We start from the raw sequence: 57,671 nt of genomic DNA, 5'->3' as shown, positions 1-57,671 counted from the left end.
GTTCTGTTCATCGTGGGGGTCGGCATCACCTATTGGGCTGAAGCCAACGGCACCGAGACGATGCACGCCCTCGGCCTGACCGGTGGCAACATGGAGGGCAAGGAGGTCCGCTTCGGCATCGTCGCGTCCTCGCTGTTCGCCGTGATCACGACGGCTGCCTCCTGCGGCGCCGTCAATGCCATGCACGACAGCTTCACCGCGCTCGGCGGCATGATTCCGCTGATCAACATGCAGCTCGGCGAGGTCATCATCGGCGGCGTCGGCGCCGGTTTCTACGGCATGCTGCTGTTCGTCGTGCTCGCGATCTTCGTGGCGGGCCTGATGGTCGGCCGCACGCCGGAATATGTCGGTAAGAAGATCGAGGCGCGCGAGGTCAAGATGGCGATGCTTGCGATCCTGGTGCTGCCGTTGATGTATCTCGGCTGGACCGCGGTAGGCGTGGTCTATCCGGCGGCGGTTGCCTCGATGGCGAATGCCGGCCCGCACGGCTTCACCGAGGTTCTCTACGCCTTCACCTCGGCGACCGGCAACAACGGCTCGGCCTTCGCAGGCCTCACCGGCAACACCCTGTTCTACAATCTCACGCTCGCCAGCGCGATGTTCGTCGGCCGGTTCTTCATGATCGTTCCGGCGATGGCGATTGCGGGCTCGCTGGCCGCAAAAAAATCGATCCCGCCATCGGCGGGCACGTTCCCGACCACGGGCGGCCTGTTCGTCGGCCTCGTCATCGGCGTGATCCTGATCATCGGCGGCCTGACCTTCTTCCCGGCGCTCGCGCTCGGCCCGATCGTCGAGCATCTCGCGATGAACGCCGGCCAGGTGTTCTGATCAACAAGTGTTCTGATCGACTTCTGATTGGTTTGGAGTGACCTCCATGGAAACGATGAAACTGCAAAAACGTGCCCCGATGTCGGCGATGCTCGATCCCAAGATCGTGCTCCCCGCGATCCGGGCGTCCTTCACCAAGCTCGACCCGCGGCTGATGATCAAGAACCCCGTGATGTTCGTGGTCGAGATCGTGGCCGCGCTCACCACCGTGATCTTCCTGCGCGATGTCCTCACGGGAGGGGGCGGCCTCGGCTTTACTTTCCAGATCATCCTCTGGCTCTGGTTCACGGTGCTGTTCGCCAATTTCGCCGAAGCGGTGGCCGAAGGCCGCGGCAAGGCGCAGGCGGAATCGCTCCGCAAGACCCGCACCGAGAGCCAGGCCAAGCTCCTGACCGGCGCAGGCCCGGACTTCAAGCTGGTGCCGGGCACCAGCCTCAAGGTCGGCGACATCGTGCTGGTCGAGGCCGGGGATACCATCCCTTCCGACGGTGAGGTGATCGAGGGCGTCGCCTCCGTGAATGAGGCCGCCATCACCGGCGAATCCGCGCCCGTCATCCGCGAGTCCGGCGGTGACCGGTCCGCCGTAACCGGCGGCACGCAGGTGCTGTCCGACTGGATCCGCGTTCGCATCACCGCGGCGCAAGGCTCGACCTTCATCGACCGCATGATCAAGCTGGTCGAGGGCGCCGAGCGGGCGAAGACGCCGAACGAGATTGCGCTCAACATCCTGCTCGCCGGCCTCACCATCATCTTCGTGTTCGCCACCGTCACCATTCCGAGCTATGCGGCCTATGCCGGCGGCTCGATCTCGGTGATCGTGCTGGTCGCCTTGTTCGTGACGCTGATCCCGACCACGATCGGTGCGCTGCTGTCGGCGATCGGCATCGCCGGCATGGATCGCCTGGTGCGCTTCAACGTGCTGGCGATGTCCGGCCGCGCGGTCGAGGCTGCCGGTGACGTCGACACGCTGCTGCTCGACAAGACCGGCACCATCACGCTCGGTAACCGGCAGGCAACCGCCTTCCGCCCCGTGCGCGGCGTGACCGAACAGGAGCTTGCGGACGCGGCCCAGCTCGCTTCGCTTGCCGACGAGACCCCGGAGGGCCGTTCCATCGTCGTGCTGGCGAAGGAGAAGTACGGCATCCGTGGCCGCGACATGGCCGAGCTCGGCGCCACCTTCATTCCGTTCACGGCACAGACCCGCATGAGCGGCGTCGATGCCGGCGGCTCGTCGGTGCGCAAGGGCGCGGTGGACGCGATGCTCAACTATGTCGGCGGCGGTGCGCCGCTGGCAGTGGCCTCCGGCAACACGGCCCGTGCCATCATGCCCGCCGGGCTCTCGGAGACCGGCCGCGAGATTCAGGCCATCGCGGACGAGATCTCGAAAGCCGGCGGCACGCCGCTGGCGGTCGCCAAGGACGGCAAGCTGCTCGGCGTCATCCAGCTCAAGGACATCGTCAAGGGCGGTATCCGCGAGCGTTTTGCCGAGTTGCGCCGCATGGGCATCCGCACCGTCATGATCACCGGCGACAATCCGATGACGGCGGCCGCGATTGCGGCCGAGGCGGGCGTGGATGATTTCCTCGCCCAGGCAACGCCCGAGGACAAGCTCAAGCTGATCCGCGACGAGCAGGCCAAGGGCAAGCTGGTCGCCATGTGCGGCGACGGCACCAACGATGCGCCGGCGCTCGCGCAGGCCGACGTCGGTGTCGCCATGAATACCGGCACCCAGGCCGCCCGCGAGGCCGGCAACATGGTCGACCTCGACTCCAACCCGACCAAGCTGATCGAGGTGGTCGAGATCGGCAAGCAGCTGCTGATGACGCGCGGTGCGCTGACGACCTTCTCGATCGCCAACGACGTCGCCAAGTATTTTGCGATCATCCCGGCGATGTTCCTGGCGTTCTACCCGCAGCTCAACGTGCTCAACATCATGAACCTGTCGAGCCCGCAGAGCGCCATCCTCTCGGCGATCATCTTCAACGCGCTGATCATCATCGGCCTGATCCCGCTCGCGCTGAAGGGCGTCGCTTACCGCGCGATCGGTGCCGGTGCGCTGCTCCGCCGGAACCTCCTGATCTACGGTCTTGGCGGCATCGTCATTCCCTTCATCGGCATCAAGGCGATCGATCTCGTCGTGGTTGCCCTGCACCTGGCCTAACCCCGTCATTGCGAGCGACTTGTCCGCCGTAGCTCGAAGAGCGAAGGCGGAAGCGAAGCAATCCAGAAATGTCTCCACGGCTGACAGACTGGATTGCTTCGTCGCTTCGCTCCTCGCAATGACGAAAGACATCGGAGAAACACATGCTCAGAGAAATCCGCCCCGCCATCGTCCTGTTGCTGGTGCTGACCGCCATCACCGGCGTTGCCTATCCGCTCGCGATGACCGGCATTGCCGGCGCGATCTTCCCCGCCAAGGCGCAAGGCAGCCTGATCGAGCGCGACGGCAAGGTGGTGGGCTCCGCCCTGATCGGGCAGGAGTTCAGGGACGACAAGTATTTCCACGGCCGTCCCTCGGCGACGCTTGCGCCGGATCCGAATGATTCGACCAAGACCGTCTCGGCGCCCTACAACGCCGCCAACTCCGGCGGCTCCAATCTCGGCCCGACCAGCAAGGCTCTGGCCGACCGGCTGAAGGAGGATGTGGACAAGCTGAAGGCGGAAAATCCCCATGCGGCCGTGCCCGTCGACCTCGTCACCACCTCGGCCAGCGGCCTCGACCCGGACATCTCTCCCGAAGCCGCGCAATTCCAGATTCCGCGTGTCGCAAAGGCCCGGAATTTGCCGGAAGACACGGTGAAGCAGCTCGTGGTCTCCAATACCGAAGGCCGTCTGCTCGGCCTGCTCGGCGAACCCCGCGTTAACGTATTGGCATTGAACCTCGCGCTCGATCGCGCCGCCGCCAAGTAGCGGTCTAGGCTCGTGGCGCTCCGATGATTATATTGGCCATATGGTCCGAGAGCGCCGCGATCCCGAACAACGTCCGTCTCCCGAGGCACTGCTGGAAGCCGCGCGCCGGGAGGAGAGTGCGAGCGGCAAGCTGAAGATCTTCGTCGGCGCTGCCCCCGGCGTCGGCAAGACCTACGAGATGCTGCAAAGCGCCCACGCCAGGCGCAAGGCCGGCATCGACGTCGTGGTCGGCTTCGTCGAGACCCACGGCCGCGCCGAGACCGAGGCGCTCGTGCGCGGGCTGGAGGTGGTCCCGCGCAAGCGGCTCGATTATCGCGGGCAGACGGTCGAGGAAATGGACCTCGACGCCGTGATCGCGCGGCGGCCGACAATCGCGCTGGTCGACGAGCTCGCCCACACCAACGCCGCCGGCAGCCGCCATCCCAAGCGTTATCTCGACGTCGAGGAGCTGCTCTCCCACGGCATCGACGTGTATACCGCCGTCAACATCCAGCACATCGAGAGCCTGAACGACGTCGTCGCCCAGATCACCCATGTGCGGGTGCGCGAGACCGTGCCGGACTCGATCTTTGATCGTGCCGACGCGATCGAGTTGATCGACCTCACGCCCGACGATCTGATCCAGCGCTTGAAGGAGGGCAAGGTCTACGTCCCCAAACAGGCCGAGCGGGCGCTGGAGCACTATTTCTCGCCCGGCAATCTGACCGCGCTGCGCGAGCTGGCGCTGCGCCGCACAGCGGAACGGGTCGACGAACAGCTGCTCACCCACATGCAGGCCAACGCCATCGCCGGTCCCTGGGCCGCGGGCGAGCGCATCCTGGTCTGCGTCAGCGAGGATCCGCGCGCCGCAGGCCTCGTGCGGTACACCAAGCGGCTGGCCGACCGGCTGCATGCGCCCTTTACCGCGATCTCGATCGAGACGCGGCGATCCCTGCAATTGTCCGACGAGGAGCGTGACCGCCTCGCCGATACGCTGCGGCTTGCGGAGTCGCTCGGTGGCGAAGCGCTGACCATCCCTGCTGTCGGCCGGCGCATCGCGGATGACGTCATCAATTTTGCGCAAGGCAACAACGTCACCCAGATCGTGATCGGCAAGTCCACGCGCTCACGCTGGTTCGAGATGACGCGCGGCTCGGTCGTGCACGATCTGGTCCGCCGCGCCGGCAATATCAGCGTCCATGTCATCCCCGGCGACGAGCTGCCTGAGGAAGCCGCGCCCAAGACGGCGGTGCAGACGGCGGCGCGCTCCGAACCGTTCGACACCCGGCCGTATCTGAAGGCGCTCGGGATCACCGCGCTTGGCCTCGCAGCCGCCGTGGCCATCAAGCCGTATTTCGGCATCGAGAACGTCGACCTGATGTTCCTGACGGCCGTGGTGACGGTTGCCGTCCGCTACGGGCTGTGGCCGTCAATGCTTGCGAGTGTCGCGGCGTCACTGGCCTACAACTTCTTCTTCCTGCCGCCGGTCTACACGCTCACCATCACCGATCCGACCAACGTCGCAGCGTTCTTCTTCTTCATGCTGATCGCCTTCGTGGTGTCGAACGTCGCCGCGCGCGTGCGCATCCAGGCGGACACCGCGATCGGCCGCATCCGCACCACCGAGCAGCTCTATGCGTTCAGCCGCAAGCTCGCCGGCACTGCGACGCTCGACGATGTGCTGTGGGCAAGCGCCTATCAACTCGCGCTGATGCTGAAGGTGCGCGTCGTGCTGCTGCTGCCGGAAGACGGCCTGCTGACGGTGAAATCCGGCTATCCGCCCGAGGACCAGCTCGACCAGGCCGATCTTGCCGCCGCCAACTGGGCCTGGAGCAATGATCGGTCCGCCGGCCGCGGCTCGGATACGCTGCCGGGGGCGAAGCGGCTGTTCCTGCCGATGCGCACCGGGCGCGGCCCGATCGGCGTCATCGGCATCGACAATGATCGCACCGGTCCGCTGCTGACGCCGGACCAGCGGAGACTGCTCGATGCGCTGGTCGATCAGGGCGCGCTCGCGATCGAACGCGTGCTGCTGGTCGAGGACATGGACCGGGTCAAGCGCACTATCGAGTCCGAGCGGTTGCGCTCGGCGCTCCTGACCTCGATCTCGCATGATCTGAAGACGCCACTGGCCTCGGTGCTCGGTGCCGCCTCGACCATGCGCGATCTCGCAGGCGCGCTGTCGGACAGCGAGAAGCGCGATTTGCTCGCCACCGTGATCGACGAATCCGAGCGGCTCAACCGCTTCATCGCCAATCTGCTCGATATGACCAAGCTCGAATCCGGCGCCATCGTTCCGAATACGGCGCTGCACGACCTCGGCGAGATCGTCGGCAGCGCGCTGCGGCGCGCGAGCAAGATCCTCGCCGCGCACAAGGTGGAACTGGTGCTGGCGGCCGACCTGCCGATGCTCGAGCTCGATGCCGTGCTGTTCGAGCAGGTGTTGTTCAACCTGCTAGACAATGCCGCCAAATATTCGCCGCCCGACACCACGATCGCGATCAAGAGCCGGCGCGAGCGGGATCAGGTGGTGCTTGAGGTCGCCGACGAAGGCGCCGGCATTCCGCCCGGCGAGCTCGAGAGCGTATTCGACAAATTCTACCGCGTGCAGAAGGGCGATCACGTCCGTCCCGGCACCGGGCTCGGCCTTGCCATCTCCCGAGGCTTCGTCGAGGCCATGCGCGGCACGATCACGGCTGCAAACCGTAGCGACCGCAGCGGCGCCGTCCTCACCATCCGTTTGCCGGTTCCGGCACAGACCCACGCATTGGATACTGCCGCATGAGTGCTGCCCCGATCAAGGTTCTTGTCATCGACGACGAGCCGCCGATCCGCAAATTGCTGCGGATGGGGCTCACGACGCAGGGTTATGAAATCCTCGAAGCGTCGAACGGCAAGATCGCGCTGGAGAAGCTTGCTGAGGGACCCGCCTTGATCATCCTCGATCTCGGCCTGCCCGATATCCAGGGCCATGAGCTGCTGCGCACCATCCGCGCCCGCAATGAGGCCGTCCCGATCGTGGTGCTGTCGAGCCGCGGCGACGAGGCCGGCAAGGTGCAGGCGCTCGATCTCGGGGCCGACGATTATCTGACAAAGCCGTTCGGCATGGATGAGCTGCTGGCGCGCCTGCGCGCCGCGCTGCGGCACCAGCTCCAGGTGCAGGGCGAGCGCCCGGTGTTCCGCACCGGCGATCTCTCGGTCGATCTCGTCCGCCGCATCGTCAAAATCGGCGAGCGCGACGTCAAACTGTCGCCGAAGGAATACGACCTCCTGCGCGTGCTGGTGCAGCACGCCGGCAAGGTGCTCACCCACCGCTTCCTGCTCAAGGAGCTCTGGGATGAATTGACCGACGCGCAGTATCTGCGCGTCTACGTCCGCCAGCTCCGCCAGAAGATCGAGGCCGATCCGGAGCGTCCGCAATATGTGCTGACCGAGACGGGGATCGGGTACCGGCTAAAGGCGGGGGATTGATCCACCCCGTCATTCCGGAGCGCGCGCCAGCGCGAGTCCGGAATCCATTTATCGGCCCGGCACGCTTGGCATGATGGATTCCGGGCTCCATGCTTCGCATCGCCCCGGAATGACGGAGAAAATCAACCCGCCTTCCGATGCCGCGCCGTCGAACGGTGCGCCTTCTTCGCGGCTTGTCGTCTTCCCGTCGCTCGCCGCGCATGCGACTTCGCCGCTGTCTTCTTCCCGCCACGTCCCTTCAGGCTCTGCTTCAACGCGTCCATCAGGCTGACGACGTTGCTCGGCCGCTCCTCGGGCTCCGGCAGCTCGATCTTCTTGCCGCTCGCCTTGCGCTTCACCAGGGCCTTCAACGCGGTCTCGTACTCGTCCTTGAACTTCTTCGGATCGAAATGCGCGGCCTTGGTGTGCAGGATGTGGCCGGCAAGCTCGACCATGTCCCTGGTGATCTTCGGGCTTTTGATGTCGTCGAAGAACTGCTCCTCGTCGCGCAGTTCGTAAGGGTAGCGCAGCGTGGTGCCGAGCAAGCCCTTGCCGAGCGGCTCGATCGCGATGATGTGCTCGCGGTTGGTGAGCACGATCTTGGCGAGCGCGACGCGGTCCTGGTCCTTCATGGCGTCGCGGATCACGGCGAAGGCATCCACCGCGGCCTTGCCTTCCGGCGCGATGTAATAGGGGTGGTTGAGATAGCGCTGGTCGATCTCGTCGCTCGGCACGAAGCTCTCGATGTCGATGGTGTGGTTGCTCTCGATCTGGACCGCCTCGAGTTCCTCGGGCTCGATCTCGACATATTTGCCCTTGCGCAGCTCGTAGCCGCGGCCCTTCTGGTCGCTCTCGACGACATCTCCGGTCTCGGAATCCACCATCTGCTGCTTGAGCCGGTTGCCGGTCTCGCGGTTGATCATGTGAAACCGCGTCTTCTCGGCCGCCGTTGTCGCGGGGTAGAGCGCGATCGGGCAGCTGACCAGCGACAGTTTCAACGTTCCCTTCCAATAGGCGCGCGGGGCCATTCCATTCTCCAGTGATTTCAAGGCGTTTTGGAACCCCAACCGCGCCGTCGGGTTTTGGTTCCGGGCGGGACTTTTGCCGTGATAGGCTTCATCGCGATTAGAGAATGCGGGACCGGTCGTGCTGCGAAAACTCTCCACCTATCGACAGAAACGCGATTTCGAGAAGACGCCGGAGCCTTCGGGCGAGACCGCGGTTGCGCCGTCCAGGCAGCGCCGTTTCGTGATCCAGAAGCACGATGCGACCCGGCTGCATTACGACTTCCGGCTCGAATTCGATGGTGTCTTCAAATCCTGGGCGGTAACGAAGGGGCCCTCGCTCGACCCGCACGACAAGCGCCTGGCGGTCGAGGTCGAGGACCATCCGCTCGACTATGGCGATTTCGAAGGGACCATTCCCGAAGGCCAGTATGGCGGCGGCACGGTGATGCTGTGGGACCGCGGCACCTGGGAGTCCGATGATCCTGAGGCCGGCTTCAAAAATGGCGACCTCAAGTTCACGCTCCGCGGCGAGAAACTGCGTGGAAGCTGGGTGCTGGTGCGGATGCGGAATGACCGCGATGGCGGCAAGCGCACCAACTGGCTGCTGATCAAGCACCGTGACGAATATGCCAGCGAGGACGAGGACATTTTGGCGGAGGACAAGTCGGTTGCCTCCGGCCGCGCCATGGAGCAGATCGCCGGCGGCAAGGGGCGCGCGCCAAAGCCGTTCATGCTGGCGAAGGGCAAGGGCAAGGCCGATGCGGTCTGGCAGTCCAACCGCGCCGAGGGGACGAAAGGACGCACGGTCAAGCCGGCGCCGCGCGCGGCGTTGAAGAGCGGCGCGACGGCAAAGAGCAAGACCTCGAAAAAGAAGGCCACGACAGCGACGAACGCGAGCAAGGTCTCGGAGATGCCGGACTTCGTCGCGCCGCAGCTCTGCACGCCGGTCGAGCGGCCGCCGGCGGCCGACGGCTGGTGCCACGAGATCAAGTTCGACGGCTACCGCGTCCAGCTGCGCGTCGAGGACGGCGAGGCGACCTTGAAGACGCGCAAGGGCCTCGACTGGACCGACAAGTTCGCGTCCATCGCGAAGGAGGCGAATGGGCTGCCTGATGTCATGATCGACGGCGAGATCGTCGCGCTCGACCACAACGGCGCGCCGAACTTTTCCTCGCTCCAGGCCGCGCTGTCCGACGGCAAGACCGAGGACCTGATCTTCTTTGCCTTCGACCTGCTGTTCGCCCAAGGCCTCGACTATCGCCGTCTGCCGCTCGGTGAGCGCAAGGAGCGCCTCAAGGCGCTGCTGGATGCGCGCAAGAGGAAATCGAGCCAGATCCGCTATGTCGAGCATTTCGAGAGCGGCGGCGATGCCGTGCTGCAATCGGCCTGCAAGCTCGAGCTCGAAGGCGTTGTCTCGAAGAAGCTCGATGCGCCGTACCGCTCGGGCCGGACCGAGAGCTGGACCAAGGCAAAATGCCGCGCCGGGCATGAAGTCGTGATCGGCGGCTGGAAGACGACGGCCGGGAAATTCCGTTCGCTGATGGCCGGCGTGCATCGCGGCGATCATCTCGCCTTTGTCGGTATGGTCGGGACCGGATTTGGTGCCGACAAGGTCAAGCGCATCATGCCGTCGTTGAAAGCCATGGAGGCCAAGGAAAGCCCCTTCGGCGGCAAAAATGCGCCGAAGAAGACCCGGGACGTGCATTGGTTGAAGCCCGAGTTGGTGGCTGAAATCGAGTTCGCCGGCTTCACCGCCGATGGCAATATCCGTCAGGCGGCGTTCAAGGGATTGCGGCAGGACAAGCCGGCCGAGGAGGTCGAGGCGGAGACGCCGGCAGATACCGAACTGGCAGAACCGACGCTCAGGAAGCGCGCCGTCTCGAAGACGAGCAAGCCATCGAAGGGGGGCGGCGCCGCCGAGGTGATGGGCGTCGTCATCTCCAAGCCTGACAAGGAGCTATGGCCTGATGGCGGCGACGGCGAGGGCGTCACAAAGCTCGACCTGGCGCGCTATTTCGAGGCGGTTGGCGCCTGGATAATCGAGCACATCAAGGGCCGCCCCTGCTCGATCCTGCGCGCGCCCGACGGAATCGGCGGCGAGAAATTCTTCCAGCGTCATGCCATGCAGGGCACCTCGAACCTGCTCGAACTCGCCAAGGTCTCCGGCGATCGCAAGCCGTATTTGCAGATCGACCGCATCGAGGGTCTTGCCGCGGTCGCGCAGATCGGCGGCGTCGAGTTGCATCCCTGGAATTGCGCGCCGGACGCCTACGACACGCCGGGCCGGCTGGTGTTCGACCTCGATCCGGCACCGGATGTGAAGTTCGCCGACGTTGTGGAGGCCGCAAAGGAGATGCGGCAGCGGCTCACCGATGTCGGCATGGAGAGCTTTTGCAAGACCACCGGCGGCAAGGGCCTGCACGTCGTGGTGCCGCTGCTCCATGGCGCCCGCGACAAGGTCAGTTGGAAGGAAGCCAAGGCGTTCGCGCAAGGAATCTGCCAGTGGATGGCCGATGACGATCCCGAGCGCTATCTGCTCAACATGTCGAAGAAGCTGCGCAACGGAAAGATCTTTCTCGACTATCTGCGCAACGATCGCCTGTCGACCGCGGTGGCGCCTTTGTCGCCCCGCGCGCGCGACGGTGCGACAGTGTCGATGCCGGTCACCTGGGCGCAGGTGAAGGGCGATCTCGATCCGAAGCGATATACGGTGCGGACGGTTCCGGGCCTGCTGGCGCGATCGAAGGCCTGGGATGGCTACGACGATGCGGCGGCATCGATCAAGGCGGCGGCGAAGAAGCTTGCAGGGAAAATGAAGTAGGCTCGTGCTCCGGGTGCGACCCCCGTAGGGTGGGCAAAGCGAAGCGTGCCCACCATCTTTTTGTTGCGGCGAAGAAGTGGGCACGGCGCAAGAGCGCCTTTGCCCACCCTACGGCATCGCGGATGCCGCTAGATCCGTCCCAGCAATAGCAGTATCAGCAGAATGACGATGACGAGCCCGAGGCCGCCGCCGCCGTAATAGCCGGTGCCGTAGAACGGCCCGCCGCCGATGCCGCTGAAGCCGCCGAGCAGCGCGATGACCAAAATGATCAGAATGATCGTACCGATAGACATGCCAGTCTCCTCCAGCCCTTCGTTGAAAGGGTCGCTTGCACCTGTCCCGTGGTGCGAGGGCAACTTGCCGCATGTTTTAAAGTTCCGGTTTTGAAACGGGGCCACAGGTCCAAGTTGCATGGAACCTTTGCGGCTTCAGCCGGCATGATTATGTGAGGATCAGTCACCACAGGGCCGGGCCATGTCAGCACCGCTTGTCGTTTCCATTCCGCATCGTCTCGGCCGCGAGGAGGCGATACGCCGACTCAAGACCGGGCTCGGCCGCGCTGCAGCGAGCATTCCCGTGATGCAGGTCGAGGAGGAGCGCTGGAGCGGCGATAGCATGAATTTCCGCATCCGCGCGCTCGGGCAGATCGCGAGCGGCCAGGTCGACGTCGCCGACGACCATGTCAAGGTCGAGGTGATGCTGCCGTGGCTGTTGCAGCGCTTCGCCGAGATGGCGCAGGCGGCCATCCAGAAGCGCGGGCAATTGCTGCTGACCAAGGACGGCGGAAAGTAGCCGTCAGGCGCGGACGCGCTGTCGCGGAGCCCTGATGGCGCTTGCGGTGCGGGCCTCGATGACGGCTGCAGGAAAACCACGGAAGGCTTGCGCGACCGGAAGCTCGCTGCTCGCAAGGCCCGGCGCGCTGTAGCCGGTAATGTCGACGGTTGCGTCGAATCCTTCGAGGACAGGCCATTCTCGGCCCGCCTGCGTGAAGGGTGAAAATTGCCGTCCGACCACGACGATGGTTGCGACACGACCATGGCGGCGCGCGAACGCAAGGACATGATCGGCGTGCGCGCCGCGGACCTCCAGCGGCTGATAGTCGCCTTGCGCAAAGACGTCGGCGAGCACGTTGCGCAGCTTGAGCAGGTGCCGGGTCCAGGCCAGCTTGAGCTGACCGTCGGGCCAGTTCTTGATCAGTCCGCTCCAGTCCGGCGTGTCCAGCGACGCCAGCGCCGCATCGCGCGCGGCAAAATCCACGGGGCGGCGGTTGTCGGGATCGACCAGCGAGAGGTCCCAGGCTTCGGTGCCCTGGTAGAAATCGGGCACGCCCGGCAGCGTTGCCTTGAGCGTGAGCTGGCTCAGCGAGTTCAGGGCGCCGAGCAGCGCGAGGCGGCGGGCCAGGGTTTGTAGCGCCTCGATGAACTCTCTCGACAGCACGGGATCGAGGATCTTTTCGATAAAGCTCCTGATGCCGTTCTCATACGCCTCGTGCGGATTGAGCCAGCTCGTCTCTTCCTTGCCCTCGCGCGCGGCCTTCAGCGCATAGGCCTGGATGCGCTCGACGAAACCGGCATCAGGCCCCTCGAGAGGCAACGCGCCAAGCAAGGTCTGGTACAGCATGTACTCGAACGTCGCCGACGGCGCGCGCAGATTGCCGTTGAGGACGATGTGCGGCGCATTCAGCACCTTCCAGCGCGCCACTGCGCTGGTCCATTCACCGGGGATCTCGCTGAGCGCCGCGATCCGCGCGCGGGCGTCCTCGCCGCGCTTGGTGTCGTGGGTCGCAGTCGCCGTCATCCCCAGTGGCCATTCCTTGGCGCGCGCGCGCATCGCCTCGTGGAAGGCGGGAATGGTGAGGCCATGGCTTGCGGGATCGCCGCCGACCTCGTTCAGGGCGAGCAGCCGGTGGAATTGATAGAACGCGGTGTCCTCCAGCGACTTCGCCATCATCGGCCCCGTGAACTGCTGCACCTTCAGCGCGAAGCGGCGCACGCGCGGGGCGCTGTGCGGCGGACGGCCGGGCTTGAGCAGGTCCATGGTCAGCGCATCGCGCAGGAAGTCGAAAATACCCTCATCCGCGGCGAACCACTCGGCGCGGGCGCGCGCGATGGTGTCGTCGATCAGCTTGCGGTCGAGGGCGGTCGGGCCGCCATGCGTCAAATAGGTGCGATAGACCGGGAAATGCAGCACGTAGAGTTCGAGCGCCTGCCGCAAACTGTCGGCGGAGAAGTCGCGGGTCGAGTAATGCCCGTTGGCGATGCGGGCGAGCAGGCGCGTCAGCACGGTGAATTCGCTGGTCAGCAGCGTCTCCAGCACACGCCGTTTGGCGTCCTTGACGTAAGGCGCGAGCCGCGGCGGCCGGTTGCTGATCTGCCGCCAGGTCTCGTCCAGCGCCTCCAGCCCCTTGGAATCGACCAGCACCTGCGTGATGACGTTCATCCATTCATAGCCGGTGGTACCCTGGACGCCGGCGAAGTGCGGCAGCTTCTCGTGCTCGCACAGGATCTTTTCGATCACCGTGTAGAACGGCTTTGTCTTGCCCTGCGCATCGCGCACGAGGCGACGCAGCCGCTGGCAATATTGCGCGGGATCGCGCAGGCCGTCGATGTGATCGAGGCGGATGCCCTGCAGCTTGCCGTCGGCAACGAGCTGCTTCACCAGCCGGTGCGTGGCGGCGAAGGTCCCGGGGTCCTCGACGCGCAGGCCCGCGAGCCCGTTGACGTCAAAGAAGCGGCGGTAGTTGATGTCGCTGGAAGCAAGCCGCCAGTGCCCGAGCTTGTAGTTCTGGCGCTCCAGCAGGTGATGCAGCGCCAGCGTCGGCGCGGGCCGATCCTTGGCCGCGCGATACGCCGCGAGGCCGCGCGCGATGATGTCGGTGGCGCCCGCGATCTCCTTCAGCTCGGCTTTGAAGCCGGGCGCTTCCTTGCGGTTCGGCCGGCGCAGGCCAGTGTAGCGCGTGGCGAGCGACAGCAGGCGCTTGCCGGCTTCCGTCTCGGCGGCGTCGGCTTCCTTCACGATCATCCGCAGCATTTCGCCATAGCGCTCCGGCGCGATCGGCAGGCGATGTTCAAAGTACCACGCGGAGAAGCTGCCTTCGTCCGCGTCATAGCGCAGCTCGATCTCGCCGCGCTCCAGCGCCTCGCCGTAGGGCGCGCCGAGGATCGGCAACAGCACGCCGCCGCGGGCGCGATAAGCCAATTGATCCCAGTCGATGTCGAAGGAGACCGCGTGCGGCGAGGCCTGGCCCCATTCCAGCACGTCGAGCCACCAGGGATTATCGGCAAAATGCACGCCGACATGGTTGGGCACGAAATCGATGATGAGGCCGAGATCGTGCTGCATCAGCGCCTCGCTCAGCCGCGCGAAGCCGGCTTCGCCGCCGAGCTCGGGATTGAACTGGCTGTGATCGACGGTGTCGTAGCCATGGGTCGAGCCCTTGCGCGCCTTCATCACCGGCGAGGCGTAGAGATGCGTGATCCCAAGCGCCTTGAGATAAGGCACCACCGCAGCGGCCTTGTCGAAGTCGAAATCCGCGGTGAGCTGAAGCCTGTAAGTCGCGAGAGGAATCGCGGAAGGCATATCAACCTCCGAGATGCCAGACCACCGACCAGGGCGGAAGCCGGTCGCCACTCACGTCGCCCCAAAGCGGCGTGCCTGCATTGTTGCTGGAATGGGCGATCTCCTCGTCGGAGAGATTGGCTTTCAGACGCAGCGTGGCGCCGTCGCCCATCCGCCAATGCGCGGTCAGCAAGCCGTTGTCTGCCGTCTCGGCATCGCCGAAGCGCGCCCCCTTCAGCCGCGGCATGATCTCCTTGCGGCGGAGCGCGAGCAGGTCGCGCACCAATTCAAGCCGCTCGTCTTGCTCCGGCGTGCGACCGGTCCAGTCCAGCACGGCCGATTGCAGCGTGGCGGGATCGAGCGGGTCGGGGACCTCGTCGCCGTATTTCTCGTAGGCCCAGGCATATTCCTGCTTGCGTCCCTTGCGCACGGCATCGGCAAGGCCGCCCTGGAAATCGCAGAAGAATGGGAAAGGCACGGTCGAGCCCCATTCCTCGCCCTGAAACAGCATCGGCACCATCGGCGCCAGCAGCGTCACCGCGAGCGCGGCTTCGATCTGTTGCGGCGATGCCAGGCTCTCGAGCCGTTCCCCGAGCGGGCGGTTGCCGATCTGGTCATGGTTCTGCAGGAAGTTGACGAAGGTTGCCGGCGGCAGCCCGCCGCTTTTCTCGCCGCGCGGCTTCTTGCCCCAGAATTCCGAGATCTCGCCCTGATAGACGAAGCCTGAGGCGAGCGCGCGCGCGAGGTCCATGCGCGGCGTCTGGTAGTCGGCGTAGTAGCCGGCGAGCTCGCCGGTCAGCATCACATGCCAGACATGGTGATAATCGTCGTTCCACTGCGCGCGATACTTGCCGTTCGGCGGATCCTGCGCGGCATCGAGCAGGCTCGCGCGGTTGTCGCCGTTCTCCAGCACGAGATGGATGTGACGTCCGGTGGCCTTGGCAAGTTCGCCCGCGGCGACGCTGAGGTCCTGCAGCATCGACTGCTCGCCGGGGATCGCCATGATGTGGTTGGCGGCATCCAGCCTCAATCCATCGAAGCGATAGTCGGTGAGCCACGACAGGGCATTCTCCACCGCGAAGGCGCGTACCTGCGACACGCGGTAGTCGATCGCGCTGCCCCACGGCGTGTGCGCGTCGGTGAAGAACGTCGGCGCATAGCGGCCGAGGTAATTCCCTTCCGGGCCAAAGTGATTGTAGACGACGTCGAGAAACACCATCAGCCCGCGCAGATGCGCTTCGTCGATCAGTGTCTTCAGCTCCTCGGGCCGGCCATAGGCGCTGTCGGGCGCGTACCACAGCACGCCGTCATAGCCCCAGCCGCGGCGCCCGGCGAAGTCGGCGAGCGGCATCAATTCCAGCGCGGTGATGCCGGTCGCCACGAGATGATCGAGCTTGTCGATCATCGCGCGGTAGGTGCCCTCGGCCGTGAAGGTGCCGACATGGGTCTCGACCAGCACGGTCTCTTCCCAGGGACGGCCGCGCCAATCCTTCGCGCGCCAGTCGAAGGAATCGTGATCGATCACCTCGCTCGGGCCGGACACGTCCTCGGGCTGGAAGGCGGAGGCGGGATCGGGCACGTCGATCTCGTCGTCGATCCTGAACTTGTAAGGGCTGCCGGGGGGGAGGCCGGCAATCTCGGCGACATACCAGCCATCCTGCCGGCGCTGCATCGCGTGCCGCTTTTCGAGCAGGAGATCGACACGGCGCGCACCAGGGGCCCACAGCCGGAACGACACGCCGTCTTTCGTTGGCTTCGCCCCGAAGGATGGCCTCATAGCGCCCCCGCGAAGGCGAGCACGGAGCGCGGCGGCGCCTTGCTGTCGCTTCCGGGCCGGAAATCAATGCTGTTCAGCTTGGCATCCGTCGTATTGAGGATCTGCTGCCAGCTCTTGTATTCGTCTATCTCGGGCAATTTGAATGCGATCTCTTCGGGGGCGGCGTTCAGTACGATAAAGATCGCAGCCCCGCCCGGTTCCATCGGCCCCATCACATAGGAGAGAAACCGCCCATCCGGGAATGTCCAGTCGCTCTCGGTCATCTCGTTGCCTTCGGGCGTCAGCCACAGCGCGCCGTACGATGCGCCATCGGCGAGGCGGCCGTCGAGCCAGCGATGGCTGCGGAGCTGCGAGAACCGGCGGCGGATATCGGCGAGCCCGGCGACGAAATCGACCATGTCGTCATCGTCCTTGCCGAGATTGTCCCAGCCGACCCAGCCGACCTCGTTGTCCTGGCAATAGGCGTTGTTGTTGCCGGACTGCGAATTGCCGACCTCGTCGCCGGCAAGCAGCAGCGGAATGCCTTGCGCGAGCATCAGGCAGGCCAGCACGTTCTTCCGCAGCTGCCGCCGCAGCGCGAGGATCGCGGGATCGTCGGTCGGCCCTTCGACACCGCAATTGTTGCTGTGGTTGTCGTTGGAGCCGTCGCGATTGTCCTCGCCGTTGGCCTCGTTGTGCTTCTCGTTGTAGCTGAAGAGGTCGGCCAGCGTGAAACCGTCATGCACGGTGATGTGGTTGATGCTGGCGCGCGGCCGCCGTCCGTCATGGTTGAACAGGTCGGAGGACGCCGTCATGCGGCTCGAGATGTCGCCGATCAGGCTGCCTTCGCCACTCCAGTAGCGGCGCATGGCGCTGCGATAGCGGTCGTTCCATTCCGACCATTGCGAGGGGAAGGCGCCGACCTGATAACCGCCGAGGCCGAGGTCCCATGGCTCGGCGACGAGCTTGACGGCCGCCAGCACCGGGTCCTGCCGGATCGCGGTGAGGAACGAGCTGCCGCGATCATAGCCGTTGGGGCCACGCGCCAGCGTTGTCGCGAGGTCGAAGCGGAAACCGTCGACATGGCAGACCTCGACCCAGTAGCGCAGTGAATCCATCACCATCTGCAGCACGCGCGGATGGGTGAGGTTCACCGACGAGCCGCAGCCGGTGAAATCGTCGTAATAGCGCGGGTTCTCGCGATTCAGCCAGTAATAGGAGGCGTTGTCGATGCCGCGATAGCACAGCGTCGGGCCGAGATGATTGCCTTCGGCGGTGTGGTTGTAGACGACGTCGAGCATCACCTCGATGCCGGCATCGTGCAATCGTGCCACCGTGGTGCGGAAGGAATCCAGCGCGTTGTCCTGGGCGTAGCGCTGCTCGGGCGCGAAGAAGGACAGCGTGTTGTAGCCCCAGTAATTGGCGAGCTTCTTCTCCACCAGGATGCGGTCGTCGACGAAAGCATGGATCGGGAGGAGCTCCACCGTCGTGACGCCGAGCTTCCTCAGATGCTCGATCATCGCCGGCGAGGACAGGCCTCCATAGGTGCCGCGCAGATTCAGCGGGACGTCGTCGCGCTTCTGCGTCAGGCCCTTGACGTGGGCCTCGTAGATGATGGTGTCTTCCCAGGGGATGTTGGGTCGGATCTCGCGCCGGCCCCAGTTGAAGGTCTCGTCGACCACCACGCCCTTGGGCATGCCGCGCGCATTGTCGCGCCGGTCGAACGACAGATCCTCGCGCGGCGAGCCGGTGCGATAGGCGAAATGCGCATCGCTCCAGACCAGCCGCCCCGAGAGCCGCTTGGCATAGGGGTCGAGCAGCAGCTTGTTGGCATTGAAGCGGTGGCCGTGCTCGGGCTCATAGGGCCCATGCACGCGATAGCCGTAGAGCTGGCCGGGCGAGACGTCGTTGAGGTAGCCGTGCCAGACGTCCTCGGTTCTTTCCGGCAGTTCGATGCGTTCGAGCTCGCGCCTGCCTTGCGCGTCGAACAGGCACAGCTCGACCTTCTGCGCGTTGGCGGAGAACAGCGCGAAATTGGTGCCGCGCCCGTCCCAGCTTGCACCGAGGCGTGCGGGCGATCCAGCAGTCAGGCGCATCGGTCAGCTTTCCGGAACGAGGAAGATCGCGGCGAGAGGCGGAATGGTAAGGCGGAGCTCGGACGTCTTGCCGTCAACCGTCTGGACCTCGCCGATGTTCCCGACGTTGCTGCCGCCATAGTGGGCGGAGTCCGAATTGAACACCTCTTTCCACTTGCCGGCAAAGGGCACGGGGACGCGGTAGTTGCGATAGACGTTGGGCGAGAAATTGACGATGACCAGACACCGCGCGTGCTCGTCAAAGCCCTTGCGCAACCAGGCGAACACGTTGCGGTTGGCATCGTCAGTGATCAGCCATTCGAAGCCGGCCTGGTCGCAATCCATCTGGTGCAGCGCCGGCACCGCGCGATAGAGCCGGTTGAGGTCGCGGATCAGCGCCTGGATGCCCGAGTGATATTTGTATTCGAGCAGGTGCCAGTCGAGCGACTGGTCGTGATTCCATTCCCGGCTCTGCGCGATCTCCGCGCCCATGAACAGCAGCTTCTTGCCGGGATGGCCGAACATGAAGCTGTAATAGGCGCGCAAGTTCGCAAAACGCTGCCATTCGTCGCCGGGCATGCGGCCGAGGATCGAGCGCTTCCCATGCACGACCTCGTCATGCGACAGCGGCAGGATGAAATTTTCCGAGAAGGCGTAGTGCAGGCCGAACAGGATCTCGCCGTGGTGATGCTTGCGGTGGACGGGGTCCTTGCTGATGTAGTTCAGCGTGTCGTGCATCCAGCCCATGTTCCACTTGTAGCCGAAGCCGAGCCCGCCGAACTCGACCGGGCGCGAGACCTGCGGCCATGCGGTCGACTCCTCGGCGGCGGTGGTCGCCTGCGGAAAGCGCGCGAACAGCTCGGTGTTGAAGCGACGCAGGAAGTTGATCGCCTCGATGTTCTCCCGGCCGCCATACTGGTTCGGAATCCAGGCGCCGGGCGGGCGGCTGTAGTCGAGATAAAGCATGGACGCGACCGCATCGACCCGCAGGCCGTCGATCGCGTAGCGCTCCAGCCAGAACAGCGCGTTCGACACCAGGAAGTTGGTCACTTCGGTGCGGCCGTAATTGTAGATCAGCGTGCCCCAGTCGAGATGGCGGCCCTGCAGCGGATTGGCGTGCTCGTACAGCGCCGTGCCGTCGAAGCTGCCGAGCCCGTGGGGATCGTCCGGGAAGTGGCCCGGCACCCAGTCGAGCAGCACGCCGATGCCCTCGCGATGGCAGGCGTCGATCAGCGTGGCAAAATCCTCCGGCGAGCCGAAACGGCTGGTCGGCGCATAGAGGCCGGTGGGCTGATAGCCCCAGGAGCCATCGAACGGGTGCTCGCTGACGGGCAGGAATTCGAGATGGGTGAACCCCATGTCGCGGACATAGGCCGGCAGCTGCTCGGCAAGCTCGCGATAGGTGAGCCATTCGTCGCCGTTCTTGCGCCGCCATGAGCCGAGATGGACCTCGTAGATCGACATCGGCGCCGACAGTGCATTGATGCCGTCAGGCGCCGGGCGTGGACGCGGCAGGTGCGCCTCGTCGAACACGATGGAGGCGGTCTTCGGACGGACCTCGCTTGCAAAAGCCAGCGGATCGGATTTCAGCGGGAGCAGATGGCCGTGCGGGCCGATCATCTCGAACTTGTAGTGATCGCCGTTCTTCGCATGCGGGATGAACAATTCCCAATAGCCGGCGCCGCGCACCCGCATGGGGTGGCGCCGCCCGTCCCAGAAATTGAAATCGCCGACCACGGACACGCGCCGCGCATTCGGCGCCAGCACGACGAAGCCGATGCCGTCGATGCCCTCCAGCCGCATCGGATGCGCACCGAGTTTGTCATAGAGGCGCTGATGGGTGCCTTCGCCGAGTAGATAGAGATCGAAGTCGGTCAGGATCGGCGGGAAGCGATAAGCATCCTCGAACTCGACGACGTTCTCGCCGAACTTCGCGCGGAGCTGGTAGTGCTTCGAGCCGTTCGGCAGGGCGCCGATGAATAGCCCGGAATCGTGGACGCGATCGAGCCGGGCGACTTCGCCATGCTCGCCGACGGCCTCGACATTGGTCGCCTCGGGCAGAAACGCACGCACCACGCTTTTGCCGCCCTCGGGATGCAGTCCGAGATAGTGGAAGGGGTCGGAGTGGCGCCCCTCGATGATCGCGTAGGCTTCTGCTGGAAGTTTAGGCATGGGCTTCGCTCTCACTGGACAGAATGCGAAGCAGTCCGGTCAGCGGCGCATGGAGCCCCTCGGGCCGGTGGGACAGCTCGTACTCTACTTCGTCGAACGCATGATCAAGCAGGAAAAACCTTAACAGGCCGTCCGCAGCCTGGCGATTGGCCGGCCACAACCGCCGATCGGACATGGCCTCGCGGTAGGCGGCCAGGAAGGTTGCGGTGGCGCGCTCGCGCCATTCGCCGAGCGCGGCCGTAAGCCGCTCCTGCTCGTCGGAGGCGCCGGTGAGCGCGCGGTTCAGCGCGGCGTTAACCGAAAGATCAATCGAGCGGATCAGACCGGCGACGTCGCGCGCGGCAGGCAGCTTGCGCCGCTTGTCGGCCAGGCCGAGATGCGGATCGCCATCGAAGTCGATGATGAAGATATCGTCTTTCACGATCAGAGTTTGCCCGAGGCGGAAGTCGCCGTGATGACGGATGTTCAACCCGGCAATGGTAGATGGCAAGAGCGCATTCAGATGGTCGGGCAGGGTGGCACGGATCGCGACGAGCTGGTCGATCAGCGGCCGGTCGGCCTCACGCAGGCCGTCGCGGCTGTCGGCGAGCCGTTCGAAAACCCGCTCGGCCCGTGCCTGGAGGTCGGAGGCCCAGCGCTTGACATGCGCGGCGCCGATCGGCTCCGGCGCGAGGTCGCGGGGCTGCGCGGCGGCGAGGGCCACATGCAGCTCGGCGAGCCGCCGGCCGATCTGCGCGATGAAATGCAGATAGGGCGCCTGCTCCTGGGTCTCGCGGGGCGCTTCGCCTATCGGTGCCAACCGCTGCTCGTCGATATAGCGGTCGAGATAGCCATTGGTGACGGCCCAGCCGTCGCCCTGGTTCTCGACATAAGCGTGCAGCACGGCGAGCGCACTGCGTTTGTCGCCGCCCTCGACCAGTTCGGCGCTGCCGAGCAGGGCCGGCGTATTGGCAAAACGGGCGGTCTCGGTGAGATAGGTGCCGATCTCGATCTCGGGACTGACCCCGCTTTCGAGCCGACGGTAGATCTTCGCGACATACTGGTTGTCGACCAGCGCAGTGCTGTTGGTCTGCTCGACCGCGCGGATGCGTTCGGGCTCCTTGATGGTGTAGTCGGCGAACCGGCTGGTTGCCTTGAACTCCAGCCGCAGATTGTTCTCGTCGACCACCAGATTTTGCGACAGACCCCGCAGGAACAGGCCGATGAAGATCTGCTCGGTCGCGACGTCCAGCAGCGTGCCCTCGCGCGCGCCCTGGCGGACGGCGGCGAGCGCCTTCGGGTTGAAGCGTTCGCGGTCGAAGCGCACCCACTCGATCTGCATCGGCAGCACGTAGCGCGTCGTGATGTCGTCCCGTGTAATCTCGAAGAACGCGATCCAGGGTCTGTTGTCGCCGATCTCGCTGAAAGGGACCGCCGAGGTCAGCGTGGCCTTGATGAGCTTAGGATCGTGCTCGGGATACCAGCGTGTTCGCGACAGGAAGCCGGGCAGCACGTCGCGCTCGAACACGCCGCGCTCGCGCGCCAGCGACACCCAGTTCGAATTGACCGGCACCACCAGCGTCTCGAATTCCGGCACGGCGCGCGGCGTCACCGGCTCGGATTTGTCGCGCTCGGTGAGCTGGAACCAGTAGAAGCCGTAGGGCCCCAGCGTGATCATGTAGGGCAGCTCGCCGATCGGCGGGAAGCGCGTGCGTCCGAGCATCTCCTGCGGGATGCGGTCCTTCCACGGCGACAAGTCGAGCTCGGTCGCCTGCGCCGCGCGCGAGAGGTTGGCTACACAGAGGATCACCTCGTCGCGGTACTGCCGGACATAGGCCAGCACGGCGCGATTGGCCGGACGGATGAAGGTCATGGTGCCGCGGCCGAAGGCGAGCGTCGACTTGCGCACCGAGATCAGCCGCTTGGTGGCGTTGAGCAGCGACGACAGGCTGCGCGACTGCGCTTCCACGTTCACCGATTCATAGCCGTAGACGGGATCCATGATCAGCGGCGCGTAGAGCCGGGCTGGATCGCAGCGCGAGAAGCCGCCGTTGCGGTCCGGGCTCCACTGCATCGGCGTGCGCACGCCGTTGCGGTCGCCGAGATAGATGTTGTCGCCCATGCCGATCTCGTCGCCGTAATAGATGATCGGCGTGCCCGGGAAGGACAGCAGCAGCGAGTTCATCAGCTCGATCTTGCGGCGGTCATTGTCCATCAACGGCGCGAGGCGCCGGCGGATGCCGACATTGATGCGCGCGCGGGGATCGTTGGCGTAGGTGGTCCAGAGATAGTCGCGCTCGACGTCGGTGACCATCTCCAGCGTCAATTCGTCATGGTTGCGCAGGAACAGCGCCCATTGGCAGCTCGCCGGGATATCGGGCGTCTGGCGCAGAATGTCGGTGATCGGGAAGCGGTCCTCCTGCGCGATCGCCATGTAGATGCGCGGCATCAGCGGGAAGTGATAGGCCATGTGGCACTCGTCGCCGCGGCCGAAATATTCCTGCACATCCTCCGGCCATTGATTGGCCTCGGCCAGCAGCAGCTTTCCCTTGGAGTAGGCATCGAGCTCCTGGCGCAGGCGCTTGATGATCTCATGCGTCTCGGGGAGGTTCTCGTTCGAGGTGCCCTCGCGCTCGCAGAGATAGGGAATGGCGTCCAGACGGAAGCCGTCGACGCCGGCATCGAGCCAGCGCTTCATCACCTGGATGATGGCGCTGACGACGCGCGGATTGTCGAAATTGAGGTCCGGCTGGTGCGAGAAGAAGCGGTGCCAGTAGAACGCACCGGCCTCGGGATCCCAGGTCCAGTTCGACTTCTCCGTGTCGGTGAAGATGATGCGCGTGCCCTGGTATTTCTGGTCGGTTTCGCTCCAGACATACCAGTTGCGGGCGCTCGAGCCCGGATGGCTGCGACGTGCGCGCTTGAACCATTTGTGCTGGTCGGAGGTGTGGTTGACGACCAGCTCGGTGATGACGCGCAGGCCGCGCTTCTGCGCTTCCTGGATGAAGCGCTTGAAGTCCTTCATGGTCCCGAAATCGGGATTGACCGCGCCGTAATCGCCGATGTCGTAGCCGTCGTCGCGGCCGGGCGAGGGATAGAACGGCAGCAGCCACAGGGCGGTGACGCCGAGCTCCTGGAGGTAGGGCAGCTTCTCGGTTAGCCCCGCAAAATCGCCGATGCCGTCATGGTTGCTGTCGGCAAACGCCTTGACGTGAAGCTGATAGATGATGGCGTCCTTGTACCAGAGCTCGTCCACGATCTCGGCAGCCTCGGCTTTCTTGGTGTCGACGGAAGACAGAACATTCATGGCGCGATCCTTACGCCAGGCAGCGGAACAGGAGCGCCGGATCGCGGTCGGGATCGATACGCAACCTGATCCCGCCCCATTCGATGCGGGACTGCTCGCCGGTGAGAAGATTTTCAAGGGCGGTGACGTAGCGGCGTTCGCCGCCTACGTCGATGGTGAGATCGCCGAGCGGCAACCAGAATTCGCGCACATGGCGCGAGAGCGCGATCACCGCGATCACGGTGTTGGCCGGATCGGCGGCTTCCTTGGCGAAGGCGATCGTCTCGCCGTCCTCGACGCCGAGGAAGCGCAAATTCGCCGTCTGCTGAAGCGCGGCATTGTCGTTGCGAACGCGGTTGAGCGCGGCGATGTAGGGCTTGATGTTGCCGGGCTTGTCCCAGTCGCGCGGCCTGATCTGGTACTTCTCGGAATCCTGATATTCCTCGTGGCCGGGGACCGCGTCGTGCTCCAGCAGCTCGAATCCGCCAAAGATGCCGAAGCTGCCCGACAGCGTCGCCGCCAGCGCAACGCGCGACTTGAACGCCCAGGTCTCGCCGCTCTGGAGATGATAGGGCAGCAGGTCAGGCGTGTTGACGAACAGGTTCGGGCGATAGAAGTCCCGCTCGGGATAGCGTGTCAGCTCGCCGAAATATTGCTCCAGCTCCCACTTCGCCGTGCGCCAGGGGAAATAGCTGAAGGACTGCGCAAAGCCGAGCTTGGCGAGGCCCTTCATCAGCTTCGGTCGCGTAAATGTCTTCGAGAACAGGATCACCTCGGGATGCCGGCGGCGGATGTCGCCGATCAGCCACTCCCAGAACGGCAGCGGCGCGGTGTCGTGGTTGTCGATGGCAAAGATCGTCACGCCATGGTCGATCCAGAACAGCATGGCATCGCGAAACGCATTCCACAGCCCGGCGCGATCGACCGAGGCGAAATCGGGGATGACGATATCCGAATAGGGGCTGTCTGCCGCCCGCACCGAGCGGTCCGGGCGCCATTTGAACCATTCCGGATGCCGGGTCAGCCAGGGATGGTCCGGCGAGCACTGCATGGCGAAGTCGAGCGCGAGTTCGAGACCGTATTCGAGACAGGTCGCGACCAGCGCGCGAAAATCCTCGATGGTGCCGAGCTCGGGATGCAGCGCGTCGTGTCCGCCATCAGTGCTGCCGATTGCATAGGGCGAGCCCGGATCGTCTTCACCAGCCACCGGCGCGTTGTTGCGGCCCTTGCGGCTTGTGTGACCGATCGGGTGGATCGGCGTGAAATAGAGCACGTCAAAGCCCATCGCGGCGATGTCAGGCACGCGCGCGATGCAGTCGCGGAGCGTGCCGTGCCGGCCGGCGACTGCGCTCTGGCTGCGCGGCATCATTTGATACCAGGCGCTGAAGCGCGCTTTGTCGCGATCGATGATCAGCGGGAAGTTTTGCGAGCGGGTCAAGTCTGGCCGCGACTGGCTCTCGGCCATGGCCTTGCCGAGATCGGCCGCCAGCAGCGAGGCGACATCGCCGCGCTGAAGATAGTCCTCGCACTGCCTGACGATGAGAGCCGCGGCGTCCTGTCGCGCGACATGCGCCTTGGTCAAAAGGCCGGCGCCCTCGATCGCATCGAGACTGACATCGGCGCCGGTGCGCTGCTTGCGCGCGATGGCGTGCGACCAGGTCGCGAATTCGTCGGTCCAGGCTTCGATGGCATAGACATATTGGCCGGGCTCAAGGGGTGTGAAGGCGCCGGACCAGCGGTCATTGCCGTGAAGGGTCATCGGCTCGCTCCGCCATTCGCGGTCCTGCTCGCCGCGCCAGATCAGCGCGGCACTGATCACGCCGTTGCCGTCGCGGTAGATGTCGGCCCAGACCTCGACCCGTTCGCCCGCGATCCGCTTCACGGCGAAGCGGCCGCCGTCGATCAAGGGATAGATATCTTCGATAAGGAAAGCGCCGCCGGCAGCGGCACTCTCGACAGTTTGAATTGTCTTGTTCACGGTGATGCCATTGACAAGAAAGCAGGAGCCCGTTTCCCTTGTCGGGAACCTACGCTTGATACCTATATAGAAAGCCGCTTGTGTGTCATTGGTTCCCCTGGGAACGGCAGGCGCGGTTTGCGAGTTACCCTTGACTAACCTCTTCCGCGACCTCGTTAAAATCGATGCCACCGGCCTGACAATGGCCTGCAAGCTGCGTGCCGAATGGATCTTTTAGCTCAAGCCCGGATCAAGGGCGTTCAGTCCGAATTCATCGACGCCCTGGGCAAGCTGCGGGTCACCGCGCCCGAGGCGCTCAAATCCATCCTCGAGGCCCTGCCGGAGAAGCGGGTTTACCGTTTCGTCAGCGGGCCGGTCGTGGTGCGTGCGCTGGGACATCCGCGCACGGAATTGGCGAGCATCGGCGCGCCGCCGCTCAAATGGAAAGTCACCGGCAGCGGCAATGCGATCGCGCAAGGCGAGACGCGCGAGCCTGTCATCGCCTGGCCCGAGGGACTGCCGCTCGGCTATCACCGGCTCACACTGACCGATGCCGGAGGTGTGACCGAAGAGGTGCCCATGATCGTGGCGCCCGAGCGCGCCTTCGGCGGCGATTTCGACCGCGGCTGGCTGCTCGCCGTGCAGCTTTACAGCGTTCGCTCGGATCGCAATTGGGGCATCGGCGATTTCACCGACCTTGCCGGCCTCGTCCGGCTGGCAAAACAGCTTGGCGCCGACGGCGTCGGACTCAATCCGCTGCATGTTCTGTTCGACAATCATCCGGCCGATTGCAGTCCCTATTCGCCGAACAGTCGGCTGTTTCTCAATCCGCTCTATATCGACGTCGAGGCGATCCCCGAATTTTCCGCCGACCTCGTGCCTGACGCGGCTGCGACTGCCGCGCGACTGCGCAAAGGCGATCGCGTCCCGTATGCCGACATGGCGGCGCTGAAATGGCGGGCCTTGCGCGCCGCCTTTGACAGTTTCGTGAAAAGCGCGAGCGGTGTCCGCCGCAATCAGTTCGATGCGTTCCGCGCCGCCCGCGCACCGCTGCTGTCCCGCTTTGCCTGCTTCGAGGTACTGCGCCATCGTTTCGTCTCGCCATGGTGGGAATGGCCGATGGAATGGCAGCAGCCGAATGAGGCGAAATTGGCCGAATTGCGCAACGGTCCTGACAAGCGCGCGGTCGAGTTCGTCGAATTCGTGCAATGGACGGCCGACAGCCAACTTGGGGCCGCCAAGGAGCTGGCGGGACAGCTCGGTATGCGCGTCGGGCTCTATCTCGACGTCGCCGTCGGTGTGCAGTCCAATGGTTTTGATGCCTGGAACGAGCAGACGGCGATCTCGCGCCACCTCGCCGTCGGGGCGCCGCCCGACGTGCTCAACACCATCGGCCAGGACTGGGGCCTTGCCGGCTTCAATGCCGGTGGCCTCGAGGCGCAGTCCTTCGTGCCGTTCGCCGACATGCTGGCGGCTTCGATGCGCCATGCCGGTGCCATCAGGCTCGATCACGTGCTCGGTCTGAAGCGGCTTTATCTCGTGCCCCGCGGCTTCAAGCCAGACAACGGCGCCTATGTGCAGATGCCGTTCGAGGCGCTGCTGGCGGCGGTGGCCAGCGAGAGCGCCGCCCACAAATGCATCGTGATCGGCGAGGACCTCGGCACAGTGCCCGAAGGCTTTCGCGAGACCATGCAGGATTTCGGCATCTGGTCCTACCTCGTCATGATGTTCGAGCGCGACGATGCCGGCCATTTCCGCAACGCCGACTTCTACCGGCCCAACGCGCTGGTCACGCTCAACACGCACGACCTGTCGACCTATGCCGGCTGGCGCTCGTTCAGCGACCTCAAGATGAAGCGCTCGCTCGGGCTCGATCCCGGCGAGGACGACCAGGCGCGCTGGGATGCGCTCGGCAGGCTCGACGAGATCCTGCGCCAGAACGGCATCAACTCCAACGACCTCTATTCGGTGCTCGCCTTCCTGTCGCGCACGCCGTCGCGGCTGCTGGCGGTGTCGATGGAGGACCTGCTGGGCGTGATCGACCAACCCAACATTCCCGGCACGATCGACGAGCATCCGAACTGGCGCCAGCGCCTGCCCATCGCGCTCGACAAGATCGCCGCGAAGGTCGACCTCACGGCCTTGAGAGCGGCGACGCGGGAACGTTCATTGCCCGGTGGGAGTTAATCGGCCGGGGATTTCTCAGGCTCGAAAACATTGTCTCAGAGGATCGAGGACTATGCGCTGATCGGCGACTGCGAGACCGCGGCGCTGGTCGGGCGCAACGGCTCGATCGACTGGCTATGCTGGCCGGCCTTCGATTCCGATGCGTGCTTCGCCGCCATTCTCGGCACCGACAGGAACGGCCGCTGGCTGATCACGCCGAGCGAGGAGGCGACCTCCATCTCGCGCCGCTATCTCGGCAACACCCTCATCCTCGAAACGCGCTTTGAGACTGAGAGCGGCACCGTCGCGCTGATCGACTTCATGCCGCCGCGCGGCAAGGCCTCCGATATCGTCCGGCTGGTGCGCGGCCTCACGGGCACCGTGAAGATGCGGATGCAACTCGTGATCCGCTTCGGCTTCGGCGTCGACATTCCCTGGGTGCGGCGGATCGACCATTCGCTGATGGCCATTGCCGGCCAGGACATGACCGTGCTGCGCACGCCGGTCGAAACGCGCGGCGAGGACCTGACCACGGTGTCCGACTTCGAGGTGAAGGCGGGCGAGACCGTACCGTTCGTGCTGACCTACGGCCCCTCGCATCTCGATCCGCCCGAGCCGATCGATCCGGAAATCGCCTTCCAGGAGACCGAAAAATTCTGGAATGAGTGGTGCCGCCAGTGCAAGCGCGACGGCGACTATCACGATCTGATCACGCGCTCGCTGATCACGCTGAAGGCGCTGACCTTCGATCCCACCGGCGGCATCGTCGCCGCGCCGACGACGTCGCTGCCGGAGAAGCTCGGCGGCGCCAGGAATTGGGACTACCGCTTCTGCTGGCTGCGCGATGCCACCTTCACGCTGCTGGCGCTGATGAATTCGGGTTACACCGAGGAAGCCTTGGCCTGGCACAATTGGCTGCTGCGCGCCGCGGCCGGCTCGCCGTCGAACATGCAGATCATGTACGGCATCTGGGGCCAGCGGCGATTGCTGGAATGGGAAGCTAGCTGGCTCGACGGCTACGAGGGCGCCCAGCCGGTGCGTATCGGCAATGCCGCGCATGCGCAGCTCCAGCTCGACGTCTATGGCGAATTGATCGATGCCTTCCACCAGTCGCGCATGGCCAAGCTCAAGCTCGACGACGAAACCACCTGGTCGCTGGAATGCGCGGTGCTGCAGCATCTCGCCGAGGTCTGGGATCATCCCGATCACGGCATCTGGGAGCGGCGCGGCCAGCCCAGGCACTACGTCTTCTCCAAGGTCATGACCTGGGTTGCGTTCGACCGCGGCATCAAGAGCGCCGAAACCTTTGGCTTCAAGGCGCCGCTCTTGCACTGGCGGGCCCTGCGCGAGGCCATCCACCGCGATGTCTGCAACAAGGGCTTTGATGCCGAGGAGAATGCCTTCGTCGAATCCTACGGCTCGAAACTGCTCGATGCGTCCGTGCTGCTGCTGCCCGCCGTCGGCTTCCTGCCGGCAAACGACCCACGCATCCACGGCACCATCGCGGCGATCGAAAAGCGCATGACGCGCGACGGCTTTGTGCTGCGGCACGATCCGCGCGAGGTGTCCGATGAGATCCAGCCGATCGAGGGCGCGTTCCTGGCCTGCACGTTGTGGCTCGCCGATGCCCATGTGCTGGCCGGCGATCTCGACAAGGCGCAAGTGCTGCTCGACCGCGTCGTCGGCATCGCCAACGACGTCGGCCTCCTGGCCGAGGAGTACGATTCAGGTGCCCGGCGGCAGACCGGAAACTTCCCGCAAGCCCTGACCCACATCGCGCTGATCAACACCGCCCACAATCTGTCGGCGGCACGGCAGGAGAGCGAGAAGCCGGCCGTGCAGCGATCGAAGCAGTGAGCTAGACCCCGAGCCATTCCAGGCCGCCGGGAAGCTCGCCGGCGGCAAAATCCACCTGCAACACGCGGCGATGCATCGGGACCGTGGCCGCGTCCGACGCATGGAGAATGGGCGTCGCATAGAGCCAGATGTCGCCGGGCTCAGCCAGACAGGCGGCCGTGCCGCAACGCCGGACGACATCCTTTACGTCCTCCTCGGTAATACGTCCAAGCTTGTGCGATCCGGGCGCGATCAGCAGCGGCGCGTTGGTGGCGGGGACTGGATCGATATGAACCCGCAAGGTCACCATGCCTGACAGCAGCGCAAACGGAGGCTCGACGTGCTGCATCCCGCTCTTGACGCTCCAGGTTTCGAAACCATCGACGGAGATACGCTCCTTCACAGCGATGGTGCGATCCTGGTGCCAGCCCAGCGCCCAATTCGTCGCTGCTGATTTGTCAAACAGGATGGCCCTGACCGGACGACAAGCCTCACCAAGCACCGACGCGGCGCAACGTCCGACATGTCCGCTCGCGGCCAGGAAGGGTGCGAGACCCTCAACGCCTCTCAGCCGGAGCCCAGCATGATCGGGCGGCAGATGGGAGAGGATGGACTTGAGCCCGTGCAATCGGTCGGAGGTCAGCGCCTGCCGGAACAGCTGGGCGCCATCATCCGGAAATGTCAGCCGTTCAATTTCCAAGGTCGCGCACCGACAGGCCCATTGCTCAACCCACCCCGTTCCGCTTCAAAATCATCTCCATCGCCTCGGCAAAACCGTCCTGCTCGTTGGTGGCGGTGACGTGGGTGGCCTGGTCCTTGACGTCGTCGGTGGCGTTGCCCATGGCGATCGAGGTGCCGCTGACGCGGAACATGGCGAGATCGTTCTGCATGTCGCCGATGGTGGCAACCGCATCGGTGGAAATGCCGAGGCGGTTGGCCATGGCCTGCACGAAGGTGCCCTTGTCGAAGCCGGGCGGTGTAATGTCGAGGTAATAGGTCTGCGAGCGGACGGCCGTCGCCTCGCTGCCGAGTGCGTCCTGCATCGCCTTTTCGCAGCGCTCCAGGCCCGCGGCATCGGCGCTGGCGCCGACGATCTTGCAGGCGCTGGCGAGGTAGGGAGAGAAATCCGTCACGATAGTCGGGTCGGAACGGATCGTGTGCTGCTCATGTGCGACGTATGTACCGCTGGGATTGTCGATCAGCCATTTGTCGTAGGTGAACAGCCAGATGTTGGCTCTGAACTCGCGCAGGATTTTCAGGGATCGCTCGGCGGCGCTCGCTGGAATCAAATGCTGCTCGACCGGCTTCATCTCGGGATCGATGATCGAGGAGCCGTTGAACGGGCCGACCGGCAGCCACAGCGCCAGCGGCTCGATCAGGAAGCGCATGCCGATGGCGGGGCGGCTGGAGGTGATGGTAAAGCCGACGCCGGCCTGGTGCAGCCGCTGCACTGCGCCCCGCGCGCGGTCCGTCAGCGTCTTGTCCTTGGTCAGCAGCGTGCCGTCGACGTCGGAGACCACCAGTGAGATTTTCGTCATGGCAGAACCTTATGGCAGAACATTGGGTTCGGTTTCTCAGCGTTTCGTCCCGCTCAATCGCAATTGCCGCACCACGCCGTCCACGATCGCCTCGACGGATTCGTCGATCGAGACCGTGATGACGTGCTCGCCCGCTTCCGGCGGCTCCAGCGTGTCGAACTGGCTTGTCAGCAGCCCGGCCGGCATGAAGTGGCCCTTGCGCTGTGCGAGCCGTTCGGCGATCAGCTCCTTGGTGCCCCTCAGGAAGACGAAGCGGACGTCGTCGCGGCCGCGCAGCAGCACGTCACGATAGGTGTGCTTCAGCGCCGAGCACGCGATGATGACGTGCTCGCCTCTGTCGCAGACCCGCGCGATCTCGTCGGCGATGGCGTTGAGCCAGGGCCAGCGGTCCTCGTCGGTGAGGGGATGGCCGGCGCGCATCTTCTCGACATTGCTGGCGGGGTGAAAGCTGTCGCCGTCCTCGAATCGCCAGCCGAGCCGCTGACCCAGCGCCTCCGCCACTGTGCTCTTGCCCGAACCCGACACACCCATCACAATCAACGCACAAGGTGCTTCAACGCCCGCCACGAATTCCCTCCGGAAGCGCGGCTTGGTCGACCAGCCAGACGGTCTCACCATTCGAGCGCGCGCGTACGGCCGGCAGATTCTCGCCATTGAGGAGGCGCGTCAAGATCGGCTGCTTGTCGTGCCCGGCAATCTCGAACAGCATTTCGTAGCACGAGGCCAGCACAGGCAGGGTGAGTGACACCCGCGGCACGAACGGGGCGACATTGGCCTTGGGCACGCCGACGACCCAGCGCGTGGTCTCCTCGATCGCGGGATAGCCCGGGAAGAGCGAGGCGGTGTGGCCGTCCGGGCCGGCGCCCATCAGGACCAAATCGAACAGCGGCCGCGCCGGATCTAGCTTTTCAGCGCCGTAGATGGCCTGCAGCTCACGCGCATAGGCTTCGGCGCTGAGATCCGGATTTTCGGCTGTGGTCGGGATCGGATGGATATGGCCGGACGGCGCGTTGCGATCGAGAAAGGTCGCGCGGGCCACCGCCATGTTGTTGAGCGGATCGCTTTCCGGGACAAAGCGCTCGTCGCCGATGAACCAGTGCACGCGATCCCACGGGACCTTGCCGCGATACGCGTCGCTACCCAGCAGCTGATAGAGCCTCTTCGGGCTGGAGCCGCCGGTGAGGCAGATCGCGATCCGGCCGGGATTGGCCGCGATCCGCGCCATCACCCGTTCGGCGGCGGCCTCTGCCAGCGCCTCGGCGTCGGTGGCGGCGATGAGCTTCGGCTGGTCGGCCGTGGCCATCACGAATATTTCCGCCAGCTGCGCCCGTCACGCCGCAGCAGCTCGTCGGCGCATCGCGGACCGTCGCTGCCGGCTTCATAGGTCTCGATGCCGTTGGTGCCTTCGCTCTTCCAGGCGTCCAGGAACGGCTGCACCGCCTGCCATCCGGCCTCGATGCCGTCGGCACGCTGGAACAGGATGTTGTCGCCGATCATGCAGTCATAGATCAGCGTCTCGTAGCCGGTCGAGGGATCGGCGCGGAAATAGTCGCCGTACTTGAATTTCATCTCGACGCCGTCGATGGTGATGCTCGGCCCCGGGATCTTGGCGTTGAACTGCAGCTCGATGGTCTCGGTCGGCGCGATGCCGATGGTGAGGAAGTTCTGTGACAGGCGGTCGACGTCGGTGCCTGAGAACATCGACAGCGGCGCCTGCTTGAACTTGATCGCCACTTCCGTGCGCTTGTGGCCGAGCGCCTTGCCGGTGCGCAGATAGAACGGCACGCCCGCCCAGCGCCAATTGTCGATCATCAGTTTCAGCGCGACGAAGGTCTCGGTGGTGCTGCCGGGCTTGACGTCCTCGGTCTTGCGATAGTCCGTGAGCTCGTCGTCGCCGATGCGGCCGGCGAGATATTGCGCGCGGACGGAGTTTCTCAGCGCTGCTTCCCGGCTCGGCTGCTGGATCGACGTCAGCACATCGGCCTTCTCGGAGCGGACGGAATGCGCGTCGAAACGCGCCGGCGGCTCCATTGCGACCAGCGACATCAGCTGGAACAGATGGTTCGGCACCATGTCGCGCAGCGCGCCGGTGGCGTCGTAGAAGCCGCCGCGATGGCCGACACCGAGCCTCTCCTCCACGGTGATCTGGATGTGGTCGATATGGTTGCGATTCCAGATCGGCTCGAACATGCCGTTGGCAAAGCGCAGCACCAGGATGTTCTGCACCGTTTCCTTGCCGAGATAATGATCGATCCGGTAGATCTGGTGCTCGTCCATGATCTTCAGCAGCTCGCCATTCAACGCCTTGGCCGAGGCGAGGTCGGTGCCGAACGGTTTTTCGATCACGAGCCTGCGCCAGGCGCCGTTCTCCTTCATCATGCCGGTGCGGCCGAGCTCGCGCGCGGTCGGTGCGAACGCGGCCGGTGGGGTCGCGAGATAGAACAGCCTGTTGCCGCCGGTTTCCTGGGCGCATTCCAGCGAATCCAGATGCTCGCGCAAACGATCAAAGGAGGGTGGGTCCTTCGGATCGGCCTCGACGAAGGTCACGCATTCCAGCAGCTTCCGGGCGATGTCGTCGTCCACGGGCCGCGTCGCGAACTGGCGCAGGCCCTTCATCAGGCTGTCGCGCAGCTCGTCATCGGACTGGCCCTTGCGGGCCACGCCGACGACGCAGAACTTTTCCGGCAGCAGGTGCTCGGCGGCGAGATTATAGAGCGACGGCATCACCAGGCGGTGAGTGAGGTCGCCGGTCACGCCAAAGATGACGAAGGCGCAATTTTCCGGCTTGCGCTTGGCTTGCGGGTCTTTTGTCACGAACGATTGGCCTTCGCTTTGTTGCGTCTTACTTCGGTTTCGAAGCGCCCGGCTGCTTCGGCTCCTTATGGCCGCCGAACCCCGCGCGCATCGCAGAGAGAATTTTTTCTGCGAAGGTGTGTTCCTTGCGGGAACGGAAACGTGTGTAGAGCGCCGCGGTCAGCACTTCGGCCGGCACGGCCTCGTCGATCGCCGCATTCACGGTCCAGCGGCCTTCGCCGGAATCTTCGACGAAGCCGGAATATTCCGACAACGCCGGGCTGTCAGCGAGTGCCGTCGAGGTGAGGTCGAGCAGCCAGGACGGGATCACGGAGCCGCGACGCCAGACCTCGGCGATGTCGGCGAGATCGATGTCGTAGCGATGATCGGCAGGCAGCGCGTCGATGTTGGCATTCTTGAGGATGTCGAAGCCTTCGGCATAGGCCTGCATCAGGCCGTATTCGATGCCGTTGTGGATCATCTTGACGAAGTGGCCGGCGCCGACGGGACCGGCATGGATGTAGCCCTGTTCGATGCGCGGATCGCGTCCGTCACGTCCTTCGGTGCGCGGAATGTCGCCGGCGCCGGGCGCGAGCGCGGCGAAGATCGGATCGAGCCGGTCGACCACCTGCTTCTCGCCGCCGATCATCATGCAATAGCCGCGGTCGAGACCCCAGACGCCGCCGGAGGTGCCGACGTCGACATAATGGATGCCGCGCGCCTTCAGCGCCTTGCCGCGGCGGACGTCGTCCTGCCAGAAGGTGTTGCCGCCGTCGATGATGACGTCGTCTTCCTGCATCACGCCCGCGATAGTGTCGATCGTGGTCTCGGTGATGTGCCCCGCAGGCAGCATCACCCAGGCCGTGCGCGGCCGCTCGAGCTTCGAGATGAACTCTTCCAGCGTCGCCGAGCCCACCGCGCCGTCGGCGGCGAGGCCCGCGACGGCCTTGGCGTCCTTGTCATAGACCACGGTCGAGTGGCCGTGACGCATCAGGCGGCGAACGATGTTGCCGCCCATCCGGCCGAGGCCGATCATGCCGAGTTGCATGTGAAAGCTTCCTTCAATTCAGTGCGTCGTTGAGCGCGGCATTGAGCGCCGCGAGACCTTTCTTGAGCCCGCCCTTGAGGTGGACGCGCAATGCGCGCCGCCCGCGCTCGGTGAGCACGTCGAAATCGCCGCGCGCCTGCGCCGCCTTGATCACGCCGAAGCTCGCCTTCTGGCCCGGCACGGCAAGATCCTTGGCATCGTCGGCGGTGATCTGGAGGAACACGCCGCTGTCGGGCCCGCCCTTGTAGGCCTGCCCGGTCGAGTGCAGGAAGCGCGGCCCGAACTCGGCGCAGGTTGCGACATGACGCTTCTCGCGTACCTCCAGCCGCATGGCCTGGAGTGCGTCGATCGTTGCCTTGTCGCGCGCGATGTAGCCGAGCAGGGCGACATAATCGCCATGGTTCGAGCGCGACAGATGCGCCTTCAGCCAGGAGGTGAGGTCGCCATTGGCGCCGGCGGCGCGCAGCGACGTAGCGTTGGCTTCGTCGGTGTAGAGATCGGCCTCCGCCGTGCTGACCACGGGCTGCTCGGCCGGCAGCGCGCCGGTCTTCTCGAACGACGCCGTCAGTTCGCGGGTCTTGATCTTGGCCGCTTCCACGTCCGGCTGGTCGAACGGGTTGATGCCGAGGATCGAGCCTGCCACCGCGGTTGCCATCTCGAAGCGGAAGAACTCCTGGCCGAGATGGTCGATCGACTTCATGACGATGCGGACGACGGGATGGCCGGCCGCTTCGACCGCGGCAAGCTTGGAGTCGTGCGCGGCATCCGCTTCGCCCTCGGTGCGGATGTCGATGAAGAAGCGGTCGTTGCCGTAGAGCGCGGGCGCGCCCAGCGGCTCGCCGTCGATCGGGATCAGGCCCTTGCCTTCCTTGCCGGTCGATTCCGCGATGAGCTGCTCGGCCCAGGCGCCGAAATCGGCGATCTTCTTCGACGACAGGATCGTCACCTTGTCGCGGCCTTCGAGCGCGGCGAGGCCCATGGCGAGGCCGAGCTGCACGCCGGGGTTCTCGCTCGGCGGCACGTCCGGTCCGCAGGAGCGCGCCATCGAGAGCGCATGCTTGATGAAGGTCTTGACGTCGATGCCGGCCGTGGCCGCCGGCACCAGGCCGAACGGCGACAGCACCGAATAGCGGCCGCCGATCGTGGGCTCGCCATGGAAGATGCGGGCGTAGTTCAGCGTCTTGGCCGCCTTCTCCAGCGACGAGCCGGGATCGGTCACCGCGATGAAGCGGAAGCCGGTCTTGGCCTTCGGGCCGAGGGCCTGCGCCACGCGCTCGTGGAAATAGTCCTTCATCGCATTCGGCTCGGTGGTGCCGCCGGATTTGCTCGACACGATGAACACCGTGTTGGCGATGTCGATCTTGTCTTCCATCGCGCGGACCTGCGCCGGATCGGTGGAATCCAGCACGTGCAGCTTCGGGAAGCCGGGTTTCTTCCCAAACGTCTCGGCCAGCACCTCGGGACCCAGGCTCGATCCGCCCATGCCGAGCACGACGGCGTCGGAGAATTTCTGGCCCTTCACGCGGTTGGCGTAGTCCTCGTAATCGGCGACGTCGGCCTTGGCGGCACTGTCGAGCCAGCCGAGCCATTTGTTCTCGTCCGTGCCGGTCCAGACCGATTTGTCGCGCTGCCAGAGCCTGCGGATCTTGGCCGCGGCGCGCCAGTCCTCGGTGCTCTTGGCCACGGCCTTGCCGAGCCCGTCACCCAGCGAGAGCTGCTGGCGGTCGATCGCGGGCCCTAGCACGGTGGCGCGCTTGTGGGCGACGGCGCCGTAGAGCTTGTCGGCGGCGTCCGCAAACAGCTTGACGCCGTCCTTGACCAGCTCCTCGGTGATGGCGTCGAGCGAGACGCCGGAGCGCTCCAGCTCTTCCAGCACCCGGTGAGCGTCGTCGACGTTTTCCTCAAGGCTGTCGCGCACCTTGCCGTGGTCGCGGAAGGCGTCCAGCGTTGCCGGCGGCACGGTGTTGATGGTGTCTGGGCCGATCAGCTCCTCGACATAGAGGACGTCGCTGTAGTCCTTGTTCTTGGTGCCGGTCGAGGCCCACAGCATGCGCTGCGGCTTGGCGCCCTTGGCGGCGAGCTTCTCCCAGCGCGGACCCGAGAACAGGCGCTTGTAATCCTGATAGGCGACCTTGGCGTTGGCGATTGCGACCTTGCCCTTCAGCGCGGCAAGGCGCTCCTTCTCGGAGGGATCGTTGGCGCGGGCGATCTTCTCGTCGAGCTGCTTGTCCACCACGCTGTCGATGCGGCTGACGAAGAAGCTCGCCACGCTCGCGACATGCGAGGGATCGCCGCCACCGGCGACGTATTTTTCGAGACCGGCGAGGTAGGCCTCGGCGACCTGGAGATAGACGGCCTTCGAGAACAGCAGCGTGATGTTGATGCTAATGCCGTCGCCGATCAGCGTCTCGATCGCAGGCAGGCCCTCCGGCGTCGCCGGCACCTTCACCATCAGGTTCTTGCGGCCAACGTCCTTCCAGAGCCGGCGCGCCTCGGCGACCGTACCTGATGTGTCCATCGCCAGATAGGGCGAGACTTCGAGGCTGACATAGCCGTCGCCGCCCTTGAGGCGGTCATAGACCGGGCGGAGCACGTCGGCGGCGGCCTGGATGTCCTCGACCGCCACGGTTTCGAACAGGTCGGCCACGGTCCGGTCGCCGCGCTTCAGCGCCTTGCCGATCGGGGCGTCATATTCGTCGGAGCTGCCGATCGCCTTCTCGAAGATCGACGGATTGGAGGTGACGCCTTTGAGGCCGTCGGTGTCAATCAGCCGCTTCAGGTCGCCCTTGGCGATGAAGCCGCGGGCGAGGAAGTCCAGCCAGACGGCCTGTCCGTGCTTTTCCAGTTCTTTGACGGGATTCATGATGCTTTTTATCTCCAAGCCTGCGGGCGGAGGGGGTTTCCGCGCCGGTCCTGACGCGCTATCCTTTAGCCCACATGCTCCCGGGAGGGAACCAATCAAGGGCGTAGGCGTCATCCCCTCAAGGTAACTCCGTCGCGATCATGGCGATCCGGCGGGAGTCGTGCTTTTGCGTAATAAAAGTTTGACCGGGATGCTTCGGCCGAGGTCTTGTTGCGTGAGGATGATCTGTCGCGTCGCTGAGTGTCATCAGTGGAGTTCGATCCGTCTGATCGTGATTGGTTCGGTCGCGAATGGCCATGCTGGGGGAAAGCATGCGCGCGCATCCTGATGGCGTTATCGTTGCCGCCGATCGATCGGACCGGCTGTGCGCATCGGTGCACCCATGATCTCGAAATTGGTCAATGCGTCATGCGGCTGGTCGTCGCGGCGGTTTCGGCGTGACGCTGCCGAGCGCAGGCTTTGCTTTCAGGTCAAGCGTGGCAGCGCTCCTGCGTCCGCGCTGCTGCGCGCGACGCGCTGAACAGTTGGATTGTTATCCTTTCGGAGGGGCTGGCGACCGATTTTGACACGGCGCTGTGCGCTTGCCGCGACACTCATGCTGCCTGCAATCCGGAGATCGCATTGCAGCAGGAAGATGAACGCGCCACGCAAGCTCCCCGCAAACGTCACAAGTTTGCCGCTGGCGGATCGTCATGTTGCAGTGCCGGAGGCAGCCGTCCCCGGTATTGCCCGGATGTGGCGAGCGAGTGACAATTTCTGGAAATGAGCGAAGATAGAGATAGATTCGCACAAATTACAGGCAAGTGCCTGTTCGTAATTCACAGAGTGCCTACCTTGTGCGTTGCGTGGTGTCGGCACCCGGGTGTCCAATGATCGTCATGTGCTCACGCTGATTCGAGAAGCGGCCTGAGGAACGGTCCAGTAACGCTTTCGTTTCAGCTTGTAGCGGAACTCACGCGGAGAGGGATCATGTACAACGATTCTCTATTCAACGCTTTCGCTCGGTCGTTCGAGGCGAGAAGCCAGCACGACATGTCGATGGCGGAATATCTGGAATCGTGTCGAAGCGATCCCATGAAATACGCGAATGCGGCCGAACGTCTGCTAGCTGCGATCGGAGAACCCCAGACGATTGACACGGCCAAGGACCCACGCCTTGGCCGTATTTTTTTGAACCGCACCATCCGGACCTATCCGGCCTTCGCCGGCTTCTACGGCATGGAAGAAACCATCGAGCGCATCGTCGGCTTCTTCCGCCACGCCGCGCAAGGTCTCGAAGAGCGCAAGCAGATCCTCTATCTGCTCGGCCCGGTCGGCGGCGGCAAATCCTCGCTCGCCGAACGGCTCAAGTCGCTGATGGAAGTGCAGCCGATCTACGTGCTCAAGGCCGGCGACGAACTCTCGCCCGTGTTCGAGAGCCCGCTCAGCCTGTTCGATCCCGATAATCTCGGGCCGATGCTGGAAGAGAAATACGGCATTCCGCGCCGGCGCCTCACCGGCTTGATGAGCCCGTGGTGCTACAAGCGGCTCGAGGCCTTCGGCGGCGATATCTCGCAATTCCGCGTCGCCAAGATCCAGCCGTCGCGGCTGCGCCAGATCGCGGTTTCCAAGACCGAGCCCGGTGACGAGAACAACCAGGACATCTCCTCGCTGGTCGGCAAGGTCGACATCCGCAAGCTCGAGACTTATGCGCAGAACGACCCCGACGCCTACAGCTATTCGGGCGGCCTCAACCGCGCCAACCAGGGCATCCTCGAATTCGTCGAGATGTTCAAGGCGCCGATCAAGATGCTGCATCCGTTGCTCACCGCAACGCAGGAAGGCAACTACATCGGCACCGAGAATATCGGCGCGATCCCGTTCACCGGCGTCATCCTGGCGCACTCCAACGAAGCGGAGTGGGCGAGCTTCAAGGCCAACAAGAACAACGAAGCCTTCATCGACCGTATCTGCGTCATCAAGGTGCCGTACTGCCTGCGCGTCACCGAAGAGCAGAAGATCTACGAGAAGCTGATCCAAGGCTCCGAGCTCGCGGCCGCGCCTTGCGCGCCCTCGACGCTGGAGACGCTGGCGCGGTTCTCGGTGATGTCGCGCCTGCGCAAGCACGAGAACTCCACGCTGTTCGGCAAGATGCGGGTCTATGACGGCGAGAGCCTGAAGGAATCCGATCCTAAGGCGCGCAGCGTCCAGGAATATCGCGATGCCGCCGGCGTCGACGAGGGCATGGACGGTGTCTCCACCCGCTTCGCCTTCAAGATCCTGGCTGCGACCTTCAACCACGATCCGCAGGAGGTCGCCGCCGACGCCGTGCATCTGATGTACGCGCTGGAGCAGTCGATCCGCCGCGAGCAACTGCCGGAGGAAGTCGAGAAACGCTATCTCGAATTCATCAAGGCGGAGCTGGCGCCGCGTTACGCCGAGTTCATCGGCAACGAGATCCAGAAGGCGTATCTCGAATCCTACTCGGATTACGGCCAGAACCTGTTCGACCGCTACGTCGACTACGCCGACGCCTGGATCGAGGACCAGGACTTCAAGGATCCTGACACCGGCCAGCTGCTGGATCGCGAGCTTTTGAACCAGGAATTGACCAAAATCGAGAAGCCGGCGGGCATTGCCAACCCCAAGGACTTCCGCAACGAGGTCGTCAAATTCTCGTTACGCTCGCGGGCCCAGAACGGCGGCAAAAATCCGACCTGGACCTCATACGAGAAGATTCGCGACGTGATCGAAAAGCGGATATTCTCCCAGGTCGAGGACCTGCTTCCGGTCATCTCCTTCGGGTCGAAGAAGGACGGCGAGACGGAGAAGAAGCACGGCGAGTTCGTGGCACGCATGGTGGAGCGCGGCTACACCGAGCGTCAGGTTCGCCGGCTCGTCGAATGGTACATGCGCGTGAAGCAGGCTGGTTGAGGCGGATGAAAAAGTGCCGATTCACATTATTGACAGGCGCCTGAATCCAGGCGGCAAGAGTCTCGAGAACCGCCAGCGGTTCTTGCGTCGGGCCAAATCCCTGGTGCAGGGCGCCGTCAAGAAGACCTCGCAGGAACGCGACATCAAGGACGTCCTCGAGGGCGGTGAGGTCACGATACCGCTCGACGGTATGCACGAGCCGCGTTTCCGCCGTGAAGGCGGAACGCGCGACATGGTGCTGCCCGGGAACAAGAAGTTCATCGAGGGCGACTATCTCCAGCGCTCCGGCCAGGGCAGCGCCAAGGATTCAGGTCCGGGCGAAGGCGACAGCGAGGACGCTTTCCGCTTCGTGCTCTCCCGTGACGAGTTCGTCGATCTCTTCCTCGACGATCTCGAGCTGCCGGATCTGGCCAAGCGCAAGATCGCGCAGACCGAGAGCGAGGGGATCCAGCGCGCCGGCTACACCACGTCGGGCTCGCCGGCCAACATTTCGGTGAGCCGCACCGTAAAGCTCGCGCTGGCCCGCCGCATCGCGCTCAAGCGGCCCCGCAAGGAAGAGATCGAGGAGCTGGAAGCCGCGATCGCCGCCAGCACCGACGAGGACGAACGCGCGGAGCTCATCGCCCAGCTCGAAAAGCTGAAGGCGAAGGCCAAGCGGGTTCCCTTCATCGATCCGCTCGACATCCGCTATCGCCGCTACGAGAAGGTGCCGCGGCCGGTCGCGCAGGCCGTGATGTTCTGCCTGATGGACGTGTCGGGCTCGATGTCCGAGCACATGAAGGATCTGGCAAAACGCTTCTACATGCTGCTCTACGTGTTTCTGAAGCGGCGCTACAAGCATGTCGAGATCGTCTTCATCCGCCACACCGACCGCGCCGAGGAAGTGGACGAGCAGACCTTCTTCTACGGTCCGGCCTCGGGCGGCACGCTGGTCTCCAGCGCGCTGCAGGCGATGAACGAGATCGTGCGCGAGCGCTTCAATCCGTCGGACTGGAACATCTACGCAGCCCAGGCCTCCGACGGCGACAATTCCTATTCCGACGGCGAGCTCACGGGCATGCTGCTGACCGACAAGATTTTGCCGGTCTGCCAGTTCTTCGCCTATCTTGAGGTCGGGGAATCCGGCGGCAGCGCCTTCGATCTCTCCGACTCCTCGCTCTGGACCCTCTATGATCGCCTGCGTAACAGCGGCGCACCGCTCTCGATGCGCAAGGTCAGCGAGCGCAGCGAGATCTTCCCGGTGTTCCACGACCTGTTCCAGCGCCGCGAAACTTCCCAGGAGAAAGCCGCTCCATGACGGAAAGACTGTTCGAAGGCGCCGATTGGGATTTCCACACCTTACAGCGCATCACCGATGCCTGCGAGGAGGTGGCGCTCAAGCAGCTCGGGCTCGACGTCTATCCGAACCAGATCGAGGTCATCACCGCCGAGCAGATGCTGGATGCCTACTCCTCCGTCGGCATGCCCTTGTTCTACAAGCACTGGTCGTTCGGCAAGCAGTTCGCGTTCCACGAGGCGTCCTACCGCAAGGGCCTGATGGGGCTCGCCTATGAGATCGTAATCAACTCCTCGCCCTGCATCTCCTACCTGATGGAGGAGAACACGGCGACGATGCAGACGCTGGTGATCGCGCACGCTGCCTTCGGCCACAATCATTTCTTCAAGAACAACTACCTGTTCAAGCAGTGGACCGATGCCGAGGGCATCCTGGATTACCTCGACTTCGCCAAGAACTACGTCATGCAGTGCGAGGAGCGCTACGGCCGCACCGAGGTCGAGCGCACGCTCGACGCCGCGCACGCGCTGATGTCGCACGGCATCGACCGCTATCCCGGCAAGAAGAAGCTGGATCTGCGCGCCGAAGAGAAGCGGGCAGGGCGCCGCCGCCAGCATGAGGAGGAGGTCTTCAACGATCTCTGGCGCACCGTGCCCAAGGGCGCCGCCAAGAGCCGCTCCGCACTCAGCATCGAGCGCCGCCGCAAGCTGCTCGGCCTGCCGCAGGAGAACCTGCTCTATTTCCTGGAGAAGAGCGCGCCGCGCCTGGCGCCCTGGCAGCGCGAGCTGCTGCGCATCGTCCGCCACATCGCGCAGTATTTCTATCCGCAGAGCCAGACCAAGGTGATGAACGAGGGGACGGCGACCTACGTCCACTATCGCATCATGACCAAGCTGCACGAGCAGGGCCGCATCACTGACGGCAACTTCCTCGAATTCCTGGGCTCGCACACCAACGTGGTGTTCCAGCCCGAATTCGACGATCCGCGCTACTCCGGGTTCAATCCCTATGCGCTCGGCTTTGCCGTGATGCAGGACATCGAGCGCATCGTCACCAAGCCGGAGGATGAGGACCGCGAATGGTTCCCCGACATCGCCGGCAAGGGCGACGTGATGGGCGTGCTGCGCGACGTCTGGGCCAATTATCGCGACGAAAGCTTCATCGGCCAGTTCTTGAGTCCCAAATTGATGCGGCACTTCCGCATGTTCCATTTGCACGACGATCCCGAGGAGCGCGCCGGCATCCGCGTCGATGCCATCCACGACGAGCGCGGCTTCCGCCGCGTCCGGCGCGAGCTGGCGCGCCAGCACGACGTCGGCTTCATCGACGCCAATATCGAGGTGGTCGACGTCGATCTCTCCGGAGATCGCCGGCTGATCCTGCATCACCATGTGATCAAGGGCTCGCAGCTCAACGAGACCGACACCAAGCGGGTGCTGCAGCACCTTGCAGATCTCTGGACCTACGACGTCTCGCTGATCGAGGTCGACACCAACGACAAGGTTTTGCGCGAATACGTCGTGAGCCCGCGCCCGATCCCGGTGGCGGCCTGAGGCGGCTGGCGACATCCAACGTCTGATGCTGTGAGCCTGACTGGCGCGCCCCGACGGAGGTGCGTTCCCTCCCCCGCAAGGGGGGAGGGAACGGAGAGAGCATCGCGATTTGACTTCAGCTCGTTGCGTACTAGCGCTTTGCCGCAGGCTTCTTCTTCGACGCATTCAGCTCCACCGCCGCGCGGATCAGCGCCTTCAACGCCTTCTCATTCACCTTCTCGCCCTCGCGAATATCGATCGCACGGCGCACGTTTCCCTCGAGGCTCGAATTGAACAGCCCGGCAGGATCGTCCAGCGCCGCGCCCTTGGCGAAGGTCAGCTTCACCACCTCCTTGTAGGTCTCGCCGGTGCAGATGATGCCGTCATGCTCCCACACGGGAACGCCGCGCCATTTCCACTCCTCGACGACATCAGGATCGGCTTCCTTGATCAGGCCGCGGACCCGCGCCAGCATCTCGCCGCGCCAGTCGCCGAGCTCCCTGATCCGGCCGTCGATCATTTTTGAGGGCGACGCGCTGTCGGTTTTCGTCGCGCTAGCCTTCTTCGCGGTCACGGCTTTGGTCATCATCCCGCCCCGTTCACGCGTTGCCGCGGCGCAGATAGGGCAGCGCGAACAGATAGAGCCCGGTCGCGAGCAACGGGATCAGCGGCACGAAGGCCAGCAGCCCGATCCACGTCGCCTGAATCTGCATGGTCAGCGCAACGATGTTGGCGATGACGGCAACCGTGAAAGCCATCGACAACCAGCGATGAATCTGCCGGATCCACAAGTTCGAGTTCATTGAGGTCTCCCCTGAAAATGATTGAAGGTGACGCCGGCAGAGCTACTCGGCCCGCGCCAACACTTCGTCCAGCTTGTTGAAGAACTGCTTCCAGCCGGCATGCGCGCCGCCATAGGCCTGCTTCTGCGTCGGGCTGAAACCTGCCTGCTCGACGCGCAAATGCGTGCCTGAAAGCGTCGGCGTCAGCGTGAAGGTCACGATGCTCTTGAGATCGAACGCCGCGTCCTCGTGCGAGAAATTCCAGGTGTAGGCGAGCGTCTTCTGCGGCTCGATGGTGAGCACCTCGCAATCGAGCACGCCGCCCCACTCGCCGCGCAAATTGAAGCGGTGACCGACGGTCGGCTTGAAGTCGTTCTTCATCAGCCATTCCTCGATCAGATGCGGCTGCGTCAGCGCGCGCCAGAGCCGCTCGGCCGGAAAGGCGAATTCACGCTCGACGACGACAGAACGGGTTTCAGTCATTGGTCCATCCTCTTCAGGAGATCGTCGAGTGCATCGAGCCGGTTCTGCCAGAAGCCGGCCATCTGGCTGGTCCAGTCGACCAGCGGATTCAGCGCGCCGGGCTGGGCGCTGTAATGGGTCTGGCGTCCCTCATGGCGGTCGCGCACCAGGCCCGCCTGCTTCAGCGCGCCGAGATGTTTCGAGACCGCCGGCTGGGAAACGCCCGACTGCGCCGTCAGTGCCCCGACCGTCTGCTCGCCCTCGCGGCACAGCCGCTCGAAGATCGCCCGCCGGGTCGGGTCGGCGAGCGTCCTGAACAGAAGGTCGTGGGCGGCTGACATGCGGAATCCATAACTCGTAAGTTATGGATTTACTCATAACCGTAGAGTTATGGGTATGTCAAGCGGGATGGGAGGGGAGAGCGCTCGCTTCCGCCGTCATTGCGAGGAGCCCTTGCGACGAAGCAATCCATGCTGCTTCCGCGGAGGGAATCTGGATTGCTTCGCTTCGCTCGCAATGACGGTGGACGCCGCAGCGCTCCGCGACCCGCGCCAGCCGCACGATCACCGACTTGTCGTCCTTGGACAGCGCAACGCCGATGCCGCCGCCCTCGCAGTCGACACCGCAGCCGAGGCGGACCTTGGGGCCGTTCTTGGTGAACATGGCGTGGCCGCACGATCCGCTGGAATCGAAATCGCCGGAGCGATGGCGATAACGAAAGCCGAGGCGGAAGGAGTTGTGCAGCTCCTTGTCCTCCTTGTCGAACTCGGCCGAGATCAGCAGCTTCATCGAAGCGACCTTCTGCTTGGGATGCCGGGCGAGGTGCTCGGCATCATAGCGGCGGACGAAGCAGGCATAGGCCTTGTCGCCGGGCGGGCCGGCATACATCCGCGTATTGAAGGCCTCGGCCTCGGCCCTGGTCGGCTCGCGGGACTCGTCGCCGTCCTCGGCCCGGGCGGCGCCGACGAGGGCGGCAGGGAGAAACGGGAGGATGAGGGCAAGCTTCATGGGGCGCACCGGACGGGTTGAACATTTGGCGGCCCGCACCGGGATAGGGCGGCCGACAGGCGGTTAGTCGCCGGCCGGCTGCCGGGCGTTCAAGTGCTCATTCCGCGCACGTCCGCCGGCAGCCCCACGCAAGGTTCCCGCCTTAAGAATTTAGAAGGAGGGGCGTTGGTACACCCCAGGTTGTCGCAATTGCTGGTGGCGGTCAAAAAATGTCCGTAAGTCAGAACTTGCCCAATCTCGCGATCGGCTATTCCGTGCCGCGGTTGCTGACGGTGCTGGCGGCAGGCCTGCTGCTGTCGCTGCTGTTCGCCGCGATCGCATTCAACCTGTTTGATCTCAAGATCCTGACGCCGTTCCAGATCACGGTCTGCTATCTGGGCCTCACGGTATCAGGCGTTGCCACCCTCAGGGCGCTGTGGAGGCTGGTCGGCAACAGGGAGCCGGTCCTCTTCATCACCCGGGTCGGCATTCGCGACACCCGCATCGCCGACGACACCATCTCCTGGAGATCCGTGCGGGACATATCGGTCTGGGAGTTTCGCAGCCGGAAGATCGTCGTCCTCAGGCTTGACCCGCTCATCGCCGACCGGTTCGAGGGAGGCTTTCTGAAGCGCATCATATCGATGATGAGCGAGGCGATCGGCGCAGAGGGCGTGCTCATCAATCCGGGCGGCCTCAACATCGACGGCAACACGCTGCTCGAGACCTGCAATGAATACTGGAAGGCCGGCCGGATGGCCTATGCGCCCCGCCCGGTGTCGGAAGAGTCCGAGCCGGTCAGCTAGGGCGCTTGTCAGCTAATGTGGCTGAGCATCGGCCGAGCCGATGCCTTCCTGATTGCAGCCGTCAGCGCAGGCTGGCGTTGATCTTGTCCAGCACCGCCGAGCCCGGGCACAGCGTGTCCGCTTCCAGCGTGTTGAGCGGCGTCTCGACGGTGTTGAGATGCTCATGCAGATCTTCCGCATCGGGGTCGACGTACAGGAGCCCGGTGACGATCTGGCCTTTGGCGGCGTGCCGCGCGAGGAAGGTCTGGGCGCCGAGCCGGTCATGCGGATCGTAATCCGCGTCGATCTTGCGCAGCGCGATCTTGCTGCCGTCGTGCTGCTCGACCACCTGCACCGTGCCCGGCGCATAATCCACCGCGATGGGATCGCGGCCGACCAGCACGTCGAGCCGGTTCACGGCGTCGTTGTGCTCGCGGACATAGTCAAAACTCTTGGTCGAGCCGGCATGGTTGTTGAAGGCGATGCAGGGGCTGATGACGTCGATGAAGGATGCGCCCTTGTGACCGATCGCGGCCGCAATCAGCGGCACGAGCTGGCTCTTGTCGCCGGAGAACGAGCGCGCGACGAAGGTGGCGCCAAGCTGCAGCGCGATCGCGACGAGGTCGATGGCGTTGTCGGTGTTGGTCACGCCCTTCTTGCTCTTCGAGCCGCGGTCGGCGGTCGCCGAGAACTGGCCCTTGGTCAGGCCGTAGACGCCGTTGTTTTCGACGATATAGGTCATGTTGACGCCGCGCCGGATCGAATGCGCGAACTGGCCGAAGCCGATCGAGGCGGAATCGCCGTCGCCGGAGACGCCGAGATAGATCAGGTCGCGGTTGGCGAGGTTGGCGCCTGTTAGCACGCTGGGCATGCGGCCGTGTACGGAGTTGAAGCCGTGCGAATTGCCGAGGAAATAGTCCGGCGTCTTCGACGAGCAGCCGATGCCGGAGATCTTCGCCACGCGATGCGGCTCGATCGAGAGCTCGTAGCAGGCCTCGATGATCGAGGCCGTGATCGAGTCGTGGCCGCAGCCGGCGCACAACGTCGAGATTTTGCCCTCGTAGTCGCGGTGCGTGTAGCCGAGGTCGTTCTTCTTCAGCCCGGGATGATGAAATTTCGGCTTGGCAATATAGGTCATGATACGGCCTTGCGGAGCGGGGTCACCTTGAGGTGATCCTGGTGGTCGCCAATGGCTTTTGCGATGAAGCGGGCGGTGATCGGGGTGCCGTCATAATGCACGATCGGCACGAGGCGGACGGGATCGATGCCGTTCTCGTTGACGATGAGCTGGCGGAGCTGGCTGTCGCGGTTCTGCTCGACGACGTAGACGAAGTCGTGCTCGGCGAGGAAGCTTGCGACGCTGGAGTGGAACGGGAAGGCGCGGATGCGCAGGCGGTCGAGCTGATGCCCGCGCGCTTCCAAGAGGCCGATCGCCTCGTCCATCGCCGGCGAGGTCGAGCCGAAATAGATCACGCCATATTTGGTCGGCCGTTCCGCATTGGCCTGCAGCGGCCGCGGCACGAGGTCCTGCGCGGTCTCGAACTTGCGCACCAGCCGCTGCATGTTGTCGGCATAGACCGAGCCTTCCTCGGAATAGCGCGCATAGCGATCACGCGAGGTGCCGCGGGTGAAATAGGAGCCCTTGGTCGGGTGCGTGCCGGGATAGGTGCGGTAGGGGATGCCGTCGCCGTCGACGTCGAGATAGCGGCCGAAGTCGCGGCCTTCTTCCAGCATCTCCGCGGTCATCACCTTGCCGCGGTCATACTGCTTGGCATCGTCCCATTTCAGCGGCCGGCAGAGCCGGTGGTTCATGCCGATGTCGAGGTCGAGCATCAGGAAGATCGTGGTCTGCAGCCGCTCGGCGAGGTCGAACGCGGCGGCCGCGAACTCGAACGCCTCGGCCGGATCTTCCGGGAACAGCAGCACATGCTTGGTGTCGCCATGCGAGGCATAGGCGCAGGCGATGATGTCGCATTGCTGGGTGCGGGTCGGCATCCCCGTCGAGGGGCCGGCGCGCTGGATGTTCATGATCACGGCCGGGATCTCGGCAAAATATGAGAGGCCGATGAACTCGGTCATCAGCGAGATGCCGGGGCCTGAGGTCGCGGTGAAGGCGCGGGCGCCGTTCCAGGAGGCGCCGATCACGATGCCGATCGAGGCCAGCTCGTCCTCGCCCTGAACGATCGCGTACTTGGCCTTGCCGGTGTCAGGATCGTGCCGGTACTTCTTGCAGTGGGCGGTGAAGGCCTCCGCCACCGACGAGGACGGCGTGATCGGATACCAGGCACACACGGTCGCGCCGCCATAGACGGCGCCGAGCGCAGCGGCGCTGTTGCCCTCGATGAAGATGCGGTCGCCGACCTTGTCGGACTTCTTCACCCGCAGCCCGATCGGGCACTTCAAGTTCTGCAGCGCCCAGTCGCGGCCGAGATGCAGCGCATGGACGTTGGAGGAGAGCAGCTTCTCCTTGCCCTTGTACTGCTCGCCGATCAGCTGCTCGATCAGCTTCGGGTCCATGTCGAGCAGCGCCGAGAGGCTGCCTAAATAGATGATATTCTTGAACAGCTGGCGCTGGCGCGGATCGGTGTAGGTGGAGTTGGTGATCGCGGTGAGCGGCACGCCGATCACGGTGATGTCGTCGCGGAATTTGGTGGACGGCATCGGCTTGGTGGAATCGTAGAACAGATAGCCGCCCGGCTCGATGCCGGCGACGTCCTTGTCCCAGGTCTGCGGATTCATCGCCACCATCAGGTCGACGCCACCACGGGCGCCGAGGTGACCGTCTTCCGTCACCCGCACCTCATACCAGGTCGGCAGGCCCTGGATGTTGGAGGGGAAGATGTTGCGCGGGGACACCGGAACGCCGTGGCGCAGGATCGCGCGTGCGAACATCTCGTTGGCGCTGGCCGAGCCCGAGCCGTTGACGTTGGCGAAGCGGACGACGAAGTCGTTTACGCTGCTGAGCGGCTTTTTGTCGGGCATGTCGAACCTGCGTGGGTCATCTCGATGAAGTATTTCTGCATGTCCCAGGCACCGGTGGGACAACGCTCGGCGCACAGCCCGCAATGCAGGCAGACGTCCTCGTCCTTGACCATCACGCGCCCGGTCTTGAGATCAGACGAGACGTAGAGGTCCTGGTCCGGACGCGGCGTGGGCGCCTTCAGGCGATGGCGCAGATCGTCTTCCTCACCGTTATCAGTGAAGGTGATGCAGTCCATCGGACAGATGTCGGCGCAGGCGTCGCACTCGATGCAGAGCGAGGTCGAGAACACGGTCTGGACGTCGCAGTTCAGGCAGCGCTCGGCTTCGCCCAGCGCCAGCTTGACGTCGTAGCCCAGCTCGACCTCGGCGCGGATGTCCTTCAGCGCGATCACCTTGTCGCGATGCGGCACCTTGAAGCGCTTGTCGTTGGAGATGTCGTTGTCATAGCTCCATTCGTGGATGCCCATCTTCTGCGAGGAGACATGCACCTCCGGCAGCGGGCGCTCCGTGATGTCCTCGCCCGAGAGCATCTTGTGGATCGACAGCGCGGCGTCGTGGCCGTGCGCGACCGCCCAGATGATGTTCTTGGGGCCGAAAGCGGCGTCGCCGCCGAAGAAGACTTTCGGGTTGGTGGAGACGAATGTCGCGGGATCGACCTTGGGCATGTGCCATTTGTCGAACTCGATGCCGCAATCCTGCTCGATCCAGGGGAAGGCGTTCTCCTGGCCGACTGCGACCAGTACGTCGTCACAGGGAATGGTCTGATCGGGGTCGCCCGAAGGCACCAGATTGCGGCGGCCCTTGGCGTCGTATTCGGCTTTGACGTGCTGGAAGGTGACGCCGATGAGCTTGCCGGCGACATGCTTGAATGCCACCGGCACCATGTAGTTGAGGATCGGAATATCCTCGTGGATCGCGTCTTCCTTCTCCCAGGGCGAAGCCTTCATCTCCTCGAAGCCGGAACGCACGACCACCGTGACTTTCTCGCCGCCGAGCCGGCGCGCGGTGCGGCAGCAGTCCATCGCGGTGTTGCCGCCGCCGAGCACGATGACGCGTTTGCCGATCTTGTCGACATGGCCGAACGACACGTTGGCCAGCCACTCGATGCCGATATGGACATTGCCAGCCGCTTCCTTGCGGCCGGGGATGTCGAGCTCGCGGCCGCGCGGTGCGCCGGAGCCGACGAAGATCGCGTCGTATTTCTCCGCGAGCAGCGACTTCATGCTGTCGATGCGGTGACCGCCCTTGAACTCGACGCCGAGATTGAGGATGTAGCCGGTCTCTTCGTCGATGACGGAATTGGGCAGGCGGAATTTCGGAATCTGCGTCCGCATCATGCCGCCGGCTTCGGGATCGCCATCGAACACGGTGCAGTGATAGCCGAGTGGGGCGAGATCGCGCGCGACGGTCAGCGAGGCCGGCCCACCGCCGACCAGCGCGACGCGCTTGCCGTTCTTCGCGGTGGGATGCGGCAAGCGCTGCCTGATGTCGTCCTTGAAGTCGGCAGCGACGCGCTTGAGGCGGCAGATCGCGACGGGGTTCTCTTCGACGCGTCCGCGCCGGCACGCCGGCTCGCATGGACGATCGCAGGTGCGTCCCAGGATTCCTGGAAACACGTTCGATTTCCAATTGATCATGTAGGCGTCGCTATAGCGGCCTTGCGCGATCAGTCGGATGTATTCGGGAACCGGGGTGTGTGCAGGACAGGCCCACTGGCAATCGACCACTTTGTGAAAGTAGTCGGGGGCCGCGATATCGGTCGGTTTCATTCCTACCCTGTCCGCGCAGGCTCAAAGACCCGGCGGCCTCTTTTGAGCTTGTCGGACGCTTAACGCGCGTCGATCTGGTTTCTGAATGACGTCATTGGGTTAGCTTATTAGAACCGTTCCGGAGTACAACGGCAAATTTGCGCGCTTGCCCTCTTTCATGGGAGCTGCGCGCGCACAGCATCAATGGCCGCGCTCGTTCATGTGGCGGTGCAATATGTTGCGCTGCTCCATCCTCGTCATTGCGCGAGCGCAGCGAAGCAATCCAGTCTGTCGCCGCGACCGCAGTCTGGATTGCTTCGCTGCGCTCGCAATGACGGCATTGGCAGACAGCGCCGCAATCCCCCAATTCAGCTGCTCGCGATATCGCTCTTCGCGAGGTCCCACATCAGGCAGTAGGTGCCGACGGAGACGGGCAGCGGGAAGGGCGCGGCAGCGGGGCCGGTGAAGCGTTCGGCGATGATGGCGGAGACCGCGCCGACATGCGTGCCGTCGATCAGCACGAACCAGTCACGCGCGCCTTCATTGCGCACTGCTGGAATATCCGCCGTCGCGCCCGACAATTCCGGCTCGCTTTCGAGCAGATGCATCGAGATGATGCCGTCGCGATCGCCGGGCGCGAGCTTTTCTTGCAGTGCATCACGCCACGCGCCGGCGTTCTCGGCTGTGGGGCGCAGCCGCACCAGGCCAAGCGCGGCGCCGCGGCCGGTGCCCTTGCTGATGGTGATGCGCGCGACCACGCGCAGCATGTTCTTGAAATGCGCCATGGTTCGCTTCGACCATTCGGTCTGGTTGGCGAGCCGCGTCCGGTAGGCGGGACTGTCGAGCACTTCCAGTGTCTCGGTCGAGTACAGCGAGAGATATTTGGGATTAGCGGCATGCGCGACATAGCGCCGCGCTTCCAGGAAACCCTCGATCGCGACGCGCTCTTCCAGATGCTCGCGATCGTACCAGCGGTTGAAATCAGCTTCGTTAGCTGCATCGATATTCATCGACGTCAGCAGCATGCCTTTCCCGGCGAGCGGCATTTTCTTGTTGTCCTTCCTTCGCGCATTAGCGCGCGGCCTTCGACGCGAGGTCGGCGATCGACTTCATGACCGCGTCCCTCACGCCGGTATCATAGAGCGAATGTCCGGCTTCTTCCACGATCCGGATCTCGGAACCGGACCAAACTTTCGCTAGCCGCTCGGATGTCTCAGGAGGGCACAACAGATCGTAGCGGCCCTGCACGATGATGCCGGGAATGCCTTCCAGGCGGGCGGCGTTTCGCAACAACTGGTCTTCGCTCATGAAGGAATTGTTGACGAAATAATGCGCCTCCATGAACGGCGTCGCCGGAAGCGTGCGCCAGACGTTCAGCGAGGCAAGATCCAGCCGCGTCTTCGCCGCCTTGTGCTCGGACAGAGCGCGCTCGGTGTCGTGCCAGGCCCGCGAGGCCGGGCCATGCACGATCGGATCGGCATCGAGGATGCGGCGCCAATAGGCGTCGACCGGTTGTGTGCGCTCTTCGGGCGGCAGCACGCTCAAGAAATCCTCGGAGAGCGCGGGATAGAACTGCGACAGGCGCGACGTGAAGGCCGTCACGACCTCGGTCCGCGTGCCAAGAAAGGTCGCGCGCAGCGCGATGCCGGAGATGCGCTCGGGATGCGCCTCTGCATAGGCCAGCGCGAGTGTTGCGCCCCAGGAGCCGCCGACCACCATCCAGCGCTCGAAGCCAAACTTTTCGCGGATCTTCTCCATGTCGGCGATCAGGTGCGCCGTGGTGTTGTGCTGGCGCGATCCCTTGGGACGGCTGCGTCCGCAGCCGCGCTGGTCGAACAGCACGGCGCAGAAGCGCTCGGGATCGAACAGCTTGCGATGGTCGGGCTGGCAGCCGCTGCCGGGCCCGCCATGCAGATAGATCGCCGGGATGCCGTCGGCGCGGCCGACGCTCTCGACATAGATCTCGTGGCCGTCGCCGACGTCGAGCATATCGGAGGTCAGCGGTGCAAAGGGATCGGCACGTTTGGCTGCTGTGCCTGCGTCGGCGTCAGGCATCATTCCCGGATTCCAGAGTGCCGCCGGCGAAGTTGCGATAGAGGAAGCGGTTGGTCTCGCCCTCGGCCTCGCGCTCGGCCTGCTTGAAGATGGTCTCGTGCAGCGGCGACAGCGCGCAGGCCGGGTCGGTGTTGGCGGCATCGCCCGTCAGCGCAAAGGCCTGGCAGCGGCAGCCGCCGAAATCGATCTCGCGGAATTCGCAACTCTTGCACGGCTCCTTCATCCAGCCGGTGCCGCGATAGCGGTTGAAGGCGTCGGAGTTCTGCCAGATCCAGGCGATCGAATGGTTGGAGCGCACCGACTCGAAATCGAGCCCGGTGATGCTTTCGGCGGCGTGGCAGGGCAGCACCTTGCCGGCCGGCGAGATGTTGAAGAACTGCCGGCCCCAGCCGCCCATGCATTTCTTCGGCCGCAGCGCGTAATAATCGGGCACGACGTAGTCGATCGCGAGCGTGCCCTTCAGCCGCTCGCGCGCCTCCTCGACCAGGCGGGTGCATTCGTCGAGCTGCGCGACCGTCGGCATCAGCGCGGCGCGGTTCTTCAGCGCCCAGCCGTAATATTGGACATTGGCGACCTCGAGCCGGTCTGCGTCGAGATCGATCGACATCTGGATGATGTCGGGGAGCTGGTGCAGGTTCTGCCGGTGCATCACTGCATTGACGGTGAGCGGAAGCTCCAGCTCGCGCGTCCATTTGGCCACTTCGAGCTTCTTGCGGTGGCCGCCCTTGTAGCCGGCGACGCGGTCGGCGAGGCCTTCCTCGATGCCCTGGAACGAGATCTGCACATGGCAGAGCCCGGCATCGGCGAGATCGCTGAGCCGCTCGCGCGTCAGCAGCACGGCCGAGGTGATGAGGTTGGTGTAGAGGCCGACGTCACTGGCGTGCTTGACCAGCTCGACCAGGTCTTTCCGCGCCGTCGGCTCGCCTCCGGAGAAATGCACCTGCAGCACGCCGATCTCGGCAAGCTCGCTCAGCACCTTCTTCCACTCGTCCGTGGTCAGCTCCTTGCCGGAGCGATCGAGCTCGACGGGATTGGAGCAATAGGGGCATTGCAGCGGGCAGCGATGGGTGATCTCGAGCAGCACGGCGAGCGGGATGCCGAACGTTTCCGCGGTCGAGCGCTGCTTCTCCAGCACCGCGAGGCTGTCGCTGGCGTCCGGCGGTATAGTGGGATTGCCGAGCACGTCGCTCATGGCGTCTTCTCCCTGATCTCAGTGAGAAAGCCCTTGTCGGCGAGATCCTGCAGCATGACGACCACGTCGGCCAGGATCGCTTCGCGCGGAGCCGCGTATTTCGCCGCCAATTGATCGGCGACGTCGCCGACATTGCGCTTTCCATCGCAGAGCTGCAAGACCTCGACCGCGATCTCGTCGGGGGCCAGCACCCGTTCCGGCGCCAGGATCACCCAGACTTTTCGCGTCTCGTCGTATTTCAGCTTGGCATGCCGCGGCAGCACGGGGCGGCTTGCCTCGCTGACGCTGATGTTCCGCGGCCCGGCCATTGCTCGTGTTCCTCAGCTCGCTTTGGGCACGAACGCGCCCGGCGGAATGTTGCCTTCGACATAGGCGTGCTGGAGTGCGTCGAGCTGCACCCACAGTACGTTGGTCTTGAAGATCAGCGCGTTGCAGACCTGCGCGCGCTGTTCCGGCGTCGTGGCATGCGCCTTGACATAGTCGAGCGCAAAGCCGGCATCGCGCGGCGCCTGCGCCAGGCGACGCTTGAAGTAGCTCATGATGTCAGGATTGACGAAGTCGTAATGCTCCAGCATGCCGGAGATGCGCTCCTCGTGCAGGTTCGGCGCGAACAGTTCTGTCAACGAGGACGCGATCGCCTCCAGCGGGCTTTTTTCGCGGCAGTAATGCACATAGGCTTCCACGGCAAAACGCGTCGCCGGCAGGATGCCTTCGGTCGATTCCACATAGGCCGTGTCGAGGCCGAGGCCTTCGGTCAGTTTCAGCCAGCGCTCGATGCCGCCCTCGGAGCCGACATCGCCGTCATGGTCCTCGATGCGGTGGCGCCATTCCAGGCGCGTGGCGCGGTCGCGGAAGCGCGAGATCACCACCGCGTCCTTGATCGGGATCGTGCTCTGGTAATAGTAGCGGTTCAGCGCCCAGGCCTGCACCTGGCCCTTGCTAAGCTTGCCGCCGTGCAGGAGCTTATGGAACGGATGCAGGCTGTGATAGCGTGTCGCGCCGATATGGCGCAGCGTCGCCTCAAGCTCCTCCGCCGAGTTGAGCCTGATGTCCTTGCCGACAGAGAGCGCAGTCATTCCAGTCATCGACGCGGCATTCACAGCACGATCTCCGTTCCGTCGGCGGGTATCTGCCAGCCCGCCGCCTCGGCCGTCTTGCGTTCAGGCGTATCAGGCAGCAGCGCCGGGTTCGAGTTATTGATATGCAGAAACAGCTTCCTGTCGATAGTGAGATCGGCCAGCCGCGCGATCGCGCCATCGTGACCGGACATCGCTACGTGGCCCATGCTCTTGCCGGTCTTGTGGCCGAGCCCGGCCTTGATCATCTCGTCGTCCTGCCAGACCGTGCCGTCGAAGAACACCAGCGAAGCGCCGTCGATCTCGGCCTTGAGCGCATCGGTGACCTCGGCGCAGGCGGCGATGAAGTAGAAACACTTGCCGGTGGACTTGTCGGTGATCTTCAGGCCCAGCGTATCGCCGTCGCCGCTCTCGCCGCCGGGATGGGCCTTGCCTTCGAGATACCAGGCCGATTTGCCCGGCACCGCAAACGGAAGCACCTCCAGCCCTGAGCGCGCACCGTCGGGCAATCGCGGCTCGAAGGGCTCGCTGATGCCGATCGGCTGGCGCCTGACGTTCTTCTCGTTCAGCACGTTGAAGATGCTGTTGCTGGCCAGGATCGCCAGCACCTTCTCATGGGCATAGACCGTGAAGGGCGAGCCCTCGCGCATCGACAACAGGCCCGCCACCGCATCGACTTCGCTGTTGGTCAGGATCACGCCTGCAACAGGCGTATGGCGCAGCGCGCCCGCCTTGGGATGTAGCTGCGGCGTGGCGTTCAATTGCTGGCGAAGGTCGGGGGAGGCGTTGATCAGAAACCAGTGCTCGCCGTCGCCGCTGAAGGCAACCGAGGCTTGCGTCCTCTGAAGCTCATGTCCGCCAGCACGGGCCGCCCGGCAGCCCTCACACCCGCAATTCCATTGCGGGACTCCGCCGCCGGCCCCGGCGCCCAGGACGACGACGCGAAGCATGTTACGTCTCCTGGAGGCAACGTCGCGAGGTGGATCTCAGGGCGACACACTTCCTGTCGTTCGGAAACGGTCCGTGACCGAAAGACCCACCTGCGCAGAACGCGTAATCCACCAACCGCTTACTTGCGGGTGGCGCTCACATACATGTTGATTTCCATGCCGCAGGGCACTTCGACGATCTTCGGGGCTTTCCAGGCCATTTCGGCTCTCCATATTCGCGAATTCGGACGTATCCGCCCGATCGTTAAATTACTGCGGGCGTAAAAGTTCGCCAGTGAAATTTTCCCGAGAACGCCTATGTTGCGCCGCGAAAAGCGATGGTGGAACATCACTTCTGGGGACGCTGCCTTGTGCGCGGCGCATTCGGTCGCGAACCCTGTCCTGATAAAGCAGTTGTGAGTGCGGTGCAGCTTTCAATCCGCTACAGGCGACTCTAGCTGGAATTCGGTGATGCCAAGATACTACTTCAACACCCGCATCGGCGACGAACTGATCGTGGATCCTGACGGAGAGGACCTGCGCAACCCCGATCGCGCCTGGGAGGTCGCCCGCCAGATGATCCTGGAGGTGGTGAAGTCCGAGGGTGCCCAGCCGGCGCTGCTGGAGGCGGTCATCGAGGTCACCGATGTCGAGGGCGAGATCGTGCTGGAGTTTCCCTTCAGCGAGGCCCTGCTGGACATGCCGGACCAGTCCGCGACGCGGCATTGAGCCCCAGCGTTCCCACGCCGCAGCTTTTTCCGCCGTCATTGCGAGCGTAGCGAAGCAATCCAGAATCCCTCCGTGGAGGCAGTCTGGATTGCTCACATGGGGATTTGGTGTGTCAAGGTTTATGGTCAGCTCTTTGTTCGATTGCAGGCCAGCTCTTCGTCCCGACCGTGGAAGCGTGGAGATGGCGCGCGCAGCTCTAGT

Annotated in this window: 44 protein-coding genes (1 of these 44 running past the window's edge); 14 read left to right on the top strand and 30 right to left on the bottom strand. The window is 64.3% G+C overall.

Features of this window, described 5'->3' with window-relative positions; genetic code table 11:
* The 5 genes from kdpA to RAD16_RS38115 form a co-directional block, all read left to right on the top strand.
* On the top strand, positions 1–828 hold the final stretch of the coding sequence (gene kdpA / locus RAD16_RS38135; protein WP_458163016.1) for a potassium-transporting ATPase subunit KdpA. 876 nt of this gene lie to the left of the window's left edge; only the last 828 of its 1,704 coding nucleotides appear in the window; its start codon lies beyond the left edge, outside the window; it ends in the stop codon at positions 826–828.
* 46 nt (positions 829–874) lie between these two features.
* Positions 875–2,989, top strand: a complete 2,115-nt coding sequence (gene kdpB / locus RAD16_RS38130) for a potassium-transporting ATPase subunit KdpB (protein ID WP_458163015.1) — start codon at positions 875–877, stop codon at positions 2,987–2,989.
* A 143-nt stretch (positions 2,990–3,132) separates the two neighbouring features.
* Positions 3,133–3,738 carry a K(+)-transporting ATPase subunit C gene (locus RAD16_RS38125; RefSeq protein ID WP_458163014.1) on the top strand — a complete coding sequence of 202 codons (606 nt, stop codon included), beginning with the start codon at positions 3,133–3,135 and terminating at the stop codon, positions 3,736–3,738.
* 40 nt (positions 3,739–3,778) lie between these two features.
* Positions 3,779–6,502: a DUF4118 domain-containing protein gene (locus tag RAD16_RS38120; RefSeq protein WP_458163013.1), complete on the top strand. Its 2,724-nt coding sequence runs from the start codon at positions 3,779–3,781 to the stop codon at positions 6,500–6,502.
* Positions 6,499–7,188: a response regulator gene (locus RAD16_RS38115; protein WP_458163012.1), complete on the top strand. Its 690-nt coding sequence runs from the start codon at positions 6,499–6,501 to the stop codon at positions 7,186–7,188. The genes RAD16_RS38120 and RAD16_RS38115 overlap by 4 nt, the downstream gene beginning before the upstream one ends.
* A 122-nt stretch (positions 7,189–7,310) precedes the next feature.
* Here RAD16_RS38115 and ku read toward each other — a convergent pair whose 3' ends face one another.
* Complete coding sequence (gene ku / locus RAD16_RS38110) at positions 7,311–8,195, bottom strand: non-homologous end joining protein Ku (RefSeq protein ID WP_458163011.1); 885 nt, start codon at positions 8,193–8,195, stop codon at positions 7,311–7,313.
* 118 nt (positions 8,196–8,313) lie between these two features.
* Between ku and ligD the strand changes: the two genes are divergently transcribed.
* Positions 8,314–10,995: a DNA ligase D gene (ligD, locus tag RAD16_RS38105; protein WP_458163010.1), complete on the top strand. Its 2,682-nt coding sequence runs from the start codon at positions 8,314–8,316 to the stop codon at positions 10,993–10,995.
* A 128-nt stretch (positions 10,996–11,123) separates the two neighbouring features.
* Here the strand turns inward: ligD and RAD16_RS38100 are convergent, their stop codons facing one another.
* Positions 11,124–11,288, bottom strand: a complete 165-nt coding sequence (locus RAD16_RS38100; RefSeq protein WP_007595743.1) for a DUF3309 family protein — start codon at positions 11,286–11,288, stop codon at positions 11,124–11,126.
* A gap of 181 nt (positions 11,289–11,469) precedes the next feature.
* On the opposite strand from RAD16_RS38100, the gene RAD16_RS38095 reads away from it, so the two are divergent.
* Positions 11,470–11,787, top strand: coding sequence for a polyhydroxyalkanoic acid system family protein (locus RAD16_RS38095; protein ID WP_458163009.1), 318 nt, complete (start codon positions 11,470–11,472; stop codon positions 11,785–11,787).
* A 3-nt stretch (positions 11,788–11,790) separates the two neighbouring features.
* Here RAD16_RS38095 and treY read toward each other — a convergent pair whose 3' ends face one another.
* The 6 genes from treY to RAD16_RS38065 are packed head-to-tail and all read right to left on the bottom strand — an operon-like array spanning position 11,791 to position 25,799.
* Positions 11,791–14,574, bottom strand: coding sequence for a malto-oligosyltrehalose synthase (treY, locus tag RAD16_RS38090; protein ID WP_458163008.1), 2,784 nt, complete (start codon positions 14,572–14,574; stop codon positions 11,791–11,793).
* A gap of 1 nt (position 14,575) precedes the next feature.
* Positions 14,576–16,330, bottom strand: coding sequence for a malto-oligosyltrehalose trehalohydrolase (gene treZ, locus RAD16_RS38085; protein WP_458163007.1), 1,755 nt, complete (start codon positions 16,328–16,330; stop codon positions 14,576–14,578).
* Positions 16,327–18,405 (bottom strand): glycogen debranching protein GlgX, encoded by a 2,079-nt coding sequence (gene glgX, locus RAD16_RS38080; protein WP_458163006.1) that lies wholly within the window; start codon positions 18,403–18,405, stop codon positions 16,327–16,329. Before glgX ends, treZ begins: the two co-directional genes overlap by 4 nt.
* Before the next feature lie 3 nt (positions 18,406–18,408).
* Complete coding sequence (gene glgB, locus RAD16_RS38075; RefSeq protein WP_458163005.1) at positions 18,409–20,556, bottom strand: 1,4-alpha-glucan branching protein GlgB; 2,148 nt, start codon at positions 20,554–20,556, stop codon at positions 18,409–18,411.
* Positions 20,549–23,842 carry a maltose alpha-D-glucosyltransferase gene (treS, locus tag RAD16_RS38070; RefSeq protein WP_458163004.1) on the bottom strand — a complete coding sequence of 1,098 codons (3,294 nt, stop codon included), beginning with the start codon at positions 23,840–23,842 and terminating at the stop codon, positions 20,549–20,551. Before treS ends, glgB begins: the two co-directional genes overlap by 8 nt.
* A gap of 10 nt (positions 23,843–23,852) precedes the next feature.
* Positions 23,853–25,799, bottom strand: a complete 1,947-nt coding sequence (locus RAD16_RS38065; protein ID WP_458163003.1) for a maltotransferase domain-containing protein — start codon at positions 25,797–25,799, stop codon at positions 23,853–23,855.
* A gap of 204 nt (positions 25,800–26,003) precedes the next feature.
* Here RAD16_RS38065 and malQ point away from each other — a divergent pair, with 204 nt between their 5' ends.
* Positions 26,004–27,965, top strand: a complete 1,962-nt coding sequence (malQ, locus tag RAD16_RS38060; RefSeq protein WP_458163002.1) for a 4-alpha-glucanotransferase — start codon at positions 26,004–26,006, stop codon at positions 27,963–27,965.
* Between the two features lie 30 nt (positions 27,966–27,995).
* Complete coding sequence (locus tag RAD16_RS38055) at positions 27,996–29,801, top strand: glycoside hydrolase family 15 protein (RefSeq protein WP_458163001.1); 1,806 nt, start codon at positions 27,996–27,998, stop codon at positions 29,799–29,801.
* Between the two features lies 1 nt (position 29,802).
* Here RAD16_RS38055 and RAD16_RS38050 read toward each other — a convergent pair whose 3' ends face one another.
* The 7 genes from RAD16_RS38050 to RAD16_RS38020 are packed head-to-tail and all read right to left on the bottom strand — an operon-like array spanning position 29,803 to position 38,022.
* A complete protein-coding gene (locus tag RAD16_RS38050; protein ID WP_458163000.1) occupies positions 29,803–30,480 on the bottom strand; it encodes a phytanoyl-CoA dioxygenase family protein in 678 nt (225 codons plus the stop codon).
* Between the two features lie 25 nt (positions 30,481–30,505).
* Positions 30,506–31,318 (bottom strand): HAD family hydrolase, encoded by an 813-nt coding sequence (locus RAD16_RS38045; RefSeq protein ID WP_458162999.1) that lies wholly within the window; start codon positions 31,316–31,318, stop codon positions 30,506–30,508.
* Positions 31,319–31,354: 36 nt separating this feature from the next.
* Positions 31,355–31,885, bottom strand: a complete 531-nt coding sequence (locus RAD16_RS38040) for a gluconokinase (RefSeq protein WP_458162998.1) — start codon at positions 31,883–31,885, stop codon at positions 31,355–31,357.
* Positions 31,872–32,621 (bottom strand): 6-phosphogluconolactonase, encoded by a 750-nt coding sequence (pgl, locus tag RAD16_RS38035; protein ID WP_458162997.1) that lies wholly within the window; start codon positions 32,619–32,621, stop codon positions 31,872–31,874. Before pgl ends, RAD16_RS38040 begins: the two co-directional genes overlap by 14 nt.
* Positions 32,621–34,132: a glucose-6-phosphate dehydrogenase gene (zwf, locus tag RAD16_RS38030; protein WP_458162996.1), complete on the bottom strand. Its 1,512-nt coding sequence runs from the start codon at positions 34,130–34,132 to the stop codon at positions 32,621–32,623. Before zwf ends, pgl begins: the two co-directional genes overlap by 1 nt.
* 28 nt (positions 34,133–34,160) lie before the next feature.
* The gene (gene gnd, locus RAD16_RS38025; protein ID WP_458162995.1) at positions 34,161–35,159 is read right to left on the bottom strand and encodes a phosphogluconate dehydrogenase (NAD(+)-dependent, decarboxylating); all 999 of its coding nucleotides are present in this window, start codon (positions 35,157–35,159) and stop codon (positions 34,161–34,163) included.
* A 13-nt stretch (positions 35,160–35,172) separates the two neighbouring features.
* Complete coding sequence (locus RAD16_RS38020; RefSeq protein ID WP_458162994.1) at positions 35,173–38,022, bottom strand: bifunctional transaldolase/phosoglucose isomerase; 2,850 nt, start codon at positions 38,020–38,022, stop codon at positions 35,173–35,175.
* A 969-nt stretch (positions 38,023–38,991) separates the two neighbouring features.
* On the opposite strand from RAD16_RS38020, the gene RAD16_RS38015 reads away from it, so the two are divergent.
* The 3 genes from RAD16_RS38015 to RAD16_RS38005 are packed head-to-tail and all read left to right on the top strand — an operon-like array spanning position 38,992 to position 43,764.
* Positions 38,992–40,935, top strand: coding sequence for a PrkA family serine protein kinase (locus RAD16_RS38015; RefSeq protein ID WP_458162993.1), 1,944 nt, complete (start codon positions 38,992–38,994; stop codon positions 40,933–40,935).
* A 13-nt stretch (positions 40,936–40,948) separates the two neighbouring features.
* Positions 40,949–42,232 (top strand): YeaH/YhbH family protein, encoded by a 1,284-nt coding sequence (locus tag RAD16_RS38010; RefSeq protein WP_458162992.1) that lies wholly within the window; start codon positions 40,949–40,951, stop codon positions 42,230–42,232.
* Positions 42,229–43,764, top strand: a complete 1,536-nt coding sequence (locus tag RAD16_RS38005) for a SpoVR family protein (RefSeq protein ID WP_458162991.1) — start codon at positions 42,229–42,231, stop codon at positions 43,762–43,764. The genes RAD16_RS38010 and RAD16_RS38005 overlap by 4 nt, the downstream gene beginning before the upstream one ends.
* Before the next feature lie 130 nt (positions 43,765–43,894).
* Here the strand turns inward: RAD16_RS38005 and RAD16_RS38000 are convergent, their stop codons facing one another.
* Genes RAD16_RS38000 through RAD16_RS37980 form a run of 5 tightly spaced genes read right to left on the bottom strand, consistent with a single transcriptional unit; the run spans position 43,895 to position 45,995 of the window.
* Positions 43,895–44,329, bottom strand: a complete 435-nt coding sequence (locus RAD16_RS38000) for a DUF1801 domain-containing protein (RefSeq protein ID WP_458162990.1) — start codon at positions 44,327–44,329, stop codon at positions 43,895–43,897.
* A gap of 13 nt (positions 44,330–44,342) precedes the next feature.
* Positions 44,343–44,546: a hypothetical protein gene (locus tag RAD16_RS37995; protein WP_458162989.1), complete on the bottom strand. Its 204-nt coding sequence runs from the start codon at positions 44,544–44,546 to the stop codon at positions 44,343–44,345.
* A 42-nt stretch (positions 44,547–44,588) separates the two neighbouring features.
* Positions 44,589–45,008 carry an SRPBCC family protein gene (locus RAD16_RS37990; protein ID WP_458162988.1) on the bottom strand — a complete coding sequence of 140 codons (420 nt, stop codon included), beginning with the start codon at positions 45,006–45,008 and terminating at the stop codon, positions 44,589–44,591.
* Complete coding sequence (locus RAD16_RS37985; protein ID WP_458162987.1) at positions 45,005–45,328, bottom strand: ArsR/SmtB family transcription factor; 324 nt, start codon at positions 45,326–45,328, stop codon at positions 45,005–45,007. The genes RAD16_RS37990 and RAD16_RS37985 overlap by 4 nt, the downstream gene beginning before the upstream one ends.
* Before the next feature lie 58 nt (positions 45,329–45,386).
* Positions 45,387–45,995, bottom strand: a complete 609-nt coding sequence (locus RAD16_RS37980; protein ID WP_458162986.1) for a hypothetical protein — start codon at positions 45,993–45,995, stop codon at positions 45,387–45,389.
* A 209-nt stretch (positions 45,996–46,204) separates the two neighbouring features.
* On the opposite strand from RAD16_RS37980, the gene RAD16_RS37975 reads away from it, so the two are divergent.
* A complete protein-coding gene (locus RAD16_RS37975) occupies positions 46,205–46,780 on the top strand; it encodes an STM3941 family protein (protein WP_458162985.1) in 576 nt (191 codons plus the stop codon).
* A gap of 61 nt (positions 46,781–46,841) precedes the next feature.
* Here the strand turns inward: RAD16_RS37975 and RAD16_RS37970 are convergent, their stop codons facing one another.
* From RAD16_RS37970 to pqqA, 10 genes are all read right to left on the bottom strand, one after another.
* The gene (locus tag RAD16_RS37970; protein WP_458162984.1) at positions 46,842–47,897 is read right to left on the bottom strand and encodes a 2-oxoacid:ferredoxin oxidoreductase subunit beta; all 1,056 of its coding nucleotides are present in this window, start codon (positions 47,895–47,897) and stop codon (positions 46,842–46,844) included.
* Positions 47,894–49,741 (bottom strand): 2-oxoacid:acceptor oxidoreductase subunit alpha, encoded by a 1,848-nt coding sequence (locus tag RAD16_RS37965; RefSeq protein WP_458162983.1) that lies wholly within the window; start codon positions 49,739–49,741, stop codon positions 47,894–47,896. The genes RAD16_RS37970 and RAD16_RS37965 overlap by 4 nt, the downstream gene beginning before the upstream one ends.
* On the bottom strand, positions 49,711–51,510 hold the full coding sequence (locus RAD16_RS37960) for an FAD-dependent oxidoreductase (protein ID WP_458162982.1): 1,800 nt from the start codon (positions 51,508–51,510) through the stop codon (positions 49,711–49,713). Before RAD16_RS37960 ends, RAD16_RS37965 begins: the two co-directional genes overlap by 31 nt.
* A gap of 347 nt (positions 51,511–51,857) precedes the next feature.
* Positions 51,858–52,535, bottom strand: coding sequence for a hypothetical protein (locus tag RAD16_RS37955; protein WP_458162981.1), 678 nt, complete (start codon positions 52,533–52,535; stop codon positions 51,858–51,860).
* A gap of 25 nt (positions 52,536–52,560) precedes the next feature.
* Positions 52,561–53,547 carry a prolyl aminopeptidase gene (pip, locus tag RAD16_RS37950; RefSeq protein ID WP_458162980.1) on the bottom strand — a complete coding sequence of 329 codons (987 nt, stop codon included), beginning with the start codon at positions 53,545–53,547 and terminating at the stop codon, positions 52,561–52,563.
* Positions 53,537–54,736, bottom strand: a complete 1,200-nt coding sequence (pqqE, locus tag RAD16_RS37945) for a pyrroloquinoline quinone biosynthesis protein PqqE (RefSeq protein ID WP_458162979.1) — start codon at positions 54,734–54,736, stop codon at positions 53,537–53,539. The genes pip and pqqE overlap by 11 nt, the downstream gene beginning before the upstream one ends.
* Positions 54,733–55,044, bottom strand: coding sequence for a pyrroloquinoline quinone biosynthesis peptide chaperone PqqD (gene pqqD, locus RAD16_RS37940; protein WP_458162978.1), 312 nt, complete (start codon positions 55,042–55,044; stop codon positions 54,733–54,735). The genes pqqE and pqqD overlap by 4 nt, the downstream gene beginning before the upstream one ends.
* 12 nt (positions 55,045–55,056) lie before the next feature.
* Complete coding sequence (gene pqqC, locus RAD16_RS37935) at positions 55,057–55,836, bottom strand: pyrroloquinoline-quinone synthase PqqC (RefSeq protein WP_458162977.1); 780 nt, start codon at positions 55,834–55,836, stop codon at positions 55,057–55,059.
* Positions 55,833–56,762, bottom strand: coding sequence for a pyrroloquinoline quinone biosynthesis protein PqqB (gene pqqB, locus RAD16_RS37930; protein WP_458162976.1), 930 nt, complete (start codon positions 56,760–56,762; stop codon positions 55,833–55,835). Before pqqB ends, pqqC begins: the two co-directional genes overlap by 4 nt.
* Positions 56,763–56,881: 119 nt before the next feature.
* Complete coding sequence (gene pqqA / locus RAD16_RS37925; RefSeq protein WP_007595659.1) at positions 56,882–56,962, bottom strand: pyrroloquinoline quinone precursor peptide PqqA; 81 nt, start codon at positions 56,960–56,962, stop codon at positions 56,882–56,884.
* A gap of 250 nt (positions 56,963–57,212) precedes the next feature.
* Between pqqA and RAD16_RS37920 the strand changes: the two genes are divergently transcribed.
* Positions 57,213–57,470, top strand: a complete 258-nt coding sequence (locus RAD16_RS37920; protein WP_458162975.1) for a DUF6894 family protein — start codon at positions 57,213–57,215, stop codon at positions 57,468–57,470.
* Positions 57,471–57,671 lie beyond the last annotated feature (201 nt).

The organism is Bradyrhizobium sp. 18BD, assembly GCF_054185225.1.
The sequence above is the reverse complement of the archived record's forward strand: the minus strand, read 5'-3'. Positions and strand labels throughout refer to the sequence as shown.

Coding starts and splice junctions, on each gene's coding strand:
- RAD16_RS38125 (WP_458163014.1), top strand. CDS start 3,133: ATGCTCAGAGAAATCCGCCCCGCCATCGTCCTGTTGCTGGTGCTGACC.
- RAD16_RS38020 (WP_458162994.1), bottom strand. CDS start 38,022: ATGAATCCCGTCAAAGAACTGGAAAAGCACGGACAGGCCGTCTGGCTG.
- treS (WP_458163004.1), bottom strand. CDS start 23,842: ATGAATGTTCTGTCTTCCGTCGACACCAAGAAAGCCGAGGCTGCCGAG.
- RAD16_RS38120 (WP_458163013.1), top strand. CDS start 3,779: ATGGTCCGAGAGCGCCGCGATCCCGAACAACGTCCGTCTCCCGAGGCA.
- RAD16_RS37980 (WP_458162986.1), bottom strand. CDS start 45,995: ATGAAGCTTGCCCTCATCCTCCCGTTTCTCCCTGCCGCCCTCGTCGGC.
- RAD16_RS38100 (WP_007595743.1), bottom strand. CDS start 11,288: ATGTCTATCGGTACGATCATTCTGATCATTTTGGTCATCGCGCTGCTC.
- gnd (WP_458162995.1), bottom strand. CDS start 35,159: ATGCAACTCGGCATGATCGGCCTCGGCCGGATGGGCGGCAACATCGTT.
- treZ (WP_458163007.1), bottom strand. CDS start 16,330: ATGAGGCCATCCTTCGGGGCGAAGCCAACGAAAGACGGCGTGTCGTTC.
- RAD16_RS37990 (WP_458162988.1), bottom strand. CDS start 45,008: ATGACTGAAACCCGTTCTGTCGTCGTCGAGCGTGAATTCGCCTTTCCG.
- RAD16_RS38005 (WP_458162991.1), top strand. CDS start 42,229: ATGACGGAAAGACTGTTCGAAGGCGCCGATTGGGATTTCCACACCTTA.
- glgX (WP_458163006.1), bottom strand. CDS start 18,405: ATGCGCCTGACTGCTGGATCGCCCGCACGCCTCGGTGCAAGCTGGGAC.
- RAD16_RS38115 (WP_458163012.1), top strand. CDS start 6,499: ATGAGTGCTGCCCCGATCAAGGTTCTTGTCATCGACGACGAGCCGCCG.
- RAD16_RS38000 (WP_458162990.1), bottom strand. CDS start 44,329: ATGACCAAAGCCGTGACCGCGAAGAAGGCTAGCGCGACGAAAACCGAC.
- kdpB (WP_458163015.1), top strand. CDS start 875: ATGGAAACGATGAAACTGCAAAAACGTGCCCCGATGTCGGCGATGCTC.
- pqqA (WP_007595659.1), bottom strand. CDS start 56,962: ATGGCCTGGAAAGCCCCGAAGATCGTCGAAGTGCCCTGCGGCATGGAA.
- RAD16_RS37960 (WP_458162982.1), bottom strand. CDS start 51,510: ATGAAACCGACCGATATCGCGGCCCCCGACTACTTTCACAAAGTGGTC.
- RAD16_RS37985 (WP_458162987.1), bottom strand. CDS start 45,328: ATGTCAGCCGCCCACGACCTTCTGTTCAGGACGCTCGCCGACCCGACC.
- pgl (WP_458162997.1), bottom strand. CDS start 32,621: ATGGCCACGGCCGACCAGCCGAAGCTCATCGCCGCCACCGACGCCGAG.
- RAD16_RS37920 (WP_458162975.1), top strand. CDS start 57,213: ATGCCAAGATACTACTTCAACACCCGCATCGGCGACGAACTGATCGTG.
- glgB (WP_458163005.1), bottom strand. CDS start 20,556: ATGCCTAAACTTCCAGCAGAAGCCTACGCGATCATCGAGGGGCGCCAC.
- RAD16_RS38045 (WP_458162999.1), bottom strand. CDS start 31,318: ATGACGAAAATCTCACTGGTGGTCTCCGACGTCGACGGCACGCTGCTG.
- treY (WP_458163008.1), bottom strand. CDS start 14,574: ATGCCTTCCGCGATTCCTCTCGCGACTTACAGGCTTCAGCTCACCGCG.
- ku (WP_458163011.1), bottom strand. CDS start 8,195: ATGGCCCCGCGCGCCTATTGGAAGGGAACGTTGAAACTGTCGCTGGTC.
- pqqE (WP_458162979.1), bottom strand. CDS start 54,736: ATGAGCGACGTGCTCGGCAATCCCACTATACCGCCGGACGCCAGCGAC.
- RAD16_RS37970 (WP_458162984.1), bottom strand. CDS start 47,897: ATGACCTATATTGCCAAGCCGAAATTTCATCATCCCGGGCTGAAGAAG.
- pqqB (WP_458162976.1), bottom strand. CDS start 56,762: ATGCTTCGCGTCGTCGTCCTGGGCGCCGGGGCCGGCGGCGGAGTCCCG.
- RAD16_RS38015 (WP_458162993.1), top strand. CDS start 38,992: ATGTACAACGATTCTCTATTCAACGCTTTCGCTCGGTCGTTCGAGGCG.
- RAD16_RS37955 (WP_458162981.1), bottom strand. CDS start 52,535: ATGCCGCTCGCCGGGAAAGGCATGCTGCTGACGTCGATGAATATCGAT.
- RAD16_RS37995 (WP_458162989.1), bottom strand. CDS start 44,546: ATGAACTCGAACTTGTGGATCCGGCAGATTCATCGCTGGTTGTCGATG.
- RAD16_RS38095 (WP_458163009.1), top strand. CDS start 11,470: ATGTCAGCACCGCTTGTCGTTTCCATTCCGCATCGTCTCGGCCGCGAG.
- malQ (WP_458163002.1), top strand. CDS start 26,004: ATGGATCTTTTAGCTCAAGCCCGGATCAAGGGCGTTCAGTCCGAATTC.
- RAD16_RS37975 (WP_458162985.1), top strand. CDS start 46,205: ATGTCCGTAAGTCAGAACTTGCCCAATCTCGCGATCGGCTATTCCGTG.
- RAD16_RS37965 (WP_458162983.1), bottom strand. CDS start 49,741: ATGCCCGACAAAAAGCCGCTCAGCAGCGTAAACGACTTCGTCGTCCGC.
- pqqD (WP_458162978.1), bottom strand. CDS start 55,044: ATGGCCGGGCCGCGGAACATCAGCGTCAGCGAGGCAAGCCGCCCCGTG.
- pip (WP_458162980.1), bottom strand. CDS start 53,547: ATGATGCCTGACGCCGACGCAGGCACAGCAGCCAAACGTGCCGATCCC.